Here is a 55758-nt window from a genome sequence, read left to right on the forward strand (position 1 = left end):
GGCCGCCGACGGGGAGCCCCCGCCGTCGGAGGCCGCCGACGGGGAGCCCCCGCCGTCGGAGGCCGCCGACAGGGCGGGCCCGTCCTCGGGGATCGCCGATGGGGAGAGTCCGGGTTCCGTGGCTTCCGACATCGCGCCCTACCTCCGGCTACTTCGCGACCACGGGGGCGATCTTGCTGATCGGCTCGCCCAGTGCGTTGATCGCGTCCGACAGCGTCTTCAGCTCGGCCTTGGACAGCTCGTTGTGCAACTGCCAGCCATCGCCCTTGCGGTGCACCTCGAGCGCCGCCTCCGCCGCCGCGAACTGCTCGTCCAGCGTCTTGACCAGGTCAGGAGCCCGCTCCTCGAGCACCGGCCGGAGCGACTGCACGGCCGCCTTGGACCCCTGGAGGTTGGCCGCGAAGTCCCAGAGGTCGGTGTGCGACCAGATGTCCTCCTCGCCGGTGATCTTCCCGGTGGCGACCTCGTCCAGCAGCTCCTTGGCGCCGTTGGCCAGGTTCAGCGGGGTCAGCTCGGCGGCGTTCGCCTTCTCGACGATGGTCTTGACGTCGGCCATCAGCTTGTCGGCCATCGGCCCGGACTTGCTGACGTCCTTGTGGATCCACAGGTCCTTCTCGATCTTGTGGAAGCCGGTCCACTCCTCGCCCTCGGCCAGGTCCGCCTCGCGGCCGTCGATGGCGGGGTCGAGGTCGCCGAAGATCTCCGCGACCGGCTCGATGCGCTCCCAGTACGTCCGCGACACCGGGAACAGCGCCTTGGCTTCGTCGATCTTGCCGGCCTTGACCGCGTCCACGAACTCCTGCGTCTTGACCAGCAGCGTGTCACTCTGCGACTTGACGTAACGCTTGTAGCTGGCCACGGCCTCGGCCAGCTTGGCGTCCGCGGTGAGCTTCTTGTGCTCGCCGGTCACCTTGAGCGGGTTGCGGATGCCCTTGCCGACCATGCCGGGCTTGCACGCGGTCTCGTACGCACCCGCCGGCAGCTCCGCGATGAGCTCCCTGGTCAGCCCGGGCACGATGTTCTCGACCTCGGCCATGACCCGGTCACCCGGGGCGTACACGTAGAACTCGGTCACCTTGGACCCGCCGTTGGTGATCGCAAACGTCGTGGTGCCCGCCGCGACCTCCGCCGCGGCGACCTTGCACTCCGTGTCGGACGCGGCCACAGCGATCTTCCCGGGCTTGGCGGCTCCCGACGAGGCGGGGGCGGCGGTGGTGCCCCCCGACCCGCAGGCGGTGAGGCCGGCGAGGGCGAGCGCGCCGAAGGACAGACGAATAGCGGTACGCATGATTCTCCTGTTCACGCCGCGGACGACGCGGGCGTCGGGGTGGTCTTGGCCCGCTGCGGGCGGAGGAAGAGGATGAGGGTGGGAATGAGGTACGCGGCCCAGGCCGCGACCTCCAGGACGCTCGGCTGCGGCGTGATGTTCAGCATCCCCGCCAGCAGGGCGCCGTACCAGGAGTCGGGGGGAAGCGCGGCGCTGATGTCGAACGCGTATGTGCTCAGCCCCGGCAGCACGCCGGCCTCCTGCAGGTCGTGCACCCCGTATTTGAGGATCCCCGCCGCCACCACGATCAACAGCAGGCCCGTCCAGGTGAAGAACTTGGTGAGGTTGATCCTGATGGCGCTGCGGTAGATCCCCCAGCCGACGAGCACGGCGGTGACCACTCCCAGCGTGACGCCGATCAGCGGATCCATGGTCGTGGTCACGTTCTGGGCGTAGGCGAAGAACAGCAGGGCCGTCTCCAGCCCCTCGCGGGCGACGGCCAGGAACGCCATGACGACCACGGCGAACGAGCCCACCTCGAGCGCCTCGGAGAGCTTGCCCCGCAACTCCCCGGAGAGGGCGCGGGCCGCCCGCCGCATCCAGAAGATCATCCAAGTGACGAACACCACGGCCAGCAGCGAGGCGATCGCCTCGAACAGCTCCTGCGAGGTGTACTCCAGTCGCGCCGCCGTGAACGTCAGCAGCGCCCCGAACCCGATGGACAACGCCACGGCCACGCCGACGCCCGCCCATACCTGCGGGAGCTTGTCCTTGCGGTCGCTCTTGACGAGGAAAGCGACGAGGACCGAGACGACGAGCGTCGCCTCGAGTCCTTCGCGCAGTCCTATGAGGTAACTGGCGAACACCGTCACTCCTCGAGTGCTGAGGAAAGGCTTACCTTAATTAGGGCAGCCGAAGCTTACTCAGCACAAGCATCCAAAAGCGATAGGCGTGGCGGTGTGGGCCTCGTCACCGTGCCAGGTTGTCAGCCAGGAGTTCGAGCAAGGGCTCGCGGCGTACGCACTGCTCCAGCAGGAAAGAGTCGGCCAGCGCGAACAACTCGTCGTCGCCGAGGCCCCGGAAAAGCTCGGCGTACTCGGGCAGCAGCGCCTGCGCGATCAAGATGTGCCTGATCAGGTCGTCGCTCTGGTAGCGAGCGCCCCACGGGTACGGATCCCAGCCGGGGAACTCGGCCTCGATCAGCTGGTGCAGCGGGGCGAGCACGTCCGCCGACTCCTCCATGGTGGAGCCCCAGCGGTCCGCGCCGAGCCGCTGCTTCTTGGCGAGGAAGTCGCCGAACCGGTGCAGGTACGGCCCCGAGGCATGCACCAGCCCCTGCAATCCCACGTCCTTGTACGTCCACAACGACCAGCCCACGTCCTGGCCGTCGTAGATCTCCAGCTGGTCGCGCAGGATCTGGAGCCGCTGTGTGTCCAGCGCCGGGTCCCCGGTGTAGACGGGCCCGAACTCGCCCACCCAGAGCGGCGTGCCGGTCTCGCGCTGGAACCGCGACCGTTTGGCGAAGGTCTTCTCCAGCTCCGCCTTGTCGCACCACTCGCCCCGCGTGTAGCCGGGGTAGGGGCCGCCGTGGGCGAAACCGGCCAGCGCATAGTCGTGCATGACGAAGACCGCGTTCTCGTACATCTCCCGAAATATCGAAAAATCGGTGGCGTACGTGTTGCCGTCCAGGAACAGGACGTGGTGCGGGTCGGCGGACCTGATGGCCTTCACCAGGCGGTCATAGAAAGGGCCGATCACCTTGCCGGACACGTCGCCCGGCTCGTTGACCGGGTTGTAGCCGGCCACCCAGTGATTGTCGCGGTAGTGGTCGGCGAGGGCCTCCCACAGATGCACCGCCCGGTCCTGGAAGTGGCGGTGCTGCCAGAAGGCGGCCACGTGCGTGGGATTGTCGGAGTGCCAGTGCTGGTTCTGCGAGCCGGGCAGCGCGTGCAGGTCGATCACGCTGTAGATGCCGTGCGCGCCGAGCAGGCCGATCACCCGGTCCAGGTGGCGGAAGCCACGCGCGTCGATCTCGAAGGGCCGGTCGTCGGCCTCCCAGTGGCGGTAGTTGACCGGGATGCGCACGCAGTTCATGCCCAGCCCGGCCAGCAGCGCGGCGTCCTGCTCGGTGAAGAACGAGGTCAGCAGCCGGTCGAAGAACAACTCCGCCCGCTCGTCACCGAGGACGGAGCGTACGGCCTGCCGCATCGAGCTCTCGTTGGCCGGGTAGCCGGTGATGAAGTTCTCCATGTTCATCCAGCCCCCGAGGCCCACCCCGCGAAGCCGTACCGGCGTGTTGTCGTCCGTGACGAGATGGGATCCGGATACGTGAAGCATGTAGTGAGGTCATCCCTTCGTGGCGCCGGCGGTGAGGCCGCCGACCAGGTGACGTTCCGCGAGGGCGTAGAACCCGAGCGCCGGAACCATGGCCAGGACGAGGTAGGCGAGGATACGGGCGGTGTCGGAGGCGTACTGGCCCTGGAACTGCTGGATGCCGAGCGGGAGTGTCCAGCTGGCCTCCTCGCTGAAGACCACCAGCGGCAACATGAAGTTGTTCCAGCTGCCCACGATGGCCAGCACCGAGACGGTGGCCATGGCGGGCCGGGCCATCGGCAGCAGGATCCGCCAGAAGAACCCGAACGGGGTGCAGCCGTCGATGATGGCCGCCTCCTCGATCTCGCCCGGGATGCTCCTGAAGAAGCCGCGCAGGATGATGATCGTCAGTGGCAGCCCGAACGCGGCCTGCGTCAGGATGACGCCGAGCGGGTTGTCCAGCAGGCCGAACGTGCGCAGCAGCACGAAGATCGGCAGGATGGCCACCGCGAACGGGAACATCAGCCCTGCCGTGAACACGGTGAACAGCAACTCCCTGCCGCGGAAGGCGTACCTGGCGAAGATGAAGCCCGCCAGCGCCGCCAGCGCGACCGTCAGGACGGTCGTCGCGACCGCGATGAACGTGCTGTTCCACATCTGCAGCCAGAATGAGCCGGAGCCGAGCACGTCGGTGTAGTTGGCGGTCACCCACGTCTCCGGCAGCCCGAACGGGTTGCTCGACAACTCGCTGTTGGCCTTGAACCCGCCGAGGAACGCGTAGATCACGGGGATGAGGATGAACGCGCCCACGACCCACGCGATCGCGTGCATGGGCAGCGTGCTGGTCCTGGCGGGGGCCTTCTTCCGATGGATCATCGGCGGCCTCCCAAGTTGGTGGTGGCGCCCGCGAGGTCGCGGCGCATCACGAAACGCTGGTAAATGAGGGCGAAGACGAGGCTGAGCACGAACATCACGACGCTGATCGCGCTGGCGTAGCCGACCTGGGAGCGTTTGAAGCCGTACTCCATCATGGTCACGGCCATCGTCTCGGACGAGTGCGAAGGACCGCCCCCGGTGAGGATCCAGACCAGGTCGAACAGCTGGATGGTGTAGATGACGGACAGGAAGATGCTGATCCTGATCGTCGGCCCGAGCAGCGGCAGCGTGATGTGCCTGAACGTCCTCCAACTGCTCGCGCCGTCGATCTGGGCGGCCTCGATGAGCTCGTTCGGGATGTTCTGCCGGCCCGCCAGATAGATCATCATGTGGAAGCCGAAATATTTCCACGTCATGACCAGGAACAGCGAAGGCATCACGGTGTTGGGGTCGGCCAGCCACTCCGACTCGATCCCGAACACCGACAGCATCCGGTTCGCCAGGCCGGACCCGGGCGAGAGGATCAGCGAGAACAGCACGCCGGTGATCACTTCGGAGAGCACGTACGGCGCGAAGAACACCACCCGGTACAACGCCCGCCCGCGGATGCGCTGGTTCAGCAGCATCGCGATGGCCAGCGAGAACGGCAGCTGGACGCACACCGAGAACAGCACCAGCACCAGCAGGTGCCACAGGTCCTGAGCGAAGATTTCGGTGCCGAACAACCGGGTGAAGTTGTCGAAGCCGATGAAGTTGGTCGGCAGCCCGCCGAACCCGTTCCACCGGAACGCGCTGGAATAGACGGCCACCAGGATCGGGGCCACCACCAGCAGGAGGAACAACACGAGCGCGGGCAGCAGGAACAGAGTGATCGTCAGCCACCTGCCGCGTTTCTTGACGGCAGGGGCGGGGACCGGAAGCTTGACCGCTTCCGGTCCACGGGTGAGTATCGTCATTCTTCGCTCTTGGCCACTTCGGTGATGTCGGCGCCCACTTCCTCCGGCGTCTTGGTGCCGGCGATCAGTTCGGCCACGCTGTCATTGACCTGCTGGCCGACGGCCGGCGGGTACGCCTGGTCGAGGTAGAGCTGGTAGCCGCCGGCGCTGGCCAGCATGGTCGCCACCTGCTTGAGGTTCGGGTCCTTGACCGCGCTCTCCTCGCCCTTGAGCACCGGCAGCACGCCCCCGGACTCCACGGCCTTGGAGTGGTTGCCCATCTCGGTCATGAACTTCACGAAGTCCACGGCCTCCTTGGGCGCGTCCGCGCCCACGGCAATGCCGCCGCCCCCGCCGAACGCGTCCGCGGCCGAGCCCTTGCCGCCCTCGACGGCGGGGAAGGGGAAGAAGCCGAGGTCGTCGCCGAGGCCCTTGCCGGAGTCGTTCTGAACGGCCGGCGCCCACTGGCCCATCAGCTCCATGGCGGCCTTGCCGTTGCTCACCGTGGCCGACTGACCGTCAGGGGTCGAGTAGGCCGCGCCGAGGAAGCCCTTCTGGAACGGCTGCAGGTCGGCCAGCGCCTTGACCTGCTGTCCCGCTGCGATGAAGTCGGGCTTGGTGAAGTCCTTGTCCACCGCCGCCTGCTTGAGCGCGTCGAGACCGGCGATGCGCATGGCGAGGTAGGCCCAGTAGTAGTGCCCGGGCCACTTCTCCTTGCCGGCCAGGGCGATCGGGGTGACGCCCGCCGCCTTGAGCTTCTTGACGTCCTCGAGGAACGCCGACCAGGTGGCCGGCGGCTGGGTGATGCCCGCCTTCTCAAAAAGTTTCTTGTTGTACCAGAAACCCACCATCCCGATGTCCGTGGGCAGTCCGTACGTCTTGCCGTCGAGCTGGTACGCGCTCAGCGCCGCGGGCGTGAAGTTCGGCAGGACGTCGGCCACATCGCCGGAGATGTCCTTGACGAGTCCCGCGTCGATCTGCTGCTTCAGCACGCCGCCGCCCCATGTCGCGAAGAGGTCGGGTGCCTTGCCTGACTGGGTGATCGTGGTGAGCTTGGCCTTGTAGGCGTCGTTCTCCAGAACGGTGGCCTTGATGGTGACGTTCGGGTTCTTGGCCTCGAATTCCTTGGCCCGCTGCGCCCACAGGGTCTTGAGCGGCTCGGCGGTCGACAGGTGCCACCACTCGAGCGTGACCTTCGCGGGCGACCCGCCGCCCTGGTTCGGCTGGGAGGGCGCGGTTCCTCCACCGCCACCACCACAGCCCGTCACGAGCACGGCGGTCGCGATCAACGCCAAACTACGTTTCATAGGGGTCCCTTCCTCAAAGACGGCGAAAGTTTCGTGAACCCCCCGATAATTTCTTTGACCGGAGCTTAGGTAAACGCCACGTAAAGCGTCAACACCTCGGATGCGAGCGACGCCAAACCGAAACTTTCGGCTACACTCCCGATCGTGTCAGCGAAGAGGCGGGTCACGATCGCATTGATCGCGGAAGAGGCCGGGGTGTCCATTCCCACGGTCTCGAAGGTCATCAACGGGCGCCCGGAGGTCGCTCCGGCGACCCGCCACAGGGTCGAACGACTGCTCCAGGAGCACGGCTACCAACGCCGCGTCAGCCAGGACGACACGCCGGCCGGCCTGGTCGACCTGGTCTTCGCCGAGATCGAGTCACCGTGGGCCATGGAGATCGTGCGCGGCGCGGAGAGCGCCGCCCACGAGGCCGGCGCCAGCGTGGTCATCTCGGTCCTGCACACCCACGCGGGCCCGGGACGGGACTGGCTCGAACGGCTGGCCGCGCGCAGGACGGACGGCGTGGTGATCGTCGCCTCCCGCCTGTCCACCGGCATCCAGTCGCAGTTGAGCGCCCGCTCCCTGCCGTTCGCCGTGGTGGACCCGGAAGGCGAGCCCGCCCCCGGCGTGGTCTCGGTGGGTGCGACGAACTGGAGCGGCGGCCTGGCCGCCACCCGCCACCTGATGGAGCTGGGCCACCGCAGAATCGGCATGATCAGCGGCCCCGCCGACATGCTCTGCAGCCAGGCCCGCATCGACGGCTATCGGGCGGCGCTGGAAACGGCAGGCGAACCCCTCGTCCCCGAGTTGGTGAGACGCGGCACGTTCCTGGTGGAATCGGGCCACGACGAGGGCCACGCCCTGCTGTCCCTGCCGAACCCGCCGACGGCCATCTTCGCGGGCAGCGACCTGATGGCCTTCGGCGTCTTCGAAGCGGCCCGACAGCGAGGGCTGCGCGTGCCCGAGGACCTGAGCGTGGTCGGCTTCGACGACCTGCCCTTGGCCAAGTCGGCCTGGCCACCGCTGACGACGGTGCGTCAACCGCTGCAGGAGATGGCGGCGCTGGCCACCCGTACGGTGCTGGCGATGGGACGCGGCGAGGTCCCTGAGACCAAGCGGGTGGAGCTGGCCACGGAGCTGATCGTCCGAGAGAGCACGGCCAGATACGAGTAGGTCCGCTGCCCGCACCCACCCGTTGCCCAATGACCAGGTGGGCCGGCGCGACACGCTCAGTCCCTTGGAGACGGCGGGCATCGCCTCCTCACCGATCTTTCGAAGGTGGGTAAGGTCGTGCGGCGTGACGACGGAGTTGGAGCACCTTGCGGTACGCCTGCGCGAGTTCGCCCGGGCCAGGGACTGGGAGCAGTTCCACACCCCGAAGAACCTCGTGATGGCGTTGGCGGGCGAGGTGGGGGAGCTGGTGGCGGAGTTCCAGTGGCTCACCGCCGACGAGTCCAGGGATCCGGATCCCGACGCGCTCGCCAGGATGCGTACCGAGCTGGGTGATGTGACGCTCTACCTGGTGCGGCTCGCCGACGTGCTGGGTGTGGACCTGGTGGCGGCGGCGAAGGCGAAGCTCGACGACAACGACCGTCGTTACGACGCCGACCTCTATCGGGGGTCGGCCAGGAAAGCGCCACCCTCGCCGGGCGAGCCGGGCGTGCCGGGCGAGGATGGCGACAGCTGAGCCGTTCGCCTTGTGCCGGTAGCTCCCGTCAGGCGGCGGCGTCGTGCCGGCGCAGGACCGCGATCGTGACGGCGGCCAGGCCGAGGAAGATGATCGCGCCGACCGCGGCCACCGTGTTGAGCCCGGTGGTGAAGGCCGCGCGGGCCAGGTCGAGCACGGCCGGCAGGTCCCTGGTGGCGGTCACCGCGGCGGTGATGCTCTCGCGGGCCGCCTCCACCGGCAGCCGGTCGGGGAGCTCGCCCCGGTACACGGCGGTGGCCAGGCTGCCCATCGCGGCCACGCCCACCGCCACGCCGAACTCGCCGCTCGTCTCCGACAACGAAGCCGCCGACCCGGCCTTCTCCGGGGGCGCGGCCGTCATCATCACGCCGCTGCCCACGCCCATCGGCAGCGCGATGCCCGCGGAGGCCAGGACGAGCCCGGTCACGACCAGCCCGATGCCGTCGGCGCCCGCGAGCTCCGGCACCTGGGTGTGCAGGAACAACCCCGCCGCGCCGACCGCCAGCCCGGCCGCCATCACATACGCGGCGCCGACGCGGCGCGCGATCGCGGGGGCCAGCGTCAGGGCCACGATCATGGCGATGTTCTGCGGCACCAGCCACAACCCCGCCTCCAGCGGGGACAGCGCCTGCACGGTCTGCAGGTACTGGGTGGTCATGAGCGTCGTGCCGGCCATGACGACGCCGCCGAGCAACATGATCCCGAGCGTGGCGGCGAACGGGCGGTTGGCGAACAGACGCAGGTCGAGCAGCGGGTCCGCGAGGCGGCGCTGGCGGCGGACGAACATCACGCCGAACGCCGGCCGCGGCCGCGATCGCCGCCGCGGCCGCCGGCTGCCAGCCGCTCCTGGCGACCTCCTTGAGCCCGTACACGACCGGCAGGATCGTCGCCAGCGACAGGGCGACGCTGGCCAGGTCGAGGCGGCCGGCGTCCGGGTCGCGGTACTCCGGCAGCAGCGTCCGGCCCGCCACCAGCACCAGCACCATGAACGGCACCCCCAGCAGGAACGCCGAGCCCCACCAGAAATGCTCCAGCAGCAGCCCGCCCACCAGCGGGCCGACCGTCATGCCCAGCATGAAGCAGCTGTACCAGAGCCCGATCGCGGTCCCCATCTGCTTCCCGTCCGTGAACATGTTCCTGATCAGCGCCAGCGACGACGGCAGCAGCGTCGCCCCGGCGATGCCGAGCAGCGCCCGGGTGACGATCAGCATCTCGGCGCTCACCGCGTATCCGGCCAGCACCGACGCCCCGCCGAAGGCCGCCGCGCCGATCATCAGGAGCTTGCGGCGCCCGATCCTGTCGCCCAGCGTGCCCATGGTCACCAGGAAGCCGGCCAGGAAGAACGAGTACACGTCCATGATCCACAGTTGTTGCGAGGCGGTGGCGCCGAGGTCGCCGCTGAGGTGCGGAAGCGCCAGGTACAGAACGCTGACGTCGATGGAGAGCAGGAGGGCCACGGAGGCCAGAACGGCCAGGCCGGTCCATTCGCGCCGCCCGGCGAGCGTGGAGGTGTTCATCGGGTTCCCCTTTCCGTTGCCTCCACGGTCCGGTACGGGCCTTCCGATGTTCTTTTCGTGGACTTAAGGCCGCGCATAGGGTGACGAGCATGCGTTTTGGGGTGCTGGGACCGCTGGGTGTGTGGACCGACGCCGGAGAGGTCGTCACGATCCCCGGACTCAAGGTCCGGGCGCTGCTCGTCGACCTGCTCGTCCACGAAGGTCACCCGGTGTCCGTGGACCGGCTGGTCGACGACCTGTGGCGCGAGGAGCCGCCGGGCAACCCGGCGGGCGCCCTGCAGGTACGCGTCTCGCAGCTGCGTAAGGCGCTCGAGGACGCCGAGCCCGGAGGCAAGAACCTCGTGGTCTCCCGCGCCCCCGGCTACCTGCTGCGCCCCGATCCAGGCGCTCTGGACGCCGAACGATTCGCGAATCTGCTGACGCAGGCCGAGGCCGCCGACAGCCCGCGGACCAGGGCCAGGCTGCTGGGGGAGGCGCTGGCGTTGTGGCGGGGACCCGCGTACGCCGACTTCGCCGACGAGGAGTACACCAGATCGGCCATCGTCCGGCTGGAGGAGCAGCGGCTGTCGGCGCTGGAGCAGCATGCCGAGGCGCGGCTGGAGCTGGGCGAGCACGGGCTGCTCGTGGGGGAGCTGGGCGACCTGGTGGCCCGCCATCCGCTCAGGGAACGGCTGCGGGCCGTGCACATGCGGGTGCTCTACCGGGCGGGACGCCAGAGCGAGGCGCTGGCCAGTTACGGCGAGCTGCGCGAGCGGCTGGCCGAGGAGCTCGGTCTCGACCCCGGGCCCGAGCTGGTCGCCCTCCACCAGGCGATACTCGGGCAGGACCCGTCGCTCAGCGTGCCCGCAGACCGGCCGCTCACCAACCTGCCGGCCGCGCTCAGCAAGCTGATCGGCAGGGACGACGCCCTGGCCGAGGTGTGCACGCTCGTCGGGGAGGAGCGGCTGGTGACGCTCACCGGCAGCGGCGGGGTCGGCAAGACCCGGCTCGCGCTGGAGGCGGCGAACCAGCTGCTGGACGGGTTCGCGGACGGCGCCTGGCTGGTCGAGCTCGACCAAGGGGTCCAGGCCGGGCTGGATCAGGCCTCGCGTACCCCGGCGGAGGCCGTCATGGCGGCGCTGGACATCAGGGAGGGCGCGGACGCCGCCGACGTGGCCGGGCAGCTTGCCGTCGCGCTCAGGCAGCGCCGCATGCTGCTCGTCCTCGACAACTGCGAGCACGTGGTCGAGCAGGTCGCCGAGCTGGCCGAGCTGCTCCTGCGGGGCTGCCCAGGCCTGCGGATCCTGGCCACCAGCAGGGAGCCGCTGGCCGTGGACGGCGAGGTGTTGTGGAGCGTGCCGCCGCTCGACGTGCCCGCGAGCGCCGACCTGACGGTCATGGCGCGTTCGGAGGCCGTCAGGTTGTTCGTGACCCGCGCTGCGGCCTCCGCCCGCGGCTTCGCGCTCGACGCGGGCAACGCGCAGGCGGTCGCCCAGCTGTGCCGGCGACTGGACGGCATCCCGCTGGCGCTGGAGCTCGCCGCGACCCGGGTACGAGCGCTCGGCGTGCACGGCGTGGTGGCCCGGCTGGACGACAGGTTCCGGCTGCTGGCGTCGGGGCAGCGCGGCGCGCCGGCCCGCCAGCAGACGCTGACCGCGGTGATCGACTGGAGCTGGGACCTGCTGTCCGACGAGGAGCGCCGCGTCCTGCGCCGGCTGGCGGCGCACGCCGAGGGCTGCACGCTGGAGGCCGCCGAGTCCGTCTGCGGGGAGCCGGGGCTCGACGTGCTCGACCTGCTGGCCCGGCTCGTCGACCGTTCGCTCGTGGTCGTGGCGGACGTCCCGGCGGGGGTCAGGTACCGGCTGCTGGAGTCGGTGTCGGCGTACTGTCTCGCCCGGCTGTCCGACGCGGGCGAGCTCGACCGGGTACGCCTCGCGCACCTGCGCCACTACCTGGCGCTGGCCGTACAGGCCGAGCCGGAGTTGTACGGGCACGAGCAGCGGGACTGGCTGCTGCGCCTGGACGCCGAGGCCGCGAACATGCGGACCGCGCTCGACACGGCCATCGCCACGAAGGACGCCGAAAGCGCGGCCCGGCTGGTGAACGCGCTGGCCTGGTACTGGTTCCTGCGCGGCAGGCTGGCCGAGGGCAGGCGGTCGCTGGCGGCGGCCCTGACCGTCGAGGTCGAGCCCTCCGCGCCCAGGGCCAGGGCGGCGGCCTGGCACGCCGGGTTCGCGCTCATTCTCGGCGAGCAGGTCGCATGGGGGCCCGTGCTGGAGGCCGTCGCGGACCCCGGAGAGCGGGCCAGGGCCGAGATGTTCCTCAGCCTGCATGTCGGGGACATGCCGACGGGGCAGGAGTTGATGCGCCGGGCGCTGACCACGTTCCGGTCCGTCGGCGACCGGTGGGGCGTGGCCGTCGCGCTCGCCAGGCAGGCCATGGACGCCTTCACCCAGCGCGACGTCGAGGCGCTGGAACGCCTCGCCGGGGAGAGCGTCCGGCTGTTCACCGAGCTCGGCGACCGCTGGGGTCTGCTGCAGGCCACGGAATGGCTGGCGTCGGTGGCCGAGATGGCCCACGACACCGAGCGGGCCAACCGGCTGTTCAGCGAGGGGCTGCAGATGGCCGAGGACCTCGGCCTATGGCCCGAGGTCGCCACGCGCACCGCCTGGCTCGGCTGGATCGCGATGCAGAGCGGCGACTACGACCGCGCCATCGAGATCAGCGAGCGGGCCAGAAAGCTGGCCGCCGACCAGGGCTACAAGGACGGCGAGACGCAGGCGGAGATGGGCCTCGCCTACGCCGCGCGCCGGGCGGGGCGGCTGGAGCTGGCCGAGAAACACCTGCTCCGCCTGCTGGAAGGGGTGCCACGCGGCCCGGACGTCGAGCCCGTCATGTTCCTGCCGGACGTGCTCACCGAGTTGGGCTACCTCGCGGAGCTGCGTGGCGACCCGGCCGCGGCACTGGCCCTGCACACGGAGGCGCTGGCGGCCGCGCAGCGGATCGGCGACCCCCGGTCTGCCGCGTCCGTGGTGGAGGCCGCGGCCTCGGCTTCGGGCGCGACCGAGAAGGCCGCCAGGCTGCTGGGGCTGGCGGCCGCGGCCAGGGAGCACCACCAGACGCCTCCCGGGCCCTGGGAGGTGTCCGAGATCGAGCGGATCACGGCGCGGGTGCGCGATGCGCTCGGGGAGGAGGCGTTCGCGGCCGCGTACGCCGAGGGCCTCGCGCTCAAGCTGGAGGACGCGCCGAAGCTGTTGTGAAATGCTCGGCCAGGCGGTCGAAGAACTCCATCCAGCCCGCCGGGTCGACGTTCACACCGTGCTGGTGGAAGCGCATCTCGGTCTTGCCGTCCACGTCCGCGAAGTCGATCGTCACCACGGACGCGGGCCCTTCGCCCGGACTGTCCGGGTCGCCGGTCGTGAACACCAGCCGCACAGGCTTACGCACCTCGCGGTACGTGCCGTCGAACGTCACCTCGAACCCTTCGTCCCCGGTCAGCGTGGCCCGCCAGACCCCGCCGGGCCACGCGTCCAGGGTGATCCGGCCGATCGGCGTGGCCATCCTCCGGGCGCTGAACCACCGGGAGAAGAGCTCGGGCTCGGTCCAGGCCGCCCACACCAGCTCGCGGGGGGCGTCCAAGAGACGGGTGATCTTGTATTCGACGGTAAGGGTCATCGCTGCCGCCCCTCGCGATCGGGTTCTCCACGCTGCAAGGGTGCCGGGACCCCCTTACGATCGCCTTCCCGCGGCCTTAAGACGCCGGGTCCGTGTGGCAGGCTGGGCTGCATGCAGATCATCCGGGCGGAAAGGGTGCTCACCGGGCGTTCCGGTGAGGTGATCGCGGACGGCGAGGTCGCCGTGGACGGCGACACGATCGTCTCCGTGGGGCCGCGCGGCAGCGCCGGCGACGCCGGTGACGTCCTCGACCTGCCCGGCCACACGGTCCTGCCGGGCCTGGTCGACGCGCACGTGCACCTGGGGTTCGACGCCGGCGTCGACCCGGTGACGCGGCGCAGCGCGGAGAGCGACAGGCACCTGCTGCTCCGCATGGCCGAGAACGCCCGCAAGCTCGTCTCCGCAGGCGTCACCACCGCCCGCGACCTCGGCGGGCGCGGCTTCCTCGACCTGGCGTTACGCGACGCGATCGAGGAGGGCCTGGCCGTCGGCCCGCACATCCTGGCCGCGACCAGGCCGATCACGATCACCGGCGGCCACTGCTGGTACATGGGCGGCGAGGCCGACGACGAGCCCGCCATCCGCCGCGTCGCCAGGGAGAACCTGCGTGCCGGCGCCGACTGCCTGAAGGTCATGGTCTCCGGCGGCCAGATGACGCCGGGCGCGCCGCCCAGCTGGGTATGCCAGTACGACACCGAGCAGATCCGCGCCGTCGTGGACGAGGCGGCCACCCGCGGCAAGGGCGTCGCCGCGCACGCCCACGCGCACGCCGCGATCCGCAGCGCGCTCGAGGCCGGTGTGGCCACCATCGAGCACTGCTCGTTCCTGACCGCCTCCGGACACCGCTACGACGCCGAGCTGGCCGACCTCATCGCGGCGAGCGGCACGTACGTCTGCCCCACCGTGCACGGCGTGTTCTGGCGGCTGCGGGACACGTTCGGCGCGGAGATGTTCGACGCCTGGCTGAGCGGGGTCGCGGCCATGCGGGAGGCCGGAGTGCGTCTCATCGCGGGCACCGACTCCGGGTTCGCCGCGGCCGGCGTGGCGAACCCCACCGACGCGTACGTCGCCGGCCTGGAGGTGTTCGCGCATGCCGGGTTCGGCAACGCGGAGATCGTCGAGATGGCCACCGTGCGGGCCGCCGACGCCTGCGGGGTGGGCGCGGTGACCGGCGCCCTGGAGGCCGGAAAGCGGGCCGACCTCATCGCGGTGCGCGGCGACCCGCTCGACCGCATCGCCGACCTGCGTAACCTCACACTCGTCCTCGTTTCCGGACGCGCCGTCACCCAGACGGGGGTGGACACGGTGACCTCGTCCGTCGGCTGAGCTCTGGAAGGAAATCCCATGCTGCCCTGGTCCGCTGATCTGGCCGGCCGTCTCGACCACCACGTGATCGACAGCGCTCTGCTGCGCGGCAACCCCTTGGAGGACCCGCACGAGCGGCCCCTGCTGGTGTACGTGCCGCCGGGGTACGACGACGCGCCCGGTCGCCGCTACCCCTCCGTCTACGTGCTGCTCGGCTACACCGGGCACGTCACGATGTGGCTGAACCGGGCGCCGTTCCGGCAGCCGTACCCGGAGCTGGCCGACGCCGTGTTCGCGAGGGGCGAGGCGCCGCCCGCGATCGTCGTGTACGTGGACGCGTGGACCGCGCTCGGCGGCAGCCAGTACCTGGACTCGCCGGCCACCGGCCGCTACCACTCGTACCTGCGGGACGAGGTCGTGCCGTGGGTGGACGCGCACTACCGCACCATCGCCGACCGCGACCACCGGGCGGTCACTGGCAAGTCGAGCGGCGGTTACGGCGCCATGGTGACCGCCATGCTGGCGCCGGACGTGTTCGGCGCGCTGGCCACGCACGCCGGTGACGCGTTGTTCGAGGTGAGCGCGCTGCCGTCGTTCCCCGGGCTGGTGCGCAGGCTGCGCGACATGTACGACGGCTCGTACGTCAAGTTCCTCGCCGACTTCCGCGGCCGGCTCGCCGGCACCAAGGAAGGCGACCTGGAGCTGCTGGAGATGTACGCCTACGCGGCCGCGTACTCGGCCGACGAGGACGGCACCGTGCACCTGCCGTTCGACGACACCGGCGCGGTGGTGCCGGAGGTCTGGCGGCGCTGGCTCGCCCATGATCCCGTCGTGATGGCGCGGGAGCCGCGCTACGCGGAGGCGTTGCGGTCGATGCGGGCCATCTGGGTGGACGCCGGCAACAAGGACGAGTACTTCCTGGACTTCGGCGCGGTCGCCTTTCGCCGGGCGCTGGAGGCGGCAGGCGTACCGAACGAGCGCGTGTACTTCGAGCTCTTCGACGCCGGCCACGGCGCCATCGAATACCGGTACCCGCTCGCCCTCGCCTGGCTCGCCCGCCGCCTGTCCGAGTGAGGGCCGGTGGTGGCTCGCTGCGCCGGTAGCTTTCGACTTCGCGGTCCTCGTCTTGTCCTGGACGGGAATCAAAGTGCCATCCACCACCACAACTCCCGCTTGTCGGTTGGGGCGGGCCGAGCAGCGCGGCCCGCCCTAGGCGACAGCGGTGGTGCCGCGGCAGCGCGCTGATGGGAGATGCTGGACAGTGCAGCCACTTGGAGCATGGTCAGGTTCGTGTGGCAAGCGAGCACGATCAGCAGAACCGGTCGGCGTACGGCAGCGCCCAGGGACGGCCGCGCTCTGAGCCCGGGCGGACCTGCCACAGCCGAATGATCAGGTGCTGGAGTTGGAGCCGGACAGACCTGTGACTTCAGCGCGCTAAATGGCCGGGATCTTCGGCGCTATCCGGCCCGGGCCCGCCTGATTGTGTGGCCCAGGCCTGGTCACGGCTTGATCACGTGTGTTGGAAGGTGCTCCGCGTCGAGCGGTGGAATGGGGGCATGTGAATCCTCTTCCGCTCTTCCCAACTGCCCGCTCGTCCACCCGAGCTGAGGCCGCCTCGTTCCATGCGGTGGACACGGAAAGGGCTCTATCGAGCGGGTTGGAGGAGTCGGGCCAGCTTGGTAGTGAGCGCGGGTTGTTTCGGGGCGTAGATGTGGATCACGAGGCGTCCCCGTACGACCACAGCGTTGTCGGCTGTTTCGTCGGCTGCGGCACCTCTGTATGGATTGCCGGGGAATTGGTAGCCGTTCGGGCCGACTGGCCGCACCTTGTCCGGGAACGGAAGCAGGCTCTGCGTGAGCGCAGTGGCCGTAGTACTGTCGGCGGCCACCAAGCCTCTGCTCAGCGAAGTGCCGGACCGTGCGATGCGCTGGCCCCGGATGAGACCCCTGCCCAGGGGACCACGCCGGACAGACGCATCTGCAACCCGGACTATCCCGATATAAGGGATAGCTCTTAAGCTGCCCCGGTGGACACAGCGGAATTGAAGAAGCAGGTACGCGAGCTGCGCGCCCAGGGCCGCTCCCCGAAGGAGATCGCTCGCGCGCTCAAGGTGCCGCCGTCCGTCGTGGCGCCGCTGGTACGGGAGATCGCTGCGGAGGCGACGGAGCCCGACGAGCCCGCGGTGGTCGGCTGCTGGATCAACGTCGGCTGGAGCGCCGGGCTCGGCCTGGACCCGGCACGCGGGTGGACCGACGAGGCGCCGGAAGCGGGCACCGAGGGCATGGTGAGCGTGCTGGTGGCCCGGCGGCACACCTGGAACAGGATGACGGTCTGCGGCTACCTGGCCGACGTCTTCTGCCTGGGCGTGAAGAACGCCATAGGCCCCGACGTGGTCGACGACCGCGAGCTGACGCGTTTCCGGGAGTTCTTCTTCGGCGAGTACGCCGGCTGGCAGGAGGCGCCGATCGAGCTGGCCAGGCACCTGGTGTTCGGGTCCGTGGACTACGCCCGTTCGCTCGGGTTCGAGCCGCACGAGGACTTCGCGCCGGCGGCCGAGGCGCTGGGCAAGTGGGAGGGCGACTCGGCGATCACGTTCGGGCGCAACGGCAAGCCCTTCTACATGGAGGGGCCGTACGACGACGCCGCCAAGGTGCTGCGGACCCTGCGGCGCACGCTCTCCGACGACGACTTCGACTTCGTCACCGGAGGTCGGTGACCTTCGACTTCGTCACCGGAGGTCGGTGACCTTCGACTTCGTCACCGGAGGTCGGTGACCTTTGACTTCGTCACCGGAGGCCGGTGACCCGCATCGTGATGTTGAGCCGGCCGGAGGCGAGCCCGGTGGCCGGGTCGCCCGTCCCCGGATGGACCTTGGGCACGCCGTGATAGGCGAGGCGCGACGGGCCGCCGAACACGAACAGGTCCCCTGAGGCCAGCTCCACATCCGTGTACGGCTTCCCGCGCGTCTCGGTGTTGCCGAAACGGAACAGGCAGGTGTCGCCGATGCTCAGCGACACCACCGGCGCGTCGGACTTCTCGTCCTTGTCCTGGTGCATGCCCATCTTGGCCTGGGCGTCATAGAAGTTGATCAGCGCGGTGTCCGGCGCGTAGTCGTCGCCGGGCCGGCCGTACGCGTCGGCCAGGGCCCGCCGGCCGAGCTCGCCCAGCCAGTCGGGGAAGTCGGCCACCTTACGGCCGTTCACGTCGTGGGCCAGCCGGGTGTAGCGGTACGGCTGCCAGTGCCAGCCCACGCAGACCGTCTGCACGGACATGACGCCGCCCCCGGGCAGCGCCGTGTGCCGGATCGGCACCGGGCCTCTGGCCCACTCGCGGCAGGCCCGGACCAGGTGCTGCTGCTCCTCCAGCGTGAGCCAGCCGGGCACGTGCACCGCTCCTGGCGCGATTTCCCTCATCGGCAGCGGGATCACCCGCCCAGCGTATGCGGTTGTCCGGTCGGCGGGCCGCGACGTACGCTCACCGCAATCTCGATCGAGGAGTGAGCATGGCCGATGCGCGAGAGCACACCTTCGCCGGCGTCCGAGGAGCCAACACGGTCCGCGAATGGCCCAACGAACGGCCGCGTTACGTGGTCATCCTGATCCACGGGTACGGCGAGCACATCGGCCGCTACGAGCACGTGGCCGACCGGCTCGTCCGGCACGGCGCCGCCGTCTACGGCCTCGACCACGTCGGCCACGGCAAGTCGGAGGGCGACCGGGTGCTGATCGAGGACTTCGAGGACGTGGTCACCGACGTGCACGCGGTCGAGGAACGCGCCAGGGCCGACCATCCCGGCGTGCCCGTCGTGGTGATCGGCCACTCCATGGGCGGCATGATCGCCGCCCGTTACGCCCAGCGGTACGCCGCTGGACTGGCCGCGCTCGTGCTGTCCGGTCCCGTGATCGGCGAGTGGGAGGTCCTGCCCGCGCTGCTGGCCCTGGACGAGATCCCCGACATCCCCATCGACCCGGCCACGCTGTCCCGCGATCCGGCCGTGGGCATCGCGTACGCCGCCGACCCGCTGGTGTGGCACGGGCCGTTCAAGCGGGCCACGCTGGAGGCGTTCGTCACCTCGCTGACCACGATCGCCAAGGGCGGCACGTTCGGGGCGCTGCCGACGTTGTGGGTGCACGGGGAAGACGATCAGCTGGTGCCGCTCAGGTCCAGCAGGGGCGGCATCGACACGGTGCGGGGGACCGACCTGACGGAGCGGATCTACCCGGGGGCCAGGCACGAGGTGTTCAACGAGATCAACAAGGACGAGGTCCTGGACGACGTCACCGCCTTCGTGGACCGCGCCCTGGCCGGCTGACCCGGCCCGGGACCGAAGAACCTCAGCGGGCTCGCCCTCCGCCGGGCGGGCCGTGGCACGCCTGCCCTTCGCTACCGCACGAGGAGCCAGACGTGCCCGGAGCCGCGCGTGCGGGTCAGCTCGACCTTCCAGCAGCCGCGTTTCGGGAACACGAAGCCGGTGCCCCACTCCTGGCCGGGCCGCCGCCAGCTCGACCCGCCGTGCTCCTCGGGCCCCCACGCGAGCTCGGCCCGTGTGCCGTCCGGGAGCTCGGCCTTGACCTGCAGCGGCCCTTCGCCGGTCATCCGCCACACGATCTTGACTTCCTCACCGTGGGGGAGCGGGGGCGGCCCCTTGGCGAACAGCAACCCCCACAACTCGGCGTCCGCGGCCGTTCCCCGCACCTCCGGGAACCCTTGTCCCAGGAACACCGAGGTCCCGTTGCACCCGGCACCCGTGACCACGGGACCGGCGCTCGCACTCTGGCCTGGGCCCGAACTCCGTGGCGAGCTCGGACTCGGACTCTGGCTCGGGTCCGGACTCGGGGGCAGGCTCGGACTCGGGCTCACGACCGACGGTGTCCGCGCCGCGGCCCCCGGGTCGCCTGCAGCCTGCTCGCCGCCCGCCGCGCACCCGGCCACCGCGATCCCGATCAGGAGCGGCGCCATCACCATCCGCTTCATCACACCTCCTCGCCCGTACTTACTCCGGTCGGCCCCATGAGGTTCCGCCCGTCCCCGCTGCCGAAGAAGTCACCACCCAGGCGATGACTTTCCGCCCGCGGCAGGGTCTCCACTTCCAGGAGGCGATGATGAACAGCGAGTCGAGACTGGCGCTGACGGCGGGCGTGGCGTTGCTGGAGAGGGCGATCGACTACACGCTCGGCAGCCTCCGCGTCGTGACCCCCGCCACCCTCTGCCGCGCCACACCGTGCGCAGGTTGGACCCTGGAGAAGCTCCTCGACCACGTGACCGACTCCCTCAGCACCCTGAACGAGGCGGCCGCCGGCCACATCGGCCCGTTCACCAGGAGGGCCGGTCGGCAGACCGAGGGCGGCAACCCGGCGCTCCTCCTCAGGGACAACGCCACGGAAGTCCTCGGCACCTGGGCGGGCGCCCTCACCAGCGACCTGATCTTCCTGCACGACCGCCATCTGACGACCCCGATGGTGGCCGTGGTGGGCGCGATCGAGATCACCGTACACGGCTGGGACGTGGCCAGAAGCTGTGGAGAGAACCGCCCGATCCCGCCCCTCATGGCCGAGGAGCTGCTCGATCTCGTGCCGCTGTTCGTCAGCCAGGCCGATCGCCCGGCCCGTTTCGCCGCGCAGGTGCCCGTCCCCGCGTACGCGCCCGCCCAGGACCACCTGCTCGCCTACCTCGGTCGCGACCCGAACTGGCAGTCCTGCACCTAACCAAACCGGTCAGTACGCCTATCCCGGTCCGGCACTTCTCCCGCGGACACCGTACGATCATCGTGTACCTGCTGCACGTCCGGCCGGTCGATCGGCGGCGCGGGGCATCGGACCGCCGCGACCAGGCCGACCATCGTGGTGGCGACGACCGTTCTTCGTGCGGCCGTCGCCACCACCAAGCCCGCGGCCGCCACCACCAAGCCCGCCGCCACCACCAGTCACCCTTCCGCGTCGGCCAGCGTCTCCAGGACCTGCTCGCCGTATTTCGCCAGTTTGTTCTCCCCGACCCCGTTCACCGTGCCGAGCTCCGCCAGCGTCGACGGCGCCCGGGAGGCGATCTCGCGCAGCGTGGCGTCGTGGAAGATGACGTACGCCGGAACCCCTTGCTCCTTCGCGACCCCGGCGCGCCACGCGCGGAGGCGTTCGAAGACAGGGGCGGCCTCCGCCGGCAGCTCCGCCGCGGCCGCTCGTGTCTTGGGAGACGCGGCCACCTTGGCGCGGGCCGGGCGCAGGGTGTCGCGGCGCAGCCGGACCTCGCGCTGCCCGCGCAGCACCGCCGCGCTGTCGTCGGTGAGCACCAACGCCCCGTGGTCGGGCTCCACCGCCAGCAACCCCTGCGCCAGCAGTTGCCGCACCACCCCGTGCCACTCCGCGTTGCCCAGGTCGGCCCCCACCCCGAACACGGTCAGCGTGTCGTGCCCGTGCTGCAGCACCTTGGCCGTCTTCTTGCCGAGCAGAATGTCGACCACCTGCCCCACCCCGAACTTCTGCCGCCGCTCACGCGCCAGCCGATACACCGTCGAGAGCACCTTCTGAGCGGGGACCGTGCCGTCCCACGACTCGGGCGCCGCCTGGCAGGTGTCGCAGTTGCCGCACGGCTCGGAGCCCTTCTGCCCGAAGTAGTCGAGCAACATCACCCGGCGGCAGCTCACGGTCTCGCACAGCGCCAGCATGGCGTCCAGGTGCAGGACCTGGCGGCGGCGGTGCGCGTCGTCCCCCTCCATCGCCATGCGCCGGTGCTGGACGACGTCCTGCAGTCCGTACGCCATCCACGCCGTCGCCGGCAGCCCGTCGCGCCCCGCCCGCCCGGTCTCCTGGTAGTAACCCTCCACGGACTTGGGCAGGTCGAGGTGGGCGACGAAACGCACGTCCGGCTTGTCGATGCCCATGCCGAACGCGATCGTGGCCACCACGATCAGCCCGTCCTCCCGCAGGAAGCGGGACTGGTGCGCGGCCCGGGTGCGGGCGTCGAGCCCCGCGTGGTACGGCACCGCCGCGATGCCGTTGTCCACCAGGAACTCGGCGATCTTGTCGACCGAGGAACGCGACAGGCAGTAGACGATGCCGGACTCGTCCGGATGCTCGGTGCGCAGGAACTCCAGCAGCTGCCGCTTGGGCTCGCTCTTGGACGTGATGCGGTAGTGGATGTTGGGCCGGTCGAAGCTGGCCACGAAGTGGCGGGCCTGGTCGAGGCCGAGCCTGGAGGAGATCTCCGCGTGGGTGTCCGGAGTGGCGGTCGCGGTCAACGCGATGCGCGGCACCTCCGGCCAGCGCTCATGCAGCTCGGAGAGCGCCAGATAGTCGGGGCGGAAGTCGTGGCCCCACTGAGACACGCAGTGCGCCTCGTCGATGGCGAACACCGAGATGTCGCCTTTGGCCAGCAGCCGCATCGTGGCCTCCACGCGCAGCCGCTCGGGGGCGAGGTAGAGCAGGTCGAGCTCGCCGGCCAGGAACTCGGCCTCCACCAGCTGGCGCTCGCCGAAGTCCTGCGTCGAGTTGAGGAACCCCGCCCGCACGCCGAGCGCCCGCAGCGCGTCGACCTGGTCCTGCATCAGCGCGATCAGGGGCGAGATGACCACTCCCACGCCGGGGCGCACCAGGGCCGGGATCTGATAGCAGAGCGATTTGCCGCCGCCGGTCGGCATGAGGACGAGCGCGTCGCCGCCGCCCACGACATGATCGATGATCTCCTGCTGACCCGCCCGGAACGAGTCGTAGCCGAACACGCGGTGCAGAGCCTCGGTGGGGGTATCCATGCGGCTACCTTACGTGTTCGGGGGAGAGCGGATTGTGAGTTCGCGCAGGGCGATCGGGCGCGGGGAAGCGCTTCGCTGAAACAGGCCGCATTCAGAGCACGCTACCTGCGGCAGGTCGCTGGACGCGACGGATCATGGGTGTCACCTGGCTTCAGGGTCGAGCCCCAGCACCGTACGCCCACCGTCCACCGGGATGGTCGCTCCGTTGACGAAGGCGGCGTCGTCCGACAGCAGGTACGCCACCACGGCGGCCACCTCGGCAGGCATGGCCACCCGGCCCAGGGGGTGGAGCGTGGCCAGCTGCTCTTCGACGGCCGCGGCCTCCTCCGGCGTGCGGGAGGCCAGGAAGGACTCGTAGCGCTCGGTGGCCACCGTGCCGGGGGCGACGGCGTTGGCCCTGATGCCGTGCCTGCCGTACTCGACGGCCAGCGCCCTGGTCAGCCCCTCGGTGGCGGCCTTCGCGGTCGCGTACGGGAGGCTGCCCGGCACGGCCCTGGCGGCCTGGTGCGAGGTGACGTTGACGATGGCTCCCGGGGTGCCTGCGGCGAGGAAGCAGCGCACGGCGGTGGCGCAGCCCACCACCGCCAGGTCCAGGTTGGCCGCGATCAGCGCCCTGACCTCGGCGATCGGTGACGTGTGGACGGAGGCGTCGCGGAACACGGCCGCGTTGTTGACCCACCCCCGCAGCGTGCCGGACTCCTGGGCGAGGTCGGCGGCCCAGGCGGCGACCTCCTCATCGGCCGCGTCGCCGATCACGGGTGTCACCCGGGGGCCGGCCCAGGCGAGGGCGTCGGGGTCGCGTTCGATGGCGACCACGGTGTTCTTCTCGCCGACGAGCCTTTCGACCACGGCCTTGCCGATGCCGCGCCCGCCGCCGGTGACCACATAGGAGGAACTCATAGGTCCATGGTCGCGGTCACGTGACCTTTGTCACCGTATTTCGGGCTGGTGAACGGGAACGATCCGTAAGGTGATCGCCGATCCCGGTCCGAAGTCGCCCGCGCGCATGATAGGCGCACTCGCGATCACGCAAACCGCCGGATATGGCGTGCTTTATTACGCGTTCTCGGTGTTCATTCCGCCGATGTCCCGCGATCTCGGCGCCGGGGTCGCCCAGCTCACCGGGGCGATCACCCTGGCCGTCCTCGTGTCGGGGGTGGTGGCGCCGGTCATCGGGCGCTGGCTGGACCGGCGCGGCGGGCGCGGGCTGATGACGGTGGGCTCCGCGCTGGGCGCCGCCGCGGTGCTGGCGTGGTCGCAGGTCCAGTCGGTGGCGCAGCTGTACGTCGTGTGCGCGGTGCTGGGCGTGGCGTCGGCGATGGTGTTGTACGAGGCCGCGTTCGCGGTGATCGTGGCCTGGTTCGACGCGGCGAGGCGGGCGCGGGCGTTGCTGGCGGTCACCGTGGTCGCCGGGTTCGCCTCCACCATCTTCCTGCCGCTGACCGGGTTCCTGGCCGACCGGTACGGGTGGCGGCAGGCGCTGGTCATCCTCGCCGCCGGATATGCGTTGACCGCCGTGCCCCTGCACGGGCTCGCCGTGCGCAGCCGCCGTGCGCCGCCCCACGTGAACCGGAGCGAGATAGTCGGGGCCGCGGTGCGGGAACGGCCCTTCTGGCTGCTGGCCGCCGGGTTCCTGACCCATACCGGGGCGGTGGGGGTCATGGGGGTGCTGCTGGTCACGTACCTGATCGTGCTCGGGCATCCGCCGGTGTTCGCGGCGAGCGTGGCGGGGTTGCTGGGGGTGTTGTCGGTGACAGGCCGGTTGGTCGCCACGGGGTTGCAGGCGCGCTGGCGGGTGGCGCTGATCACGGCGGTGATGTTCGCGCTGCAGGGGCTGGCGGCGGTGCTGCTGCCGCTGGTCGGGCGGAGCGTGGTGGGCGCCGTGGCGGCGGTCGTGCTGTTCGGGCTGGGGTTCGGGGTGGCGACGATCGCCCGGCCCGCGTTGCTCGCCGACCGGTACGGCACCGCGGCGTACGCGTCGTTGAGCGGGGCGCTCAACCTGCCGATCACCGTGGCCAAGGCGGTCGCGCCCTTGGTGGCGGCCGGGATCGCGCAGTTCGCCGGGTATCCGGCGGTCATGGGGGTGGTCGCCGCCGCCTGTGTGCTCGGCGCCCTGTCCCTGGTGGCCTACGACAGGTCGAACGATCGGCCAGTCGTGCGTAGCGACAGGAGGGAATGAAAACCGTTGTCATCTGGTTGAGCGGGGCATGAAGAAGAACCTGCACCCCGCGTACCGTCCCGTGGTCTTCCGCGACCCCAGCGTCGGCTTCGCCTTCCTCACCCGCTCGACCCTGTCCAGCGACAGGACGATCGAGTGGGAGGACGGCAGGACCTACCCGGTCGTCGACGTGGATGTGTCGTCGGCCAGCCACCCCTTCTACACCGGCAAGGGCCGCATCCTCGACTCGGCCGGTCGCGTCGAACGCTTCAAGCAGCGTTACGGCAAAATCTGACGCATGCTCGACTCGCCCCTGTCCGCCCGCCTCGAGGCCTCCGAAAGGGAACTCGTCGCCGGCGCGGGCGGGGGCTTCGACGTCTACATCGTCAACGGCTCGATCGCGGCCGTGGTGCGTGGTGAGTTCGGCGACGTGCGCTTCACTGCGCGGACGCGTGGCGGAGAGTTGTTCATCAATGGCCGGCGCCCGCACCCGATCTGCGGCCCGACGGCCTGGGTCAGTGGGTGGCTTCCGTCTTGACGAGGAGTTTCTTGAGCAGGCCGTCCAGGACGCCCTGATCGGCCGGGCTGAGGGCGTTCACCATGCTCGCCTCCACCTCCGCCCGGATCGTCATCGCGTCCGTCCACAACTCGTGGCCCTTGGGGGTGAGCTCGACGTCCACCCGCCGGCGGTCCTCCGTGCTGCGCACCCGTCGCACCAGGTCGGATCGCTCCAGCGTGTCCAGCCGGCCGGTCATCCCCGCCGGGGACAGCAGGAGGTCCGTGGCGAGCTCGGACGGGGTGGCCGCACCGCCGCGCGCCACCAGCCGGTGCAGCGTCTCGAACTCGAAGTCCTGAATGCCCACCTCCCTCAGCGCCGCCTCCTTGGTGTGGGCCAGGTGCTTGACGAGGACCTGCATCCTCGTGACGATCGCCTCCACCTGCTCGTCGAAGGGCGCTTTGCCGCGCCAGCGGGCCAGATGGCGATCGACCGAGTCCTCCATGCGACGGATCATACGGCAGTAAGTATTTTGTTGACGAAAGATTCGCTAGCGAAATACTGTCTTCGTCGTGATGTACCGACTGTTGATCGGGCGCTGCCTGTCCGCGCTCGCCACCGCTCTCATCCCCACCACCCTCACCCTCGCGGTGCTGCGGGCGACCGGGGACGGCGGCGCGCTTGGCATCGTGCTGGCGAGCGAGATGGTGCCGCTTCTGCTGTTCCTCCCGGTAGGTGGAGTGCTGGCCGACCGGATCCGGCCCGGACGGCTCGCGTTGCTCGCCGACCTGACCCGGTGCCTGTCGCAGGCGGCCATAGCCGTCGAGCTGCTGCTCGGGGTGAACCGTCTCCTCGATCTGGCGCTGCTGTCGGCGGTGGCCGGAGTGGCCATCGCGTTCGGCAGCCCGGCCGTGCCCAGGCTGGTGGTCGCGGTGGTGCCCGCGCCGGACCGGTTGCGGATGAACGCGCGGATCGGCGTGGCGACGAGCCTGTCTGCGGTGGTCGCCCCGGCACTGGCGGGCGCGATCACGCTGGCCGCCGGGCCGGGCTGGGCGGCCGCGCTCACGGCGGCTCTGTTCGCCTGCTCGGCGCTGACCCTTGGCGGTGTCCATGCGGCTTCCAGAGGTGTACCTCCGTCTGCCCCAGGTCGTACGCCGGCCGCGTCGGCGCGAGGTCTTGTCGAGCGGGGTGCGGCCTCCTCGTTCGGCAGGGATCTGGTCGAGGGATGGCGGGAGATCAGGGACCGTCCGTGGTTCCTGGCCTGCGTGCTGGGGCACGGCGTGTGGCACTTCATGGCCGGGTTGTTCCTCACGCTCGGCCCTGTGGCCGCCGTACGGGAGTTGGGTGGCGAGGCGAGCTGGATGATGATCGTGCAGGGCGGCACGGTCGGTCTGGTCCTGGGCGTGTTCGCGGCTCCTCGGCTGCCCGTCCGGAGGCCGCTGGCCATGGTGCAGCTCGGTGCCGCGTGTTACCTGCTGCCCATGGTGGCCCTCGCCGTGACGGCGCCCGCCCCGGTGATGGCGGCGGCGTACTTCGTGGCGATGTTCGGGCTGGGGGTGCTCAGCCCGCTGTGGGAGACGGTCGTGGCCGATGAGATTCCCGAGGCGGCGTTGGGGCGGGTGCGGTCGTTCGACCAGCTGATCTCGTTCGCGTCCAGGCCGTTCGGGCTGGCGGTGGCGGCGCCGCTGGCCGGCCTCACCGGGGTGACGGCGCTGGCGCTGACCGGCGGCGTGCTCGTCGCCGCCGCCAACCTGGTCGCGATCGTCCCGATGGCGCACTCCCGCAGGAGGCGCGCCGTCCGGACGGGTTCCGGCCATAGCACGAGTTAGAGGGGGCGGCGGGCATGCCGGGCCTACTCGTGGGTACATGGACTGCACCGGCGTGAGAGCAGCAGCAGTGGTGGTGTGATGGGTCTCTCCGGAAGGGAACGCCGTATCCTCGCCCAGATCGAGTACGCGCTCGAGCGGGACGATCCAGAGCTGGCCAAGCGCGTGGCGGCCATCAACAGGATCGAAGCGGGCGGGGACTTCTTCCCGCAGGCGTACGGTGACCGGCTGCGCATGTGGGCGCTCGCCCATGTTTGGGTGATCTTCGCGGTGGGGGCCCTGGTGATCCTGCTCCTACTGGTCGCGGTGCTGACCACCTGATCGGCGGCGCCGGAGCACGGCCAGGTCGACGGCCGCGATGACGGCCACCACGGCCGCGATGGCCGCCTCCCAGCGCCAGACCTGCTCTCCCGTGCTCATGGCGCGGGTCACGAAGAACACCGCCGCCACGACGCCGAGCACGAGCGCCACCATGGACAGGATCCGCCGGGCGCGCAACGGACTGCGCGCGCTCAGTGGCTCGGTGCCCTCGCGGTTACGCAGCCACATGATCAAGCTCCTCTCAGGCCAGGCACCTCAGGGCCGCGACGACGCGCGGATCGACCTCGTGCGAGCCGGGCAGCCGCCCGACCGTGGCCTCCACGAACTCCGGGAACGACAGCGACGCGGTGATGCCGTCCAGCGCCACCCACATGTACTCGGCCGTCTGCTCGACCTGCACCTTGGCGTCCTGCTCCGCCAGCACGAACCGCCCCACCGCCACCCGCCAGAACATCCTGTCCTCCTCCTCCTTCTCGGAGACGGGGGCGCCGACGTCGTCGGCGTGGGTGGCGTACTCGGAGTCGTAGTGGAAGGCCTGCAACCCGTTGGGGTACGGCCCGGCCATCGTGTCGAGCAGGGCGTCACGACCGAGCTCCCGCATCCGCCGGCGCGTCTCGCCGTTCTTGACCCGCCACTCCTCCAGCACCTCTTCGACCGGCAGGTCGCGGCGCTGCCGCACACACCACTCGTTGAAGTCGTTGAACCCGCTCACACCCTCGTCGGCCAGCCGCCCCATCAGCTCCTGCACGGTCCCTTCCAGGCAGGCGTGGTTGTACGCCTCCTCACCCGCCAGATGTGCCAGCACGTCGCGCACCGACCAGCCCACGCAGCGGGACGGGCGCAGCCAGCCGCGCTCGTCGAGCCCGCCGAAGAACCGGTCGAGCCGGGCCGCCTCGGTGTCGAAGATGTCGAACGGGTCATAGTCCCTGAGCAGCTCCTCAGCCATACTTGGGACGCTACCCCTTACGCGCCGGCTTTCACGGCGGCGTCCACGGCCTCACTGCGTGAGGCGGCTCGGTCGCCAGGCGCCGATGGCCGACTTGACGCGGTTGTATTCGCCGGCGCAGAGGGGGGCGCGTTCGGCGGGGACCCAGCCGCCCTGGGCGATGCGGGCGTGCTTGGCGGGGTCGGCGCCGTACAGCAGGCAGGCGAACGTGGCCGACTCATCCTGTCCGGAGAGGTGGTCGAGGTCGGTGTGCCCGGCGAGCAGGTGGCGGGCCTCGGCGGCGTGCGCCACGCGCTTCGGCGCGTCGGAGGCGAGCGTCAGCGCGGCGAACTGGTCGGCCTGGCCCTCGCTGTCAGGCAGGCCGTTCATGGCGCCCAGGGCGTGGCCGAGCTGATGGTGGAAGAGCACGGTCAGCGCGGCGTCGACACGGTGGTCCGTGGTGCGGGCGTCGGCCTCCTCGGTCTGCGAGATCCCGGTCAGCGTGCGGCGGATCTCGCCGACGAGGGAGTAGCAGATCGTGATCCGGCGTTCCTCGCCGTCCCACGTGGCCGACGGTTCATCGCAGTCGCGGGCGACGACCTCGACCGGCTTGGGCAGCTTGATCCCGGTCTTCAGCGCCTCGCTCTCCTTCAGCACCGTCATGGCCTGCTCGGCACGGGGTGAGCCGGCGGGCTCGTACCGCACGGTCAGGTCGGGCGAAGGGGCCGCTCCCAGCGTGCTCGTCAGGACGAGGGCGAGGAGGGAATGCGGCATACGAGGGGCTCCTTCCAGGGCGTTCACGACAATGGCACTGACCATGCGGCGATCGAGTGATCGATAAACGTGGGCGAAAGTAAAAGATTTAGGGAAGCCCCCGGGAGAGGCTTTCCCCTGCGGGCCCGGCGAGGCCAGGCCGGCCACGTACCATGAAATGCCTGCAAAACCAGAGGAAACGGATCTCCCCCCGAGACCACCATCGGCGATCCCCGGGACGGAGGGGAGATCATGACGACGTTGACCGTCAACGGCGTGGACCATCGGCTCGACCTGGACGACGCCCGCGTCACCCTGCTGGACGCGCTGCGTGACCGGCTGGGCCTGACCGGCACGAAAAAGGGCTGCGACCAGGGTGCCTGTGGCGCCTGCACGGTGATGGCGGACGGGAAGCGGATCCTGTCGTGCCTGACGCTCGCCGCCCAGTGCGAGGGCCGAGAGATCATCACGATCGAGGGACTGGGCGTCGACGGCGTGCTGCATCCGATGCAGGAGGCGTTCGTGCGGCACGACGCGTTCCAGTGCGGCTACTGCACCTCGGGCCAGATCATGTCCGCGGTGTGCCTGCTGGCCGAGGGGCGTGCCGGGTCCGACGCGGACATCAGGGAGTTCATGAGCGGCAACCTCTGCCGCTGCGGGGCCTATCCGAACATCGTCGCGGCGATCCGCGAGGTCGCGGGGGCCGGTGGTGGCCATGCGTGAGTTCGCGTACTTCAGAGCCGCCGACGTCGGACAGGCCGTGGCCACCGTGGCCGCCGACCCGGAGGCCTCCTACCTGGCGGGCGGCACGACGCAGCTCGACCTCATGAAGGACGGTGTCCTGGAGCCCGATCAGCTCGTCGACATCACTCGGCTGCCGTTGCGCGGCGTCGTCCGCGAGGGTGACACGCTGCGCGTCGGCGCGCTGACCACGATGGAGGAGCTGGCCGCCGACCCTACCGTGGCCGGGCGTCTGCCCTTCGTCCGCGAGGCGCTGCTGCTGGGCGCGTCGGTCCAGTTGCGCAACATGGCGACCATCGGCGGCAATCTGCTGCAGCGCACCCGCTGCCGCTATTTCCGCGATCCGACCGTGCCCGCCTGCAACAAGCGCCGCCCCGGCACCGGCTGCGCCGCCATCGCCGGCGCCGCCCGCATGCACGCGATCCTCGGCGCGAGCGAGCACTGCATCGCCCTGCACGCCTCCGACCTGGCCGTCCCGCTGGTCGCGCTCGACGCCATCGTGCGCGTGCGCGGCGCGGACGGTGAGCGGTCCATCCCGCTCACCGACTTCTACCTCCTCCCCGGCGACACGCCCGACCGGGAGAACGTGCTCGTCCACGGCGAGCTGATCACCGCCGTGGACGTCCCGCTCCCTGCGGAGGGCACCCGGTCGGGGTACCTGAAGGTCCGCGACCGCGCCTCCTACGAGTTCGCGCTCACCTCCGCGGGCGTGGCCCTGCTGCTGGACGGCGGCGTGATCGTCGAGGCGCGGGTCGCGCTCGGCGGGGTGGGCACCGTGCCCTGGCGTGCCCGCGAGGCGGAGGACATCCTGCGCGGGGCGCCGCCCGGTCCGGCGGCGTTCCGGGCCGCCGCGGAGGCGGCGCTGCGGGACCCGTTCACGGTGCCGGGCACCGCCTTCAAGGTCGAGCTGGCCAAGCGCACGCTCGAGCGCGCGCTTCGCACGGTCTCGGGGGTGACGTCATGACGATCCTCGAACGGCCCCGGCACGTCGGACCCGGAGTGGACAGGGTGGACGGTCCCCAGAAGGTGACCGGCGCCGCACGCTACCCGAACGACTTCAGCCACCCGGACATGGCGCACGCCGCGCTCGTGCGGGCCACGATCGCCGCCGGACGCGTCGCCCGGCTCGACACCGGCGCGGCTGAGAGCGCACCGGGCGTGCTGGCGGTGCTCACCCACCTCAACGCTCCGAGACTCGCTACGGGGCCGTCGGCCCTGCTCGCCACGCCACCGCCACCGCTGCGGGACGACCGGATCCTCTACTACGGCCAGTACGTCGCCGTGGTCGTGGCCGACACGCCCGAACGGGCGAGCGCCGCGGCCCGCAGGATCGAGGTCGGCTACGAGCCGGCCGAGCCCCTGCTGGACATCCACGACCCGCGGGCCGAACGGCTGCCGGACCCGTGGGGCAGCGACGCCTCTTGGGGTGACACCCGTGCCGCGCTCGACGACGCCCACGTCGTGATCGAGGCCTCGTACACGACCGCCGAGAACACCAACAACCCGCTCGGCCTGTTCAGCACGCTGGCCGAGTGGGACGGTGACACGCTGACCGTCCACGACTCCACCCAGTGGCCCACCCGGGTGCGGGCCACGCTGGCGCAGATGTTCGGCGTGCCCGAGGCGGGGGTGCGGGTGCTGGTCCTGTACGTCGGCGGCGGGTTCGGGGCCGGGCTGCGCGTCTGGCCGCACGTGATCCTCACGGCGATGGCGGCGCGCCAGACCGGAAGGCCGGTCAAGCTCGTGATGACCCGCCCGGAGATGTTCACCGGCATCGGCCACCGCCCGGCCACGGTGCAGCACATCAGGATCGGCGCCACCCGCGACGGCCGGTTGACCGCGATCGAGCACGAGAGCCGGTCCACCGTCGCGATCGAGGGAGACAACATCGAGCCGTGCGCGACGGTCTCCACGGCCGCGTACGCCTGCCCGAACGTCACCGCCCACGACGAGCAGGTCCGCCTGAACATCCCGTGGACCAACTCCATGCGCGCGCCGGGCGAGGCCCAGGGTAACTTCGTGCTCGAATCCGCGATCGACGAGCTGTCCCACGCCCTCGGCATCGACCCGCTGGAGCTGCGGCTGCGCAACTACGCCGAAGTGCACCCACGCTCGGGCCTGCCGTGGTCGAGCAAGGCGCTGCGCGAATGCTACGAGGTCGGCGCCGAGCGGTTCGGCTGGTCACGCCGCGTGCCGGAGCCCGGCTCCATGCGCGAGGGCGACTGGCTCGTCGGGTACGGCATGGCGGGCATCAGCTACTTCTGGTACCAGGCGCCCTGCCAGGCCAGGGCGACCGTGCGCGGCGACGGGACGGCGTACGTGCGCAGCGCCGTCACCGACATCGGCACCGGCACGTACACGATCATGACGCAACTGGCGGCCGAGCTCCTCGGGCTGGAGCAGGACCGCGTCACGTTCGGCCTCGGCGACACCAGCATGCCCCCGGGCCCGCAGGCGGGCGGTTCCGGCCTCACCGCGGCCCTCGGCAGCGCCGTGCACGCGGCCTGCCGCAACCTCGTGCGGGCCTTCCTCGACGCGGCCGCCGCCGACCCGGCCTCGCCTCTGGCCGGGTGCGATCTCGACGACGTCGCCGTCACGGGCGGACGCGTCCACCGCGTCGGGGAGCCTGAACGGGGCGAGTCCTACGCCGGCATCCTGGCCATGCGCGGCCTGGACGAGCTGAGCGCCGACGGCGACAGCACGCCGCGTACGCCGCAGGAGGCCGGGATGGCGCCGGCGGGCCCGTTCGGCGCCCGGTTCGTGGAGGTCCGCGTGGATCCCGAGCTGGGACGGCTGAGCGTGGCCCGGGTGGTCTCGGCGATCGACGGCGGCCGGATACTCAACGAGAAGCTCGCCAGGAGCCAGATCATCGGCGGCACGGTCGGCGGGATCGGCATGGCGATGTTCGAGGACACGGTCAGCGACCCGGGCACCGGCCGCATCGCGAACGCCACCTTGGGCGACTACCTGGTGCCGGTGAACGCCGACATCCCCGACATGGACGTGAGCTTCGTCGGAGGGCCGGACGCGTTCAACCCGATCGGAGTCAAAGGGGTGGGGGAGATCGGCCTGGTCGGGATGGCCGCAGCCATCGCCAACGCCGTCTTCCACGCCACCGGCAAACGTATCCGCTCCGTGCCGATCACCATCGACCGGCTGCTGCTCTGAGTGGTCGGAAATGCCAGAGGCCCGGCCCCCCGAGGGGGACCGGGCCTCAGCGTGGTGGATTAACGACGCCACCAGGAGCCGAAGACCCGCACGTAGTCCGAGCGGCTCACGGCCGGCTCGAGCTCGTTGTCGCCCGCGTACACGGCACGGAACGTGCCGCTGCGGTACGCCTTGGTCTTGGCGTAGAACTTGCCGCTCCGACCGGTCCAGTCGGAGGCGACCCACTTCCAGGCGCTGGAGCCGTTGGCGCGGTAGTAGATGTTCACCTTCTCGCCGCGGACTCCCTCCCAGCCGTCGTCGTTGACCAGGAGACGGCCGGAGAAGTAGATCGACTTGCCCTTGCGGACCTTGTAGGGGTCGGCGCTGAAGCGCGAGATGCGCGTGTCCGCCTTGCCCTTCTGGATCTCGACCGCGAAGAACGCCTCATCCTTGGCGATCTCCTTGCCGGCGCCGTCGAAGGCCACGGCTGTGGCCTTCCACTTGCCGGCCGGGTCGTTCTCGTTGAAGCCGATCGCGTAGCGCCAGCCTTCGAGGTCCTTGACGTCCTTGGTCCGCATGGTGCGGAAGCCGTCCTCGGCCGGAGCCACGCTCAGCTCGACCTTCTTCACGTCGGAGCTGGCCCCGACGTCGAAGTAAGCAGTCGTCTCCGCGCCGGCCTTCACCACGACCGGATTCGGCGTGATGTCGCGGATCCTGAGCTGCGTGTCTGTCTTGGTGGCGGAGGCGGCCCCCGCCCCCGACACAAGCATGGCCCCGCCCACCAGGGCGGAGATGATACCTAGTGCGATTTTCCTCATGAGGGTGCTGATTCCTCTCCCCGTATCGCGTTGAAGCCGGCCCCGGGGTGGCCGACTCCCTCTACTACTTTGAGGCACCGAATGGGGGAAAGGTTCGCTAAAGTTACAGAAAAAATTTGATCACGGTCTCAACCAGGCCTTATACGAAAAAATCCGTTTTGGGTTGACTTGACCTACTACAGTCTCGCTCATGACGGACGTCTATACGCTCGGCGAGCCGCTCGGGGTCGTCTCCAGCGGCCGGGTCCGCCACGAGAGCGAAGCCAGGCTGGACGTGTGCGGGCCGGAGCTCACGCTGGCCGTGGCGCTGGCCAGGCTCGGTCACCGGTGCGCGTACCTGGGCAAGGTCGGCGACGACGAGCTCGGCGCCAGAGCGCTCACCGTGCTCAGGGGCGAGGGCGTGGACGTGGCGGACATGCGGGTGTCCGAGGGGCTGCGCACCGGGCTGCTGCTCAGGGAGAGCCGCGTGGCCCGCGACCTCAAGGTCACGCACTACCGCACCGGCTCGGCCGGGTCCCGGCTCGCGCCCGGCAACGTCCCCGTCGACCGGATCGGCGCGTCGAAGATGTTGCACGTCACCGGCCTCACGGCCGGCCTCGGCATAGACGCGCTGGACGCCGTGCGCGCCGCCGTCAGCGCCGCCAGGAACGCCGACGTGATGATCTCCTTCTCCGTCGAGTACGTCCCCGAGTTGTGGCCGTCGGTACGCGAGGCCGAGGAGGTGCTCGGCGAACTGGCCTGTGCCGCGCACCTGCTCTTCCTCCGCCAGGACGAGCTCGACCTGGTCAAGCCCGCCCTCACGCCGGAGCGGGAGGTCGTCGTGGACCGCGGCGCCAAGGGGGCCAGCGTGCGGGCCGATCGTATGCGGTACGACGTGCAGGGCTGGCAGGTGCCGATCGTGGACACGGCGGGCGCGGGGGAGGCGTTCGCGGCGGGCTACATCAGCGCCGCCCTGGACGGCCTCACCCCGCAGGAACGCCTGCACCGCGGGGCACTGCTGAGCGCCGCCGCGGTGACCAGCGTGAGCGACTGGCAGGGATTGCCCACGAGGGCCGAACTCTAGTTACCGGCCCAGGGAACGGCGGATGGCTGAACCATAGGATGTGGAGCAGATGTCCGCAATAACGCGACGAGATTTCGCAAACATCGGACTGGCTGCGGTTGCGTCGAGCCCTCCATACCTGCTGGCCAACGAGCGAGGATGAGCAGGAAGACCGTTGTGGACGGACGCAAGGGATGACGTTCAGTCCACGTAAGCCATTGCAAGCGCTTGCGCTCCAGGCCGTATAGTTTGCGCATGACACGACGACTCGCAGAGGTGGCCAAGAAGGTCGGCGTGAGCGAGGCGACCGTCAGTCGCGTGCTCAACGGCAAGCCGGGCGTCTCCGACGCGACCCGCGAGGCCGTGCTCACCGCGCTCGACGTGCTCGGCTACGAACGCCCCACCCAACTGCGCGGTGACCGGGCCCGGCTGGTCGGTCTGGTGCTCCCCGAGTTGCAGAACCCGATCTTCCCCGCCTTCGCGGAGGTGGTCGGCGGCGCGCTGGCGCAGCAGGGCTTCACCTCGGTGCTCTGCACGCGCACGGTCGGCGGTGTCTCCGAGGCGGACTACGTGGATCTGCTGCTCCAGCAGCAGGTCAGCGGGGTGGTCTTCGCCGGCGGTCTGTACGCGCAGGCCGCCGCCGCGCACGGGCACTACGAGCTGCTGCACGAGCGCAAGTTGCCCACGGTCCTGGTCAACGCGGCCGTGCAGCACCTCGACTTCCCGCAGGTGTCGTGCGACGACGTGGTGGCCGCCGAGATGGCCGTCGCGCATCTGCGTGCGCTCGGCCACGAGCGGATCGGGATGGTGCTCGGGCCGAAGGACCACATGCCGTCGCGGCGCAAGCTGGAGACGTTCCTGGCCGGGAGCGGCGACCCCGGGCTGGTGGAGCACACGATGTTCTCGCTGGAGGGCGGGCACGCGGCGGCCGCCCGGCTGGTCAAGCGTGGGGTGACCGGCGTGGTGTGCGCCAGCGACCTGCTCGCGCTCGGCACCGTGCGCGCGGCCCGCCGCGCCGGGCTGGTCGTGCCCGGGGACATCTCGGTCATCGGCTTCGACGACTCGGCGCTGATGAACTGCACCGACCCGCCGCTGACCACGGTCCGCCAGCCGATCGACTCCATGGGCCGGGCCGCGGTCGACCTGCTGGTGGCCCAGATCGACAAGGCGGTGGTGCCGGCGGACGAGCTCCTGTTCGAGCCCGAGCTGGTCGTGCGCGCCTCCACCGCCCGAGTCCGCCCCTGACGTCTGCCCGCTTCCCACTCGCGGCCCGTCCCCTCCAAAAGGGCCTCAGCCCGTGTGGGGGCCAAGGCCACCACGACGGCCACGTAATGCAGTCGTTATCTTGCAATAGTCCGTCGTAATATTGCGCACTTCGGTCGACGATCCTATGGTGTGGGCACCTCGCATCAGAAGGGTCAGACCAATGCGGAGATCCACCGGCCTCTTACTCGTATCCGTGATCGGCGTCTCGGCCACAGCCTGCGGCTCCAGCGAAGCGCCATCGTCATCGGCCCCGAACTCCGTGACGATCACGGTGGCCTGCCAGCCCGCCAAATCCGCGCCCAAGGAACGGCAGGCCTGGGACGCCGACGTGGCCGAGTTCATGAAGGCGCACCCAGGCGTGACGGTCAAGAGCACGGACCAGCAGCCGTGCTTCGACCCCAAGACGTTCGGTCCCAAGCTGGCGGGCGGCCAGATGGAGACGGTCTTCGTGGTCCCCGTCACCAACTACAACGACGTCATCGCCCAGGGCCAGGCACTCGACGTCACCCCGTACACCAGCACGATCAAGAACTGGAACGACCTGCGCCCCGACGTACGCGAGCTGGTCACCAAGGACGGCAAGGTGTACGGCGTCCCCAACGTGCACTACAGCGTCGGCCTCGTCTACAACCGCGCCCTGTTCACCAAGGCCGGCCTCGACCCCGACACCCCGCCCAAGACGTGGGCCGAGGTCCGCGAGGCGGCCAAGAAGATCACCGCGCTCGGCCCCGGCTTCGTCGGGTACGGCGAGTACTCCGGCGGCAACACCGGCGGCTGGCACTTCACCCAGGCCATCTACGGCCGCGGCGGCGCCATCCTGACTCCGGACAACAAGAAGGCCGCGTTCAACTCGCCCGAGGGCAAGGCCGTGCTGCAGAACCTGCACGACATGCGCTGGACCGACAACAGCATGGGCAGCAAGCTCCTCGTCGGCTGGGAGTCGCTGATGATGGCGATGGGCAGCGGCAAGGTCGGCATGATGCTCGGCGCCCCCGACGTGGTCACGGACGTGGTCAACAAGTTCAAGGGCAACGTCGCCGACTACGGCATCACCGGGTTCCCGGAGGCCAAGGCGTCGCTGAGCGGCGGCGAGGCGTACATGATCAACCCGAAGGCCACGCCCGAGCAGGCCAAGGCCGGCATGGCGTGGATCGACTTCCGCTTCAACACGGTCGGCAAGGGCCGCTTCGACTTCGCTCGCGGCAAGGCCATCGGCAACCCGGTCGGCGTGCCCGACAACGACGTGTACGGGGACTCGGCCACCGGCAAGGCCCTCCAGGCCGAGCGGGTGAAGAACGCCTCGCTGCCGGTCACGAACTACGAGCCGTACGTGCAGGCCGCGGTCACCGTCCCGCCGAAGGCCGAGCCCGTGCACGCGCAGGAGTTGTACGCCATCCTCGACGTGGTCATGTCCGGCGTGCTGAGCCGCAAGGACGCGAGCATCGACGAGCTGCTGGCCGACGCCGAGACCAAGGCCAACACGATGCTGGCGGCCAAGGGCTGACCTTGAGGGAGATCGTGAGGCGCAATCTGACGGCCTACGGGTTCCTCTGCGCGGCGCTGTTCTGCTTCACGGTGTTCGCCTGGTATCCGATGGTCAGGGAGTTCATTCTGAGCTTCCAGAAGACCGACCTGATCAATCCGCCGACCTGGGTCGGACTGGACAACTTCAAGGCCGCCGTCCAGGACCCGGCCTTCGGTGAGGCCTGGCTGAACACCGTGGAGTTCACGGTGCTCGCGCTGCTGTGCGGCTATGCCGTGCCGTTCGTCGTCGCGCTCGTGCTCAACGAACTGCGCCACGCCCGGGCCTACCTCAGATTCGTGGTCTACCTGCCGGTCATGCTGCCGCCGATCGTGGCGGTGCTGCTGTTCCAGTGGTTCTACGATCCGGGGCCCGGGCTATTCAACCAGATACTCGGCTTCTTCCACCTGCCGCCGCTGGCCTGGCTGGACAGCTCGTCGACCGCGCTGATCTCGCTGGTCCTCGTCTCCACGTGGATGAACATGGGCAGCGCGACCCTGATCTACCTGGCCGCACTACAGAACATCCCACCCGAGTTGTACGAGGCCGCCGAGCTCGACGGCGCCGGCATCCTCAAACGCGTCAGGCACGTCACGATCCCGCAGACGCGGCTGATCCTGCTGCTCATGCTGATGTTGCAGATCGTGGCGACCATGCAGGTGTTCATCGAGCCGTACATGCTCACCGGCGGCGGACCCGAGAACGCGACCGTGAGCGTGGCGTACCTGATGTACCAGTTCGCCTTCTCGCAGATGAACTACGGCCAGGCAGGGGCGCTCGGCATGCTGCTCATGCTCGCGCTGCTGCTCTTCGCCGCCATCCAGCTCCGCGCCACCCGGGAGGACAGGGCATGATCTCCCGCGAAAAAGTGGGGACGGCGTATCGCGACCGAGCCGCCTCGCGCAGCGAGGCCATGGGCAAGGGCGCTCGCATCCCGATCAAGCGGGTGAGACGGAGACGGCCGAAGCCCATCCACGTCCAGTTCCGCACGATCGTCTCGCCGCACCAGCTCAACAGCCCGTGGGGACGGCGGATCTACTGGCTCGTGCTCGCCGCGGTCATCGTGCTGTTCACCCTGGCCTTCGTCTTCCCGTTCTACTGGATGATCACCGGCGCGCTGAAGACGCCGGAGGAGATCGCCGAGATGCCGCCGTCGCTCGTCCCCGCGGACCCGTCGCCGGCCGCGTTCTTCGAGGCATGGGACCTGTTCGACATCGGCACGCTGCTGGCCAACACCGCGTACTACGCGTTCGGGGCCTGGTTGTTCTCCATGGTGGTCGACGTGGCGGCCGCGTACGCGCTGTCGAAGCTGCGGCCGATGTTCGGCAACGTGATCCTCGGCGCGATGCTGGCCACGCTGATGATCCCGCCGATGGTGATCCTCATCCCGCTCTACGTCACGATCGTGGATCTGGGATTGCTCAACAATCCGTGGGGGTTGTGGTTCCCCGCGGCGGCCAACGGTTTCAACATCTTCCTGCTCAAGCGGTTCTTCGACTCCATACCGCGGGAGCTGGTCGAGGCGGCGCAGATCGACGGCGCGGGGCCGTTCAGGGTCCTGTGGTCGGTCGTGCTGCCGGTCTCCAGGCCGATCCTCGGCGTGGTGTCGATCTTCACGATCGTCGCCTCGTTCAAGGACTTCGTCCTGCCGCTGCTGGTCATGACCGACAGCGAGAAGATGACGATCAGCGTGGGCCTGTCGCAGACGGCTGGGGCGGTGACCCAGAACCAGGTCATGGGCGGCCTCGTCATCGCCGGCATCCCCATGATCATCGTTTTCTTCATCTTCCAACGGCACATCATGGCGGGACTCACCGCCGGAAGCATCAAGGGATGAGCGCATGTCGCAAACGTGGTGGCGGGGGGCCGCGATCTACCAGGTCTACCTGCGGAGCTTCGCCGACGGGAACGGTGACGGCGTGGGCGACCTCGCCGGCCTGCGCTCCCGCCTGCCGTACCTGAAGGATCTCGGGATCGACGCGATCTGGCTCAACCCGTGGTATCCGTCGCCGATGGCCGACGGCGGCTACGACGTGGCCGACTACCGGGACATCGAGCCGGTCTTCGGCACCCTCACCGAGGCCGAGCGGTTCATCGAGGAGGCGCACGAGCTCGACATCAAGGTCATCATCGACGTGGTGCCGAACCACAGCTCGACGCGGAGCGCCTGGTTCCAGGAGGCCCTGGCGAACCCGGCGGCGCGCGACCGGTTCTGGTTCGCCGACGAGCCGCTGAACGACTGGCAGTCGATCTTCGGCGGGCCGGCGTGGACGCAGGTGCCCGACGGGCAGTGGTACCTGCACCTGTTCGCCCCCGAGCAGCCGGACTTCAACTGGGCCAACCTGGAGGTGCACCGGGAGTTCGAGGACGTGCTGCGGTTCTGGTTCGGGCGCGGCGTGGACGGCTTCCGCATCGACTCGGCGGCCCTGCTGTTCAAGTCCGACACCGGCTTCGAAGACCTCGACGAGGTCCACGACGTCTACCGCCGGTGGCGCGAGGTGGCCGACGAGTACGGCGAGCGGGTCCTGATCGGAGAGGTCTGGCTCCCCGATCAGGAGCGCTTCGCCCGTTATCTCCGGCCCGACGAGCTGCACACGGCGTTCAACTTCGACTTCCTGTCCTGCCCGTGGGAGGCGGGCGAGCTACGCCGCGTGATCGACCTGACCCTGGCCACGCACACGCCCATCGGCGCCCCGCCGACCTGGGTGCTGTCCAACCACGACGTGACCAGGCCGGTCACCCGCTACGGCCGCGCCGACACCGCCTTCCAGCACGGCGGCCGCCTCCACGGCGCCCCGTCCGACCTGGAGCTCGGCTACCGGCGAGCCCGCGCGGCCGCGTTGGTGTCGATGGCGCTGCCCGGCTCGGTCTACGTCTACCAAGGGGAGGAGCTGGGCCTGCCGGAGGTGGAGGACCTTCCCGACGAGCTGCGCCAGGACCCGATGTACGCCAGGTCGGGCGGGGCGAACCCCGGACGGGACGGCTGCCGGGTCCCGCTGCCGTGGTCGGGGGAGGAGCCGCCGTTCGGGTTCGGCGCCGGCACGCCGTGGCTTCCTCAGCCCGAGGGCTGGCGCAAGCTGACGGCCGAGGCGCAGCGTACGGACCTGGGCTCGATGCTCAGCCTGTACCGCACGGCGTTGGGGATCCGCCGGGAGTCGCTGGGGGACGGGACCCTGACCTGGCTGCCGATGGGCGAGCAGGTCCTGGCCTTCCGCCGCGACTCGGGCCTGACCTGCGTCGCCAACCTGGGGCCCGATCCGGTGCGCCTGCCTGCGGGCGAGGTCGTCCTGGCGAGCGGCCCCCTGGAGGACGGCGCCCTGCCCGGCGACACCGCGGTCTGGCTCGCCGAGCGGTGACGGCGGGCGGGCTGGTCCCCGTCTGATCAACGGCGGACGCCGCTCGGGTCGCGGAGCCACGCCTCGAGCGCCGCGCGTCCCGCAGCGGCCTCCGAGGGGATGCCCAGCGCCCTCACCAGCATCCACAGCGTCCCCTGCAGGGCGCGCGCCGCCATGAAAGCCGGCAAGCAGGGGTCGTCGGGGTCGGCCCCGTAGGCTCGCAGGGCCGCCCGCCCGTCGAGCCTCGTCGTGCGGAGCAGGCACGCCAGATCCCAGCCGACGGGTGCGGCCATGCACTCCTCGAAGTCGTTCCACAGCAGCCCGGCTGGGGTGGCGAGCAGATTGCCCGGATGCGCGTCCCCGTGGACGGCCTGCACCGGTCCGCCCTCCAGCCGCGCCGCCAGCCCGGCGTGCGCCTCCCGCAGCCGCGCCAGCACGTCCGCCTCGACCTCGCCGTCGAGCAGCTCAAGCAGCCGCGCGGGCTCCTCGAGGACCGGCCCCAGGTACAGCAACCGGCCGGGAAACCCGCGCATGGCCTCGTGCAGCCCGGCGAGTCCTCGCCCGGCCTCCTCCGGCGTGACCCGATAGTCCGGATCATGCGCGACGTACGCCCAGAAGGAGACCACGACCCCGTCCCGCACGTGCGGCCCCGCCGGCAGCAGGTCGCTCGGCGGCACCACCGGCGCACCGGACTTGTGCAGGTACGACACGACCTCCAGCTCCCGCCGCAGCACCTCGTCGGGCCGCGCCCGCCCCAGCGCGGTGACCGTCGGCACCCGCGCCACGATCGGCGCGGGCCGCAGATGGATCCGCAGGTTGAACGAGTCCTGGAGCACCACGGGCCGCCGCACCCGGACACCGTGCTCCTCGGCGATGGAGACCGCGACGGCCGCGGCGGCGCTAGTGGAGATCATCCTCGGCAGGTCACCCGCAGAACCCGGCAGTGTTGCCCGGCAGTGTTGTACGTCACCGCATAACCTCCCGGGTCAGGCGGACTCGCGGATCACCAGCTCCGTGGGCAGGATCACCGGCTCCGCCGGGCCGCCCTCGAAGAGGCTGAGCAGCAGCCGGACCATGGCCGCGGCCTGCTCGATCACCGGGTGCCGGAGCGTCGTCAGCGGTGGCTCGGTGTATTTGGCGGCCTCGATGTCGTCGAAGCCCACCACGGCCACGTCGTCGGGCACCCGGCGGCCGGCCAGGCGCAGCGACTGCAGGGCCCCGACCGCCATCAGGTCGTTGGCCACGAAGACGGCGTCCAGCGACGGGTCGTCGCCGAGCAGCTGTCGCATCGCGATCGCCCCCGACTCGCGGGTGAAGTCCCCGACCGCGACGATCGAGCGAAGGTCGGAGTCACGCAGCACCTTGCGGTAGCCGGCCAGCCGGTCCTGGCCGGCGATCATGTCCTGGGGGCCCGCGATCGTGGCGATCCGGCGTCGTCCCTGCTCCACCAGGTGCCTGACGCCGGCCTCCGCGCCGCCCAGGTTGTCGTTGTCGACGTACGGGATGTTCACCGGCACGGCGGGCCGCCCGTACGAGACGACCGGGACGCGCAGACGTGACAGCGCCGACGGCAGCGGATCGGCGCCGTGCATGGAGATCAGCATGACCCCGTCCACGTGCCCACCAGCGATGTAACGCTCCACCCTGGCATGGCTCTTGGCGTTGGACGCCAGCATCAGCACGACCTGCTTGTTGGCCTCCTCCAGCTCCACCGACGCCGACCTGATCGCCATGGCGAACCACGGGTCGTCGGAGAAGACCCTGGTGCCGGGCTCGCTGATGACCAGCGCGATCGAGTCGGTGCGCTGGGTGACCAGGCTGCGCGCGGCCGAGTTGGGCACGTAGCCCAGCTCGTCGATCGCGCGCAGCACGGCGTCGCGGATGTCCGGCGCCACCGTCGTCTGCCCGTTGACCACACGGGAGGCGGTGGCACGCGAGACCCCCGCCCGGGCGGCGACCGCCTCCAGGGTCGGGCGTCTCATGAGGGAGTTCACGTGGAAAATCTACAGCGCGTTTCTGGCGATGACGTCGCGGTACCAGAGAGCGCTGTCCTTGAGCACCCTGGTCTGCGTCGCGTAGTCCACGTGCACGATGCCGAACCGCCGCCGGTAGCCCTCCGCCCACTCGAAGTTGTCCAGCAACGACCAGACCAGATAACCGCGCAGGTCCGCGCCCGCCTCGATGGCTCGCCACACCTCACGCAGATGCCCGTCCAGGTACGCCAGCCGATCGGCGTCATGCACCCGGCCGCCCTCCACGACGTCGTCGAAGGCCGCGCCGTTCTCCGTGACCATGAGGCCGACCTGGGGGTAGTCCTGGGAGAGCCGGACCAGCAGCCGGGACAGCCCGTCGGGGACGATCGGCCAGCCCATGGCGGTCGTCGGCGCGTCCGCGGCGGCGAACCGTACGTCCTCCGAGCCCGGCCAGGCCGCGTCGGCGGGCAGGCCGGGCCCGGACTCGACGACGCACGGGTTGTAGTAGTTGATGCCGATGAGATCGACCGGTGCGTTGATCAGCGCCAGGTCGCCGTCCCGGATGTGGCCGGTCCCGCCGTTGTGCGCCGCCGCCTCCAGAACCTCCTCCGGATACGTGCCGTGCACGGCCGGGTCCAGGAACTGCCTGGTCAGCAGCGTGTGGATGCGGTGGACGGCGGCCGCGTCCGCCGCGCTCGGCACCGCGGCAGGGTCGTTGACCTGGGCGGGCGTGAGCACCGGCGCCGAGTTGACCACCAGCATGACCGTGCCGGGACGCAGCCGGCGGGCGGCGAGCCCATGGCCGAGCAGCAGGTGGTGCGCCGAGCGCATGGCGTCGGCCGGATCACGGTGGCCCGGCGCGTGCACGCCGTTGCCGTAGCCCAGGTACGCCGAGACCCACGGCTCGTTCAGCGTGGCCCAGTTGCGGACGCGGTCGCCGAGCTGGTCGTGCACGGCCGCGGCGTAGTCCGCGAACCGATAGGCCGTATCCCGATTTGTCCAACCACCACGGTCTTCGAGGGCTTGCGGAAGATCCCAGTGATAAAGCGTGGCATAGGGCGAAATTTCGGCGGCAAGCAGCTCATCCACGAGCTTGTCGTAGAACGCCAGCCCGCGCGGGTTGATCGAGCCCGCGCCGTCGGGCTGGATGCGCGGCCACGCGATCGAGAACCGGTAGGCCCTCAGCCGCAGCTCGCGCATCAGCCCGACGTCGTCCTTGTAGCGGTGGTAGTGGTCGCACGCCACGTCGCCGGTGTCGCCGTCCACAACGTTCCCGGGGGTGTGGGAGAAGGTGTCCCAGATCGACTGGCCCCGCCCGTCCTCCTTGACCGCCCCCTCGATCTGATAGGAGGCCGTCGCGGCTCCCCAGACGAAGTCCTCGGGAAAGATCATCCCTTTACCGCTCCTTGCATGATTCCACCGATGATGTGTTTGCCGAACAGGGCGAAGACGGCCACGAGCGGCAGGGTCCCGATCGCGGTGCCGGCCAGTCCCAGCACGTAGTCGTTGACGTACCCGCTGGCCAGTGTCGACAGGGCCACCTGGACCGTCGGGTTGTCCGGGCTCAGGACGACCAGCGGCCAGAAGTAGTCGTTCCAGGCCGACATGAACGTCAGCATGCCGAGCACCGCCGCCGCGGGGCGCGCGGCCGGCAACACGACGTGCCAGAACAGTCCCCACGTCGAGCACCCGTCCACCCGCCCGGCCTCCAGCAGCTCGGTGGGCAGCGCGCGCGACAGGTACTGCGTCATGAAGAACACGCCGAACGCGTTGACCAGCGCGGGCACGATCAACGCGTAGTTGGTGCCGGTCCACTCCAGCTTCACCATGAGCATGTAGAGCGGGATGATGCCGAGCTGCGCCGGGACCATCATGGTGGCGACCGTGATCACGAGCATGATGTTCCTGCCCCTGAACTTCAGCTTGGCGAAGGCGAACCCGGCCAGCGTCGAGAAGAACATCACGGCGATCGAGATCGACCCCGCCACGATGACGGAGTTGGCCAGCGCGAGCCCGAACGGGACGGTGTCGAAGACCCGGGAGACGTTGGCGAAGAAGTTCCCGCCGGGGATCAGCGGCGGCGGCACCTGGGCCAGCGCCGAGTTGTGCCTGGAGGCCACCACGACGCTGTAGTAGAGCGGGAAGGCCGAGAAGAAGGCCACCGCGGTCAGGGTCAGATAACGCAGCCTCATACCAGCCCGCCCTTCACCCTGCGGGTGATCAGGAAGTTGATCCCGGCGACGACCACGACGGCCAGGAACATCAGCCAGGAGGCGGCCGAGGCGTAGCCGAAGTCGAACGTCGAGTTCGCGAAGCCCTGCTCGTACACGAACAACGCGAGCGTCTGGAACTGCCGGTCGGGGCCGCCGGTGGCGATGCCGCCCCCGGCGCCGCTGCTCTGCCCGAACAACATGGGCTCGGCGATGATCTGCATGGCGCCGATCGTGGAGACGATCACCACGAAGACGATCGTCGGCCGGATCATCGGGATCGTGATGCTGCGCAGTTGCTTGAAGGTGCTCGCGCCGTCCAGCGTGGCGGCCTCGTACAACTCGCGCGGGACGGCCTGCATGGCGGCCAGGAAGATCAGGGCGTTGTAGCCGGTCCAGCGCCACATGATCATCACGGACAGGGCGATGTGCGAGGTCGCGGTGCCCGCCGCCCAGTCGATGTTCCCGACGCCGAACCATGACAGAACCCAGTTGATCACCCCGAAGTCCCGGCCGAACAGCTGGCTGAAGATCACCACGACCGCCACCACGCTCGTGACGTTCGGCAGCAGCAAGGAGACCCGGAACAAGGTCTGGAACCGCAGCCGCCGGTTGAGCAGGTGCGCCAGCCAGATGGCCAGCGCCAGCTGTGGCACGGTCGAGAGCACGCCGATGGAGAGCGTGTTGAAGGTGGCGTTCCAGAAGTAACCGTCGGCCAGCAGCGTCGAGAAGTTGCCCAGCCCGACGAACTCCTGCGTCTCCGACAACAACGTCCACTCGTGCAGGCTCACCCAGGCCGTGTAGACCAGCGGGAACAGCCCGAAGGCACAGAACAGCAGGAAGAACGGCGCCACGTAGGCGTACGGCGACACCCTCACGTCGAGGGTGTGCCGCACGCTGCGCCTACGCCGTCGCGAGATCGCGAGGGGAAGGGTGCTCATTTGATCTTCTTGACGTCCTCGAGCACCTGCGCCCATGCCTCGTCCGGCGTCTGCTTGCCCTGCTCGACGCGGCCGAGCCCGTTGCCGATGGCCACGCGCACGTCGCCTTCCTTGGGGCCGAGGTGCTGCGGCTTGAGCGCCTTGGCGGCCTCGGAGTAGATCTTGCCGATGGGGGCGTCGCCGAAGAACGGCTTGGTGAAGTTCTGGATCGACGGGTCGTCGTACAGGGCCGGGATGGACGGGAACGTTCCCTCCTCCTTGAACACTTTCGCCTGGTTGTCCTTCGAGGTCAGGAAGTTGATCAGCTCGGCCGCCTCCTTCGGGTGCTTGCTCTGCTTGGGCACCATCAGGTGTGAGCCGCCGCTGTTGCCCGAACCGCCGGGCACGGTCGCGATGTCCCACTTGCCGGTCGCGTCCTTGGCCTGCTCCTGGATGAAGCCGGTCATCCAGGCCGGGCAGATGATCGTGGCGAACGAGCCCTTGGCGAAGCCGGTGTTCCACGGTGGCGAGAAGGCCGCGAGCTTGGCGGTCAGGCCCTCCTGGGTGAGCTGGTTGGACAGGTCCCAGGCCTTCTTCACGTCGGGGTTGGAGGCCACGATGATGTTGTCCTGGGCGTCGTACAGGCCGGTCGGCGCCTGGTTGACCATGGCGCGGAAGATCTCACCGGGGGAGTCCACGAACTTCGCGCCGGCCACGTCCGCGGCGGCGAACTTCTTGCCGGTCTCGATGTACTGCTCCCACGTCGGCCAGAGCGCCGCCACCTCGGTCCGGTCCGTCGGCAGCCCGGCCTTGTCGAACAGGTCCTTGCGGTAGCACATGGCCAGTCCGCCCACGTCGGTGCCGAGCCCGAGCACCTGCGTGCCGTCCTTGCTGAGGCCCTGCTGCCATTTCCAGTCCAGGTAGTCGGCCTTGCGCTGGTCCAGCCCGTACTGCTTGAGGTCGGCGAACTTGCCGGGCTGCGCCGTGAACGTGCTGACGTAGCCGACCTCGACCGCCTCGATGTCCCCCGCGCCCGCGTTCGTGGCCAGCCGCTTGACCAGGTTGTTGTGGTGGTCGTTGAACTGCGTGACGTTCTCGACGATCTCGATGTCGGGGTGCGTCTTCTTGTACTCCTCGTAGAGCGGCTTGAAGCCGAAGTCGCCGAAGAGGCCGATGGTCAGCTTGATCTTCTCGCCCGGCTTGGCGCTCGCCGGGGTGGCGGTGTTCCCACCGCCGCCGCACGCGGCCGTGAGCAGAGCCGCGGCGAGCAGGGGTACGGCGAGCCGGATTCGAGGGGTCATGGAACCCTCCTGTGCAGGAGTATGAGAATGGGGTGAGAGAGCGCTCTCTCAAGAGATTCGCGGGGTTCACATAGGCCTGTCAACGGGTGTTATATAACGATCGATGTTACGTGAGAGAGCGCGTTCACAGCTTCGGCAAGGCGTGCGCCGAGGAGGGGAGGGCCCGGGATTCGGGGCTTCAGCCGCTGAGGGCGCGGCCCGCCATGCGGGCGTACATGCGGCCGGGGCTCGGCGCCTTGGCCAGGAAACCGGGCAGCATGGGCAGCTCGACCGCGAACGGGTCGAGCCGCTCGTACAGCTCGTTCGCGTCCGCGGGCCGGTCGGCCGGCTGCTTCTCGAGCAGCTGCGCCAGCAGCGCGCTCAGCTCGCCGGGAATGCCCGGAACGGCCGGCGGACGCTCCTTGACCTGCTTCTCGAAGACCATGTAGTCGGTCTGCCCGGTGAACAGCTGACGTCCGGTCAACATCTCGTGCAGGACGCAGCCGAGCGAGTAGAGGTCGCTGCGCGGCTCGGCGATGCCGTGCTGGATCTGCTCGGGCGCCATGTACGCCGGCGTGCCCAGGATCTGCCCGATCCTCGTGAACGTGGTGACGTCCGTGTCACGCAGCATGGCCAGGCCGAAGTCCAGCACCTTCACGCTGCCGTCCGGGCAGAGCATCAGGTTCGTCGGCTTGAGGTCGCGATGGCAGATCGCCAGGGCGTGCGCCGCCGAGAGCACCGCGCACGCCTGGGCCGCGATGGCGGCCGCCCACGGCACCGGCAGCGGGCCGTGCTCGCTGACCACGTCGGCCACTGTCACGCCCTCGATGAACTGCATCACCTGGTAGAGCCGGTGCTCGTGGGTGCCGAAGTCGTAGAGGACCGGCGCGCCGGGATGCTCCAGCCTGGCCAGGATCCGCGCCTCGCGGATGAAACGGCGCTCCAGCTCGTGATCAGGGCCGCTGGGCAGCCTGAGCAGCTTCACCGCCACCCGGCGGTCCAGGTGGCGGTCGTGGCCCGCGTAGACCGCGCCCATTCCCCCCTGACCGAGGGGAAGGTCGTCGAGCTCATAGCGGTCGCCGATGACCATTCGCCCCTCCCCGCAGCCTTTCGGGAAAAAACTACACCGTCAGCCGAGGGAGTGCCGTCGCCTGGAGGAGCGACCAGAGCGGGGGAAGGCGGCGGCATTTGGCGACCGAGCCCGCCTCACGGAGTGAGGCCATGGGCAGGCGAGCGAGCCCCCTCATGGGGTGAGGCCATGGGCGGGTGGGTGCAGGTGGCCGTCGGCGAGGCCGTCGAGGCCCAGCCTGATCAGCGTCTGACCCAGCGTCGAGGTCTCGCGGATGGCGTCTTCGAGCACCGCCAGCTGGCGGAACGCCTCGCCGTACGCCTTCTGCTCCTTGAGCGACAGCCGCGGCAGGCGGGTACGGCGCACGTCGAACCTGCTGGAGCCGGTGGTGGCCCGGCCACCGGCGGCACGCAGATAGCCGGCCAGGAAGTCCGGGTCCAGCCGGCGCGCGTCCACCCGGTAGAGCGTCAGGTGCGGGCCCAGCACCGCGCCGCCGTCGGCCATCACGCGCACGCTGGAGTAGGAGGCCACCACGTCGCCGGGCCGGATCGCGATCAGGCCCTGCTGCATGGTCGTGGAGCCGGACGGCGGTGTGCCGTTGAGCACGTCGTCTGCGGTGAGGACCGGGACCTCGCCGCCGTCCGCGGCCATCCTGGGCGGGGCCTGCGACGTGGTCACCAGGCCCTCCTTGATCAGATCGCCCAGCGTGGTGGCGGGCTGGTCGAGCGGCTGCTCCAGGACCTTCAGGTCGGGCGGGACGGCCGCGGCCGCCAGGAACCGGTCGCGGGCCTCGGCGAAGGCCCGCCCGACGTCGTCGCGGCGCTGGTGACGGGCCGGGGTCATGTCGACCTCGTCGGCCAGCAGGTCGATGATGCGAACGGTCTGGTCGGAACGGTCCTCCAGGTAGGCCTGCCAGGCCGGCTCCACGCTCCCCAGGTCGGCGGTGGCGTCGAGGATGAGCACCTCGGACGGCGGCCGCTCGCCCGCGGCCGGCCGGCGCAGCAGCCACAGGTCCGAGCCCGGCAGCGCGACGACGGCACGCAGCGCGCCGGCACGCAGGAGGTTGGCGCGGATGCGGCGGCCCGCTTTGCGGCTCGCGGCGGCCGGGGGCATGAGGATGGCCACCAGCCCGCCCGGCTTGACGTGCGTGAGGCAGTGCTGCACCCAGGCCAGCTCGGGCTCGCCGCGGGGCGGCAGGCCGTACTCCCAGCGGGGGTCGCCGGTGAGCTCCTCGTAGCCCCAGGCGCGTTCGTTGAACGGCGGGTCGCACACCACCGCGTCGGCCCGCTGCCCGGCGAAGCCGTCGTGACGCATCGAGTCGCCGGCCACGATGTCGGCGTCGACGCCGCGCAGACGGAGTCTGGAGGCGGTGATGGCGGCCGAGGTCTCGCTGAGCTCCTGGCCCAGCACCCGTGTCGTCCCCTCGGGGGCCAGGAGCAGCGTGCCGACCCCGCAGGCGGGGTCGAGGACCGTCGAGCCTTCCGGGTGTACGAGCCGGACCATCAGCCGGGCCACGTCATCCCGGGTGACCGAGAGCTGCCGGGAGTGGGCCTCGAGGTAACGCTCGCACAGGAACTCGTACGCGGTCAGCGGGTCGTGCTGCCCGGCCAGCTCCATCAGCAGCTCGGCGAGCTCCGGCTCGAGCCCGTCCGCCGGGTCGTCGCCCTGGTGGCGGCTGGTCAGCAGCGCTCCTGCCTGGGCCACCAACTCACCGAGCCGCAAATCGCCGGCCGCTTTCAGGCGTTGCCACACCCGATCTCCCAGCGAGACCTGGTAGGACTTCCCATAGCGGCGCAGCCAGGACTCGACCTGGCGCAGTGAGAACAGCGGCTGGTTGGCGGTGCCGCCGGTGGGCTGGGGGAAGTCGTCGTGGCGGCGGCGCCAGTTGCTCACCGCGGCCCGCCCGACACCGGCGAGCCGGGCGATGTCCCCGGCGTTGACGGTCGGGTCGTGGCTCATGGAGCCCACAGTAGTTCACAAGAGTCTTCAGCGCATCTGCTTGTGAAGTCTTTCAACCAATGATTTACTGCAGGGTATGAAGCACAACATCCGCTATGCCGCCGGATCAGACGTGGGCCGCCGCAGGGAGCAGAACGAGGACTCCGGCTATGCGAGTGGCCGGTTGCTCGTGGTGGCCGACGGGATGGGCGGGCACGCGGCCGGCGAGTTGGCGAGCTCGGCCGCCATTTCCGTCATGCGCGAGCTGGATGCCACGCTTCCCGAGACGGGTGCCGACGTGGAGGCGGCGCTGGAGGGCGCCGTGCATGAGGCGGGGCGCAGGCTGGTCGAGCTGGCCGACATCGACCCCGCGCGCCGGGGGATGGGGACCACGGTGACCGCCATGTTGTGGGACGGCTACCGGTTCGCCCTGGCTCATCTTGGTGACTCCCGCGGATATCTGCTGCGCGATGGGGCTCTCTACCAGATGACCAAGGATCACACATTGGTGCAGTCGATGGTGGACGAGGGACGGATCACGGAGGACCAGGCCGCCGTGCATCCCCGGCGTTCGATGGTGTTGCGGGTGCTGGGCAGCGAGGGCAGGGCTGAGCCCGACATGGCGCTGCGCGAGGCCGAGCCTGATGATCGCTACCTCCTCTGCTCCGACGGGCTGACGACGGTCCTCGGGCCCGAGGTCCTGCACGAGGTGCTGACCACGGTGGCAGACCCGGGGGCGGCCGTCCAGCGGCTCATCGATCTGGCCAACGAAGGCGGGTCGCCCGACAACGTGACCGTGATCGTGGCCGACGTGGTCGCGCCGGGCGCGGGGGACGTGTCCGTCTATCGCGTGGGTGCCGGCTCCTAACGTGCGTCGTCACTAGTCCCATCTGTCTCATCAGTCACATAGCCGATATTTCGGCTCATTGCAAGACACTTTCCCGATCACCCGCGCAAATTCGCGACGGCGCTATTACAGTCCATCGTGATTTGTCGGTTTTCTGGGAGGAGTCACCCTGGACCCGATCGCTGACGAGCTGCTGGGAACGGTACGGCAGGAACTCGGCTATAAGGAGAAGGGCGGCCAGTTCACCAAGTTCGGCCAGTGGTACGCGGATCGCGTCCAAGACACCCAATACCGCAATGCGCCGTGGTGTGACATGTTCCTGGCCTGGGCCGCCAACAAGGCGGGGCTTTCCCAATATGTCGGCGAGTTCGCGTGGACGCCGTCGCATGCAGCCTGGTTCATCAAGCAGGAGGCCTGGACCCAGCAGCCCGAGCCCGGCGCCTTGGTCTTCTTCGACTGGCGCGGCGGCAAGAGCTACAAGGGCATCGACCACGTCGGGGTCGTGGAGCGCGTCGAAGGCAAGAAGATCCACACCATCGAGGCGAATGTTGACCGCATCTGGCTCAAGCGCAAGACCCGGGAGACCGACAAGGTCGTCGGGTACGGCGTGCCGCGGCTGGTCAAGGCCGGTGCCACGAAGCCCGAGGAGATCCTCTCCACCGAGCGGCCCTTCATCTCGACGCCACGGTCCGAGCCTGAGCCGGGCTCGCCGCTGGACGTGTTAGGCACGCCGCCCGCGTTACTGGCCGCCATGGTGCTCATGACCATCGTGCTCTCCTTACGCGTCACCGGCCGCCGCCGCGGCACCCACCGCCGCCTCACCTGGCCCCGGCCCTGGAACGCGCCAACCGGCCGGCGCACCGAGAAGTCTCACGAGGTGCTTCCGACCCCGGAAAAGCGAGAGCCCCGAGAAAAAGCACCGGCGGGCGCCACGAAGGCGTCCGCGAGGGCGACCAAGAGCTCCGTACAGGCGGCGAAGGCGTCAGGAAGCGCGACGACGCCGGGAGGCGCGTCGAAGACGTCGTCAGCAGTGGCGACCAAGGCGCAGACCGGAGCCGCCAAGGCACCATCACGGTCGGCCAAGGCCCGCGCCACCGCCACCGCCACGGAGCCCACCCAATCCGGCCGATCCACCAAGGCCCGCGTCCCGGCCGGCTCGGGGCAGGCGGCCACCCGGCACTCCAGCCCCACCCGCCGCAAGCCCTACGAACCCACCTGACCCTCGGGAGCCTCGGGCACGGTGGCCACAACCGCCGTCTGTCACGAGTACAGCTGATCGATGGTGACCAGTCGCACGTCCCTGTCTCCCGCGGCGATGAGCTCCTGGGCGAACTCGGTGCCCGAATAGCAGGTGAGTGTCGTGTCGCGTGTGTCGAACCCCTTGACGGCGAGCAGGTCACGGGCGCGCCGCAGCCGAGCCACGTGCCCCACCCCCATGGCCTTGTCCCACTTGGCTTCACCGAGCGAGACGATCCGTCGCGGTCGTCCGTGCTCCGCCGGTGCGAGGACCACGACGTCGACCTGGATCTGTGTGCGATTGGCGGGGTCCGCGACCGTTCCGCTGCCCACTTCTCCGGCCTCGGGGTCGGATCGGACGGCATGTTCGCGACACAGTCCCTCGTAGTGAGGGCCGGCGACCTGCGACAGGAATCTGCCCCTGCTGCCTCGCCAGACCGTGGCGGCGTCACCTCGCTCGAGGCGCGTCCATTCCCGCGCCATGATCGCTTGATAGAAGATGATCAGTGGCTCGGCTATGCGGTAGATCGTTCGCGTCGGCCGGAACAGGTCGCGATCCTTGACCAGAAGATGGCTGTCCTCGAGAACGCGGAGCGGATGGGCCACCTCGTTGGACTTCCGCCCGACGTATCCGGCGATCCCGCCCGATGTCGCGTTGCCATCGGCGACGGCCGCGAGGACGGAATGGTAGAGCAGGGGATCGCGGATCTCCGTCTCCTCGGCCAGCAGGTAGCGCGCCTCACGGAAGAGGGGAACCCGCGCGCTCAGTACGGTTCTGGTCACCCAATCGTTGAAGTCGGCCCGCGTGGCAGGGGCGTCATCGCGGACGAATTCGCGCCGGTAGGCGGGAGTGCCGCCGACGATCGAATGGACCAGGACGGCCAGCCGCGGGTCGGTGATCCCCCAGAAGTCGGCAGCCTCGCGGTATCCGAAGGGCCGCACGACGAGTTCGAGCCCAGCGCGCCCCCGAAGCGGGGCGCTGCCGGACAGCAGGCCGCCCATCACCGACATCGCCGAACCGCACAGCAGCAACCTTGCCGTGCTGGAAGCTCCCGAGCCGCCGGGACCGAGCTCTCGTTGTATGACCGAGGGAAGCTCGGGCGAGGCCTTCACCAGATAGGGGAACTCGTCGAACACGACCGGGACCGGTCGGTCACGAACGACCTCGAAGAGGTAGGGGATGGCCTCGATCCAATCGCGGAAGGCTGGAACGGGCGCTCCGGTGAAGCGGATGAGCTCGTCAGAAAAGAGCCGCAGCGCGACCGCCTCGGTGACCTCCAGAGCGGGAAAGTAGATGCCGCCCGAACTGGCCGCCAACGCTTGGAGGAGGTAGCTCTTCCCTTGTCGACGGCGGCCGCTCACCACCCCGAGTTGCGCTCCCGGCCGCCGATCCTGAGCAAAGGAGACCAGGGCCTCCCACTCGGCCTCGCGATCGTAGACATGCTGAGGTTTCTGCACATTTCGAAGTGTAGTTGACCGAAGTGCAGTTGACTCAACTATGCTTCGAGCTATCGCCAGAGGTCGATGACGACCTTGACGTCGTCGCCGGGCTCGAAGGCCTCCAGGGCGCGGTCCAGCGGCACCCGACGGGTGATGAGCCGCTCCAGCCACGCGGGATCCGCCTTGGCCAGCGCAGCGGCCGCATCCCTGTAGTGCCGCTGGTTGGCGTTGACGGTGCCGAAGACCACGTCGTTCTCCAGCACGATGTCCCGGTTGATGACGCCGGCGTCCACCCGGTGGGTCCGCCCGCCGGGCGCCAGGCCGGCCAGGCACACGATGCCGCCCGCGGCCGTGGTGATCATGGCGTCGATGACGAGCTCCCCCACACCCGTGCACTCGATGATGATGTCCGGCTTCGCGGAGTAGAACTCCGTCAGGGACGTCGCCGAGTGGTACGTCCCGCCCAGATCGCTCACCAGCCGCGACTTGAGCCCTTCCGGCGCCCGATCGAGCACGTGCACCTCCAGCCCCCGCTGGCGCCCCAGCAGCGCGGCCAGGAGTCCGATCGGCCCCGCCCCGGTGACGAGCAGCGTGCGCGGCTCGAACCAGGCCCGCGAGCCGATCCGCTCGATCTGCTCCCACGCCTTGGCCACCACCGATGCCGGCTCCATCAGCATGCCGACGCTCTCCAGTGACGGTTCCAGGCGCACCGCGTACCCGGCCTCGACGGTCCAGCGCTCGCTGCCGTACCCGTCCATCTCCTTGATGCCGCGCTCGGTGTAGCGCTCGTTGCGGCACATGTCGAACTCGCCGCGCGCGCATGCCCCGCATGGCACGGGATCGGGCCGGCGGACCACGCCGACCACCAGGTCGCCGGGGGAGAACGCGGAGCCTTCCGGCACTTCGAGCACCCGGCCGAGCGACTCGTGCCCGATGACCATCCGTTCCTTGCCCGGCGGCGGCCATCCGTACTCGGCATCCGCGAGTTCCCTGTCGGTCCCGCAGATGCCCAGTGCGAGCCCTTGGACGAGCAGCTCTCCCTTGCCCGGCTCAGGATCGGGCACGTCCTGCACGTCGAGCGTCCCCTTGTGGCCTGGCGCGAACGTCAGTGCACGCATTCGGCGTCACCCCCTCGCCGGGTCCTCTACCCCGCACGCCCTTGGGGAATAGTAGGACGTCCTAGTATCTTCGAAGAGAGAGCCCCTCACAAAGGAGTGATCAGGCGTGCACGTACCGGTGAACCCAGTCCGTTTCGTGACCGCCGCGGCCCTGTTCGACGGCCATGACGCGGCGATCAACATCATGCGGCGCATCCTCCAGTCGCAAGGCGCCGAGGTGATCCATCTCGGGCACAACCGCTCGGTCGACGAGATCGTCACGGCTGCCATCCAGGAGGACGTCCAGGGCGTGGCGATCAGCTCCTACCAGGGCGGGCACGTCGAGTTCTTCACGTACCTGGTGGAGCTGCTGCGTGAGCGCGGTGCGGGGCACGTGAAGGTGTACGGCGGCGGCGGTGGCGTGATCGTGCCCGAGGAGATCGAGCTGCTGCACTCGCGCGGTGTCGCCCGCATCTTCTCACCCGAGGACGGCCAGCGGTACGGCCTGCCCGGCATGATCAACAAGCTGATCGAGGACTGCGACGTCGAGCTGGGCGACCCGCCCGCGGTGGAGGCGGTGGTCGCGGGCGACCAGGCGGCGCTGGCCCGGGCGATCACGCTCATCGAGAGCGGCCGCGGGTTCGAGGGGCTGACCGCGGAGAGGCACGTGCCGGTGCTGGGCATCACGGGCACGGGCGGCTCGGGCAAGTCCTCCCTCACCGATGAGCTGGTACGCAGGTTCCGCGTCGACAACGACGACAAGCTGCGCATCGCGGTCATTGCCATCGACCCCACCCGCAGGCGCGGCGGCGGG

At 69.8% G+C, this 55758-nt stretch carries 53 protein-coding genes and 1 pseudogene (1 of these 54 only partly in view); 25 read left to right on the forward strand and 29 right to left on the reverse strand.

Features of this window, described 5'->3' with window-relative positions; all coding sequences use genetic code 11:
* Positions 1–148: 148 nt before the first annotated feature.
* The 6 genes from efeO to ETD86_RS05715 form a co-directional block, all read right to left on the reverse strand.
* Positions 149–1288 carry an iron uptake system protein EfeO gene (efeO, locus tag ETD86_RS05690; protein WP_138665035.1) on the reverse strand — a complete coding sequence of 380 codons (1140 nt, stop codon included), beginning with the start codon at positions 1286–1288 and terminating at the stop codon, positions 149–151.
* A gap of 11 nt (positions 1289–1299) precedes the next feature.
* Entirely contained in the window at positions 1300–2133 is an 834-nt protein-coding gene (gene efeU / locus ETD86_RS05695; RefSeq protein ID WP_138665036.1) for an iron uptake transporter permease EfeU, read from the reverse strand.
* A gap of 103 nt (positions 2134–2236) precedes the next feature.
* Positions 2237–3604: a glycoside hydrolase family 5 protein gene (locus tag ETD86_RS05700; protein ID WP_138665037.1), complete on the reverse strand. Its 1368-nt coding sequence runs from the start codon at positions 3602–3604 to the stop codon at positions 2237–2239.
* A 9-nt stretch (positions 3605–3613) separates the two neighbouring features.
* A complete protein-coding gene (locus tag ETD86_RS05705; protein ID WP_138665038.1) occupies positions 3614–4456 on the reverse strand; it encodes a carbohydrate ABC transporter permease in 843 nt (280 codons plus the stop codon).
* Positions 4453–5412 (reverse strand): carbohydrate ABC transporter permease, encoded by a 960-nt coding sequence (locus ETD86_RS05710; protein WP_138665039.1) that lies wholly within the window; start codon positions 5410–5412, stop codon positions 4453–4455. Before ETD86_RS05710 ends, ETD86_RS05705 begins: the two co-directional genes overlap by 4 nt.
* Positions 5409–6698, reverse strand: a complete 1290-nt coding sequence (locus tag ETD86_RS05715; RefSeq protein WP_138665040.1) for an extracellular solute-binding protein — start codon at positions 6696–6698, stop codon at positions 5409–5411. Before ETD86_RS05715 ends, ETD86_RS05710 begins: the two co-directional genes overlap by 4 nt.
* A gap of 144 nt (positions 6699–6842) precedes the next feature.
* Between ETD86_RS05715 and ETD86_RS05720 the strand changes: the two genes are divergently transcribed.
* A complete protein-coding gene (locus ETD86_RS05720) occupies positions 6843–7853 on the forward strand; it encodes a LacI family DNA-binding transcriptional regulator (protein ID WP_138665041.1) in 1011 nt (336 codons plus the stop codon).
* Between the two features lie 124 nt (positions 7854–7977).
* Positions 7978–8367: a nucleotide pyrophosphohydrolase gene (locus ETD86_RS05725; RefSeq protein ID WP_138665042.1), complete on the forward strand. Its 390-nt coding sequence runs from the start codon at positions 7978–7980 to the stop codon at positions 8365–8367.
* A 28-nt stretch (positions 8368–8395) separates the two neighbouring features.
* Here the strand turns inward: ETD86_RS05725 and ETD86_RS57935 are convergent, their stop codons facing one another.
* Both ETD86_RS57935 and ETD86_RS59575 read right to left on the reverse strand, forming a co-directional pair.
* A complete protein-coding gene (locus ETD86_RS57935; protein WP_246147665.1) occupies positions 8396–9154 on the reverse strand; it encodes an MFS transporter in 759 nt (252 codons plus the stop codon).
* A 79-nt stretch (positions 9155–9233) separates the two neighbouring features.
* Positions 9234–9884 (reverse strand): annotated as a pseudogene (locus ETD86_RS59575) (MFS transporter); the annotation flags it as partial.
* Between the two features lie 89 nt (positions 9885–9973).
* Between ETD86_RS59575 and ETD86_RS05735 the strand changes: the two are divergent.
* Positions 9974–13123, forward strand: a complete 3150-nt coding sequence (locus ETD86_RS05735) for an AfsR/SARP family transcriptional regulator (RefSeq protein ID WP_138665043.1) — start codon at positions 9974–9976, stop codon at positions 13121–13123.
* Here the strand turns inward: ETD86_RS05735 and ETD86_RS05740 are convergent.
* A complete protein-coding gene (locus ETD86_RS05740; protein ID WP_138665044.1) occupies positions 13092–13538 on the reverse strand; it encodes an SRPBCC family protein in 447 nt (148 codons plus the stop codon). The two genes, ETD86_RS05735 and ETD86_RS05740, sit on opposite strands and share 32 nt — an antisense overlap.
* Before the next feature lie 111 nt (positions 13539–13649).
* On the opposite strand from ETD86_RS05740, the gene ETD86_RS05745 reads away from it, so the two are divergent.
* The 3 genes from ETD86_RS05745 to ETD86_RS05755 all read left to right on the forward strand — a co-directional run bounded on the left by ETD86_RS05745 (position 13650) and on the right by ETD86_RS05755 (position 17559).
* The gene (locus ETD86_RS05745) at positions 13650–14864 is read left to right on the forward strand and encodes an amidohydrolase family protein (protein WP_138665045.1); all 1215 of its coding nucleotides are present in this window, start codon (positions 13650–13652) and stop codon (positions 14862–14864) included.
* A gap of 18 nt (positions 14865–14882) precedes the next feature.
* Positions 14883–15917, forward strand: a complete 1035-nt coding sequence (locus tag ETD86_RS05750; protein WP_138665046.1) for an alpha/beta hydrolase — start codon at positions 14883–14885, stop codon at positions 15915–15917.
* Positions 15918–16869: 952 nt separating this feature from the next.
* Entirely contained in the window at positions 16870–17559 is a 690-nt protein-coding gene (locus ETD86_RS05755; protein ID WP_246147667.1) for a helix-turn-helix domain-containing protein, read from the forward strand.
* A gap of 70 nt (positions 17560–17629) precedes the next feature.
* Here ETD86_RS05755 and ETD86_RS05760 read toward each other — a convergent pair whose 3' ends face one another.
* A complete protein-coding gene (locus ETD86_RS05760; protein ID WP_138665047.1) occupies positions 17630–18256 on the reverse strand; it encodes an alpha-ketoglutarate-dependent dioxygenase AlkB family protein in 627 nt (208 codons plus the stop codon).
* Between the two features lie 89 nt (positions 18257–18345).
* On the opposite strand from ETD86_RS05760, the gene ETD86_RS05765 reads away from it, so the two are divergent.
* On the forward strand, positions 18346–19155 hold the full coding sequence (locus tag ETD86_RS05765; protein WP_138665048.1) for an alpha/beta hydrolase: 810 nt from the start codon (positions 18346–18348) through the stop codon (positions 19153–19155).
* Between the two features lie 71 nt (positions 19156–19226).
* On the opposite strand, the gene ETD86_RS05770 is transcribed toward ETD86_RS05765, so the two are convergent.
* Positions 19227–19817: a hypothetical protein gene (locus tag ETD86_RS05770; RefSeq protein WP_138665049.1), complete on the reverse strand. Its 591-nt coding sequence runs from the start codon at positions 19815–19817 to the stop codon at positions 19227–19229.
* Positions 19818–19900: 83 nt separating this feature from the next.
* Between ETD86_RS05770 and ETD86_RS05775 the strand changes: the two genes are divergently transcribed.
* Positions 19901–20548: a TIGR03086 family metal-binding protein gene (locus ETD86_RS05775; protein WP_138665050.1), complete on the forward strand. Its 648-nt coding sequence runs from the start codon at positions 19901–19903 to the stop codon at positions 20546–20548.
* On the opposite strand, the gene ETD86_RS05780 is transcribed toward ETD86_RS05775, so the two are convergent.
* The 3 genes from ETD86_RS05780 to ETD86_RS05790 form a co-directional block, all read right to left on the reverse strand.
* Positions 20545–20760 (reverse strand): hypothetical protein, encoded by a 216-nt coding sequence (locus ETD86_RS05780; protein WP_138665051.1) that lies wholly within the window; start codon positions 20758–20760, stop codon positions 20545–20547. The two genes, ETD86_RS05775 and ETD86_RS05780, sit on opposite strands and share 4 nt — an antisense overlap.
* A gap of 6 nt (positions 20761–20766) precedes the next feature.
* The gene (gene recQ, locus ETD86_RS05785) at positions 20767–22584 is read right to left on the reverse strand and encodes a DNA helicase RecQ (protein WP_138665052.1); all 1818 of its coding nucleotides are present in this window, start codon (positions 22582–22584) and stop codon (positions 20767–20769) included.
* Between the two features lie 141 nt (positions 22585–22725).
* Positions 22726–23484, reverse strand: a complete 759-nt coding sequence (locus tag ETD86_RS05790; RefSeq protein ID WP_138665053.1) for an SDR family NAD(P)-dependent oxidoreductase — start codon at positions 23482–23484, stop codon at positions 22726–22728.
* Between the two features lie 106 nt (positions 23485–23590).
* Here ETD86_RS05790 and ETD86_RS05795 point away from each other — a divergent pair, with 106 nt between their 5' ends.
* The 3 genes from ETD86_RS05795 to ETD86_RS05805 are packed head-to-tail and all read left to right on the forward strand — an operon-like array spanning position 23591 to position 25280.
* Positions 23591–24763 (forward strand): MFS transporter, encoded by a 1173-nt coding sequence (locus ETD86_RS05795; protein WP_138665054.1) that lies wholly within the window; start codon positions 23591–23593, stop codon positions 24761–24763.
* Between the two features lie 28 nt (positions 24764–24791).
* Entirely contained in the window at positions 24792–25037 is a 246-nt protein-coding gene (locus ETD86_RS05800) for a type B 50S ribosomal protein L31 (protein ID WP_138665055.1), read from the forward strand.
* Between the two features lie 3 nt (positions 25038–25040).
* A complete protein-coding gene (locus ETD86_RS05805) occupies positions 25041–25280 on the forward strand; it encodes a hypothetical protein (RefSeq protein WP_138665056.1) in 240 nt (79 codons plus the stop codon).
* Here the strand turns inward: ETD86_RS05805 and ETD86_RS05810 are convergent.
* Positions 25258–25743: a MarR family winged helix-turn-helix transcriptional regulator gene (locus ETD86_RS05810; RefSeq protein ID WP_138665057.1), complete on the reverse strand. Its 486-nt coding sequence runs from the start codon at positions 25741–25743 to the stop codon at positions 25258–25260. The two genes, ETD86_RS05805 and ETD86_RS05810, sit on opposite strands and share 23 nt — an antisense overlap.
* Before the next feature lie 70 nt (positions 25744–25813).
* Here ETD86_RS05810 and ETD86_RS05815 point away from each other — a divergent pair, with 70 nt between their 5' ends.
* Both ETD86_RS05815 and ETD86_RS05820 read left to right on the forward strand, forming a co-directional pair.
* Positions 25814–27067, forward strand: coding sequence for an MFS transporter (locus ETD86_RS05815; RefSeq protein WP_246147677.1), 1254 nt, complete (start codon positions 25814–25816; stop codon positions 27065–27067).
* Between the two features lie 78 nt (positions 27068–27145).
* Complete coding sequence (locus ETD86_RS05820) at positions 27146–27385, forward strand: DUF3040 domain-containing protein (RefSeq protein WP_138665059.1); 240 nt, start codon at positions 27146–27148, stop codon at positions 27383–27385.
* Here the strand turns inward: ETD86_RS05820 and ETD86_RS05825 are convergent.
* The 3 genes from ETD86_RS05825 to ETD86_RS05835 are packed head-to-tail and all read right to left on the reverse strand — an operon-like array spanning position 27359 to position 29084.
* Positions 27359–27613 carry a DUF6343 family protein gene (locus ETD86_RS05825; RefSeq protein ID WP_138665060.1) on the reverse strand — a complete coding sequence of 85 codons (255 nt, stop codon included), beginning with the start codon at positions 27611–27613 and terminating at the stop codon, positions 27359–27361. The two genes, ETD86_RS05820 and ETD86_RS05825, sit on opposite strands and share 27 nt — an antisense overlap.
* Positions 27614–27626: 13 nt before the next feature.
* A complete protein-coding gene (locus tag ETD86_RS05830; protein WP_138665061.1) occupies positions 27627–28331 on the reverse strand; it encodes a maleylpyruvate isomerase family mycothiol-dependent enzyme in 705 nt (234 codons plus the stop codon).
* A gap of 51 nt (positions 28332–28382) precedes the next feature.
* Entirely contained in the window at positions 28383–29084 is a 702-nt protein-coding gene (locus tag ETD86_RS05835) for a DUF4344 domain-containing metallopeptidase (protein ID WP_170222902.1), read from the reverse strand.
* 231 nt (positions 29085–29315) lie between these two features.
* On the opposite strand from ETD86_RS05835, the gene ETD86_RS05840 reads away from it, so the two are divergent.
* The 3 genes from ETD86_RS05840 to ETD86_RS05850 are packed head-to-tail and all read left to right on the forward strand — an operon-like array spanning position 29316 to position 32972.
* The gene (locus tag ETD86_RS05840; protein WP_138665063.1) at positions 29316–29786 is read left to right on the forward strand and encodes a (2Fe-2S)-binding protein; all 471 of its coding nucleotides are present in this window, start codon (positions 29316–29318) and stop codon (positions 29784–29786) included.
* A complete protein-coding gene (locus ETD86_RS05845) occupies positions 29779–30768 on the forward strand; it encodes an FAD binding domain-containing protein (protein ID WP_138665064.1) in 990 nt (329 codons plus the stop codon). Before ETD86_RS05840 ends, ETD86_RS05845 begins: the two co-directional genes overlap by 8 nt.
* A complete protein-coding gene (locus ETD86_RS05850) occupies positions 30765–32972 on the forward strand; it encodes a xanthine dehydrogenase family protein molybdopterin-binding subunit (protein WP_138665065.1) in 2208 nt (735 codons plus the stop codon). Before ETD86_RS05845 ends, ETD86_RS05850 begins: the two co-directional genes overlap by 4 nt.
* 59 nt (positions 32973–33031) lie before the next feature.
* Here the strand turns inward: ETD86_RS05850 and ETD86_RS05855 are convergent, their stop codons facing one another.
* Positions 33032–33769, reverse strand: a complete 738-nt coding sequence (locus ETD86_RS05855; RefSeq protein WP_138665066.1) for a hypothetical protein — start codon at positions 33767–33769, stop codon at positions 33032–33034.
* A 190-nt stretch (positions 33770–33959) separates the two neighbouring features.
* Here ETD86_RS05855 and ETD86_RS05860 point away from each other — a divergent pair, with 190 nt between their 5' ends.
* From ETD86_RS05860 to ETD86_RS05885, 6 genes are all read left to right on the forward strand, one after another.
* Positions 33960–34832, forward strand: a complete 873-nt coding sequence (locus ETD86_RS05860) for a PfkB family carbohydrate kinase (RefSeq protein WP_138665067.1) — start codon at positions 33960–33962, stop codon at positions 34830–34832.
* 234 nt (positions 34833–35066) lie between these two features.
* Positions 35067–36056: a LacI family DNA-binding transcriptional regulator gene (locus tag ETD86_RS05865; protein ID WP_138665068.1), complete on the forward strand. Its 990-nt coding sequence runs from the start codon at positions 35067–35069 to the stop codon at positions 36054–36056.
* 280 nt (positions 36057–36336) lie between these two features.
* On the forward strand, positions 36337–37581 hold the full coding sequence (locus ETD86_RS05870) for an extracellular solute-binding protein (protein ID WP_246147669.1): 1245 nt from the start codon (positions 36337–36339) through the stop codon (positions 37579–37581).
* Between the two features lie 14 nt (positions 37582–37595).
* The gene (locus ETD86_RS05875; protein ID WP_246147671.1) at positions 37596–38453 is read left to right on the forward strand and encodes a carbohydrate ABC transporter permease; all 858 of its coding nucleotides are present in this window, start codon (positions 37596–37598) and stop codon (positions 38451–38453) included.
* Positions 38450–39436: a carbohydrate ABC transporter permease gene (locus ETD86_RS05880; RefSeq protein ID WP_246147672.1), complete on the forward strand. Its 987-nt coding sequence runs from the start codon at positions 38450–38452 to the stop codon at positions 39434–39436. The genes ETD86_RS05875 and ETD86_RS05880 overlap by 4 nt, the downstream gene beginning before the upstream one ends.
* A 4-nt stretch (positions 39437–39440) precedes the next feature.
* Complete coding sequence (locus ETD86_RS05885; protein ID WP_138665070.1) at positions 39441–40955, forward strand: glycoside hydrolase family 13 protein; 1515 nt, start codon at positions 39441–39443, stop codon at positions 40953–40955.
* A gap of 26 nt (positions 40956–40981) precedes the next feature.
* On the opposite strand, the gene ETD86_RS05890 is transcribed toward ETD86_RS05885, so the two are convergent.
* From ETD86_RS05890 to ETD86_RS05925, 8 genes are all read right to left on the reverse strand, one after another.
* Positions 40982–41848: a phosphotransferase gene (locus ETD86_RS05890; protein WP_138665071.1), complete on the reverse strand. Its 867-nt coding sequence runs from the start codon at positions 41846–41848 to the stop codon at positions 40982–40984.
* A gap of 72 nt (positions 41849–41920) precedes the next feature.
* Positions 41921–42916 carry a LacI family DNA-binding transcriptional regulator gene (locus ETD86_RS05895; protein ID WP_138665072.1) on the reverse strand — a complete coding sequence of 332 codons (996 nt, stop codon included), beginning with the start codon at positions 42914–42916 and terminating at the stop codon, positions 41921–41923.
* A gap of 21 nt (positions 42917–42937) precedes the next feature.
* Entirely contained in the window at positions 42938–44299 is a 1362-nt protein-coding gene (locus tag ETD86_RS05900; RefSeq protein ID WP_138665073.1) for a GH1 family beta-glucosidase, read from the reverse strand.
* The gene (locus ETD86_RS05905) at positions 44296–45099 is read right to left on the reverse strand and encodes a carbohydrate ABC transporter permease (RefSeq protein WP_138665074.1); all 804 of its coding nucleotides are present in this window, start codon (positions 45097–45099) and stop codon (positions 44296–44298) included. The genes ETD86_RS05900 and ETD86_RS05905 overlap by 4 nt, the downstream gene beginning before the upstream one ends.
* On the reverse strand, positions 45096–46058 hold the full coding sequence (locus tag ETD86_RS05910; RefSeq protein ID WP_138665075.1) for a carbohydrate ABC transporter permease: 963 nt from the start codon (positions 46056–46058) through the stop codon (positions 45096–45098). The genes ETD86_RS05905 and ETD86_RS05910 overlap by 4 nt, the downstream gene beginning before the upstream one ends.
* On the reverse strand, positions 46055–47338 hold the full coding sequence (locus ETD86_RS05915) for an ABC transporter substrate-binding protein (protein WP_138665076.1): 1284 nt from the start codon (positions 47336–47338) through the stop codon (positions 46055–46057). Before ETD86_RS05915 ends, ETD86_RS05910 begins: the two co-directional genes overlap by 4 nt.
* Positions 47339–47516: 178 nt before the next feature.
* Positions 47517–48407, reverse strand: coding sequence for a serine/threonine-protein kinase (locus tag ETD86_RS05920; protein ID WP_138665077.1), 891 nt, complete (start codon positions 48405–48407; stop codon positions 47517–47519).
* Positions 48408–48560: 153 nt separating this feature from the next.
* Positions 48561–50345 (reverse strand): N-6 DNA methylase, encoded by a 1785-nt coding sequence (locus ETD86_RS05925; protein WP_138665078.1) that lies wholly within the window; start codon positions 50343–50345, stop codon positions 48561–48563.
* Positions 50346–50421: 76 nt separating this feature from the next.
* Here ETD86_RS05925 and ETD86_RS05930 point away from each other — a divergent pair, with 76 nt between their 5' ends.
* Both ETD86_RS05930 and ETD86_RS05935 read left to right on the forward strand, forming a co-directional pair.
* The gene (locus ETD86_RS05930; RefSeq protein WP_138665079.1) at positions 50422–51192 is read left to right on the forward strand and encodes a PP2C family protein-serine/threonine phosphatase; all 771 of its coding nucleotides are present in this window, start codon (positions 50422–50424) and stop codon (positions 51190–51192) included.
* A 172-nt stretch (positions 51193–51364) separates the two neighbouring features.
* Entirely contained in the window at positions 51365–52390 is a 1026-nt protein-coding gene (locus ETD86_RS05935; protein WP_281286879.1) for a CHAP domain-containing protein, read from the forward strand.
* A 41-nt stretch (positions 52391–52431) separates the two neighbouring features.
* Here ETD86_RS05935 and ETD86_RS05940 read toward each other — a convergent pair whose 3' ends face one another.
* On the reverse strand, positions 52432–53865 hold the full coding sequence (locus ETD86_RS05940) for an AAA family ATPase (protein ID WP_138665081.1): 1434 nt from the start codon (positions 53863–53865) through the stop codon (positions 52432–52434).
* Positions 53866–53915: 50 nt separating this feature from the next.
* Positions 53916–54965: a glucose 1-dehydrogenase gene (locus ETD86_RS05945; protein WP_138665082.1), complete on the reverse strand. Its 1050-nt coding sequence runs from the start codon at positions 54963–54965 to the stop codon at positions 53916–53918.
* A gap of 106 nt (positions 54966–55071) precedes the next feature.
* Here ETD86_RS05945 and icmF point away from each other — a divergent pair, with 106 nt between their 5' ends.
* Positions 55072–55758: the start of a fused isobutyryl-CoA mutase/GTPase IcmF gene (icmF, locus tag ETD86_RS05950; protein ID WP_138665083.1), read on the forward strand. It continues 2487 nt past the right edge of the window; the window shows 687 of its 3174 coding nt (coding positions 1–687); it begins with the start codon at positions 55072–55074; its stop codon lies beyond the right edge, outside the window.

Source organism: Nonomuraea turkmeniaca (genome assembly GCF_005889735.1).
Lineage (GTDB): Bacteria > Actinomycetota > Actinomycetes > Streptosporangiales > Streptosporangiaceae > Nonomuraea > Nonomuraea turkmeniaca.

Bases quoted from the DNA above. Each gene is read 5' to 3' on its own strand.
- ETD86_RS05880 (WP_246147672.1), top strand. From the start codon at position 38,450: ATGATCTCCCGCGAAAAAGTGGGGACGGCGTATCGCGACCGAGCCGCC.
- ETD86_RS05815 (WP_246147677.1), top strand. From the start codon at position 25,814: ATGTACCGACTGTTGATCGGGCGCTGCCTGTCCGCGCTCGCCACCGCT.
- ETD86_RS05945 (WP_138665082.1), bottom strand. From the start codon at position 54,965: ATGCGTGCACTGACGTTCGCGCCAGGCCACAAGGGGACGCTCGACGTG.
- ETD86_RS05700 (WP_138665037.1), bottom strand. From the start codon at position 3,604: ATGCTTCACGTATCCGGATCCCATCTCGTCACGGACGACAACACGCCG.
- ETD86_RS05885 (WP_138665070.1), top strand. From the start codon at position 39,441: ATGTCGCAAACGTGGTGGCGGGGGGCCGCGATCTACCAGGTCTACCTG.
- ETD86_RS05820 (WP_138665059.1), top strand. From the start codon at position 27,146: ATGGGTCTCTCCGGAAGGGAACGCCGTATCCTCGCCCAGATCGAGTAC.
- ETD86_RS05710 (WP_138665039.1), bottom strand. From the start codon at position 5,412: ATGACGATACTCACCCGTGGACCGGAAGCGGTCAAGCTTCCGGTCCCC.
- ETD86_RS05805 (WP_138665056.1), top strand. From the start codon at position 25,041: ATGCTCGACTCGCCCCTGTCCGCCCGCCTCGAGGCCTCCGAAAGGGAA.
- ETD86_RS05830 (WP_138665061.1), bottom strand. From the start codon at position 28,331: ATGGCTGAGGAGCTGCTCAGGGACTATGACCCGTTCGACATCTTCGAC.
- ETD86_RS05905 (WP_138665074.1), bottom strand. From the start codon at position 45,099: ATGAGGCTGCGTTATCTGACCCTGACCGCGGTGGCCTTCTTCTCGGCC.
- ETD86_RS05765 (WP_138665048.1), top strand. From the start codon at position 18,346: ATGGCCGATGCGCGAGAGCACACCTTCGCCGGCGTCCGAGGAGCCAAC.
- ETD86_RS05900 (WP_138665073.1), bottom strand. From the start codon at position 44,299: ATGATCTTTCCCGAGGACTTCGTCTGGGGAGCCGCGACGGCCTCCTAT.
- ETD86_RS05760 (WP_138665047.1), bottom strand. From the start codon at position 18,256: ATGAGGGAAATCGCGCCAGGAGCGGTGCACGTGCCCGGCTGGCTCACG.
- ETD86_RS05835 (WP_170222902.1), bottom strand. From the start codon at position 29,084: ATGCCGCATTCCCTCCTCGCCCTCGTCCTGACGAGCACGCTGGGAGCG.
- ETD86_RS05865 (WP_138665068.1), top strand. From the start codon at position 35,067: ATGACACGACGACTCGCAGAGGTGGCCAAGAAGGTCGGCGTGAGCGAG.
- ETD86_RS05920 (WP_138665077.1), bottom strand. From the start codon at position 48,407: ATGGTCATCGGCGACCGCTATGAGCTCGACGACCTTCCCCTCGGTCAG.
- ETD86_RS05750 (WP_138665046.1), top strand. From the start codon at position 14,883: ATGCTGCCCTGGTCCGCTGATCTGGCCGGCCGTCTCGACCACCACGTG.
- ETD86_RS05740 (WP_138665044.1), bottom strand. From the start codon at position 13,538: ATGACCCTTACCGTCGAATACAAGATCACCCGTCTCTTGGACGCCCCC.
- ETD86_RS05770 (WP_138665049.1), bottom strand. From the start codon at position 19,817: ATGAAGCGGATGGTGATGGCGCCGCTCCTGATCGGGATCGCGGTGGCC.
- ETD86_RS05895 (WP_138665072.1), bottom strand. From the start codon at position 42,916: ATGAGACGCCCGACCCTGGAGGCGGTCGCCGCCCGGGCGGGGGTCTCG.
- ETD86_RS57935 (WP_246147665.1), bottom strand. From the start codon at position 9,154: ATGTTCGTCCGCCGCCAGCGCCGCCTCGCGGACCCGCTGCTCGACCTG.
- ETD86_RS05745 (WP_138665045.1), top strand. From the start codon at position 13,650: ATGCAGATCATCCGGGCGGAAAGGGTGCTCACCGGGCGTTCCGGTGAG.
- ETD86_RS05795 (WP_138665054.1), top strand. From the start codon at position 23,591: ATGATAGGCGCACTCGCGATCACGCAAACCGCCGGATATGGCGTGCTT.
- ETD86_RS05915 (WP_138665076.1), bottom strand. From the start codon at position 47,338: ATGACCCCTCGAATCCGGCTCGCCGTACCCCTGCTCGCCGCGGCTCTG.
- ETD86_RS05810 (WP_138665057.1), bottom strand. From the start codon at position 25,743: ATGGAGGACTCGGTCGATCGCCATCTGGCCCGCTGGCGCGGCAAAGCG.
- ETD86_RS05840 (WP_138665063.1), top strand. From the start codon at position 29,316: ATGACGACGTTGACCGTCAACGGCGTGGACCATCGGCTCGACCTGGAC.
- ETD86_RS05845 (WP_138665064.1), top strand. From the start codon at position 29,779: ATGCGTGAGTTCGCGTACTTCAGAGCCGCCGACGTCGGACAGGCCGTG.
- ETD86_RS05910 (WP_138665075.1), bottom strand. From the start codon at position 46,058: ATGAGCACCCTTCCCCTCGCGATCTCGCGACGGCGTAGGCGCAGCGTG.
- ETD86_RS05855 (WP_138665066.1), bottom strand. From the start codon at position 33,769: ATGAGGAAAATCGCACTAGGTATCATCTCCGCCCTGGTGGGCGGGGCC.
- ETD86_RS05860 (WP_138665067.1), top strand. From the start codon at position 33,960: ATGACGGACGTCTATACGCTCGGCGAGCCGCTCGGGGTCGTCTCCAGC.
- ETD86_RS05930 (WP_138665079.1), top strand. From the start codon at position 50,422: ATGAAGCACAACATCCGCTATGCCGCCGGATCAGACGTGGGCCGCCGC.
- ETD86_RS05790 (WP_138665053.1), bottom strand. From the start codon at position 23,484: ATGAGTTCCTCCTATGTGGTCACCGGCGGCGGGCGCGGCATCGGCAAG.
- ETD86_RS05800 (WP_138665055.1), top strand. From the start codon at position 24,792: ATGAAGAAGAACCTGCACCCCGCGTACCGTCCCGTGGTCTTCCGCGAC.
- ETD86_RS05735 (WP_138665043.1), top strand. From the start codon at position 9,974: ATGCGTTTTGGGGTGCTGGGACCGCTGGGTGTGTGGACCGACGCCGGA.
- ETD86_RS05890 (WP_138665071.1), bottom strand. From the start codon at position 41,848: ATGATCTCCACTAGCGCCGCCGCGGCCGTCGCGGTCTCCATCGCCGAG.
- ETD86_RS05715 (WP_138665040.1), bottom strand. From the start codon at position 6,698: ATGAAACGTAGTTTGGCGTTGATCGCGACCGCCGTGCTCGTGACGGGC.
- efeO (WP_138665035.1), bottom strand. From the start codon at position 1,288: ATGCGTACCGCTATTCGTCTGTCCTTCGGCGCGCTCGCCCTCGCCGGC.
- ETD86_RS05925 (WP_138665078.1), bottom strand. From the start codon at position 50,345: ATGAGCCACGACCCGACCGTCAACGCCGGGGACATCGCCCGGCTCGCC.
- ETD86_RS05850 (WP_138665065.1), top strand. From the start codon at position 30,765: ATGACGATCCTCGAACGGCCCCGGCACGTCGGACCCGGAGTGGACAGG.
- ETD86_RS05705 (WP_138665038.1), bottom strand. From the start codon at position 4,456: ATGATCCATCGGAAGAAGGCCCCCGCCAGGACCAGCACGCTGCCCATG.
- recQ (WP_138665052.1), bottom strand. From the start codon at position 22,584: ATGGATACCCCCACCGAGGCTCTGCACCGCGTGTTCGGCTACGACTCG.
- ETD86_RS05775 (WP_138665050.1), top strand. From the start codon at position 19,901: ATGACTTTCCGCCCGCGGCAGGGTCTCCACTTCCAGGAGGCGATGATG.
- ETD86_RS05825 (WP_138665060.1), bottom strand. From the start codon at position 27,613: ATGTGGCTGCGTAACCGCGAGGGCACCGAGCCACTGAGCGCGCGCAGT.